Source organism: Streptococcus shenyangsis, assembly GCF_006385785.1.
Lineage (GTDB): Bacteria > Bacillota > Bacilli > Lactobacillales > Streptococcaceae > Streptococcus > Streptococcus shenyangsis.
In genome coordinates, this window is sequence record NZ_VFSH01000005.1 from 1 (window position 1) to 57,671 (window position 57,671).

50 protein-coding genes and 1 pseudogene (1 of these 51 running past the window's edge) are annotated in these 57,671 nt (G+C 41.8%); 8 read left to right on the top strand and 43 right to left on the bottom strand.

Annotated elements, in window-relative coordinates:
- Positions 1-96, top strand: a 96-nt coding sequence (locus FJR77_RS04800; RefSeq protein WP_133162783.1) for an IS3 family transposase, incomplete at its 5' end; no start/stop codon positions are given.
- A gap of 154 nt (positions 97-250) precedes the next feature.
- Here FJR77_RS04800 and whiA read toward each other — a convergent pair.
- The 10 genes from whiA to FJR77_RS04855 all read right to left on the bottom strand — a co-directional run bounded on the left by whiA (position 251) and on the right by FJR77_RS04855 (position 16,154).
- Positions 251-1,162: a DNA-binding protein WhiA gene (whiA, locus tag FJR77_RS04805; RefSeq protein ID WP_140833459.1), complete on the bottom strand. Its 912-nt coding sequence runs from the start codon at positions 1,160-1,162 to the stop codon at positions 251-253.
- Positions 1,159-2,136 carry a YvcK family protein gene (locus FJR77_RS04810; protein ID WP_140833461.1) on the bottom strand — a complete coding sequence of 326 codons (978 nt, stop codon included), beginning with the start codon at positions 2,134-2,136 and terminating at the stop codon, positions 1,159-1,161. The genes whiA and FJR77_RS04810 overlap by 4 nt, the downstream gene beginning before the upstream one ends.
- Complete coding sequence (gene rapZ / locus FJR77_RS04815; RefSeq protein WP_140833463.1) at positions 2,133-3,023, bottom strand: RNase adapter RapZ; 891 nt, start codon at positions 3,021-3,023, stop codon at positions 2,133-2,135. Before rapZ ends, FJR77_RS04810 begins: the two co-directional genes overlap by 4 nt.
- Before the next feature lie 51 nt (positions 3,024-3,074).
- Positions 3,075-3,455: a RidA family protein gene (locus tag FJR77_RS04820; protein WP_001140420.1), complete on the bottom strand. Its 381-nt coding sequence runs from the start codon at positions 3,453-3,455 to the stop codon at positions 3,075-3,077.
- A gap of 10 nt (positions 3,456-3,465) precedes the next feature.
- Positions 3,466-4,053, bottom strand: coding sequence for a ribosome biogenesis GTP-binding protein YihA/YsxC (gene yihA / locus FJR77_RS04825; protein WP_000422605.1), 588 nt, complete (start codon positions 4,051-4,053; stop codon positions 3,466-3,468).
- Positions 4,054-4,061: 8 nt separating this feature from the next.
- The gene (gene clpX / locus FJR77_RS04830; protein ID WP_140860060.1) at positions 4,062-5,294 is read right to left on the bottom strand and encodes an ATP-dependent Clp protease ATP-binding subunit ClpX; all 1,233 of its coding nucleotides are present in this window, start codon (positions 5,292-5,294) and stop codon (positions 4,062-4,064) included.
- Between the two features lie 36 nt (positions 5,295-5,330).
- Positions 5,331-5,501: a hypothetical protein gene (locus FJR77_RS04835; RefSeq protein ID WP_000442261.1), complete on the bottom strand. Its 171-nt coding sequence runs from the start codon at positions 5,499-5,501 to the stop codon at positions 5,331-5,333.
- Positions 5,501-6,007, bottom strand: a complete 507-nt coding sequence (locus FJR77_RS04840; protein WP_140833466.1) for a dihydrofolate reductase — start codon at positions 6,005-6,007, stop codon at positions 5,501-5,503. The genes FJR77_RS04835 and FJR77_RS04840 overlap by 1 nt, the downstream gene beginning before the upstream one ends.
- A 129-nt stretch (positions 6,008-6,136) precedes the next feature.
- Positions 6,137-6,655: a Dps family protein gene (locus FJR77_RS04845; protein ID WP_004248156.1), complete on the bottom strand. Its 519-nt coding sequence runs from the start codon at positions 6,653-6,655 to the stop codon at positions 6,137-6,139.
- Between the two features lie 850 nt (positions 6,656-7,505).
- Positions 7,506-16,154 carry an SIALI-17 repeat-containing surface protein gene (locus FJR77_RS04855; RefSeq protein ID WP_140833468.1) on the bottom strand — a complete coding sequence of 2,883 codons (8,649 nt, stop codon included), beginning with the start codon at positions 16,152-16,154 and terminating at the stop codon, positions 7,506-7,508.
- A gap of 327 nt (positions 16,155-16,481) precedes the next feature.
- Between FJR77_RS04855 and FJR77_RS04860 the strand changes: the two are divergent.
- A pseudogene (locus FJR77_RS04860) lies at positions 16,482-16,577 on the top strand (IS5/IS1182 family transposase); the annotation flags it as partial.
- Positions 16,578-16,818: 241 nt separating this feature from the next.
- Here FJR77_RS04860 and lytC read toward each other — a convergent pair.
- From lytC to FJR77_RS04935, 15 genes are all read right to left on the bottom strand, one after another.
- Complete coding sequence (gene lytC / locus FJR77_RS04865) at positions 16,819-18,333, bottom strand: choline binding-anchored murein hydrolase LytC (RefSeq protein WP_140833470.1); 1,515 nt, start codon at positions 18,331-18,333, stop codon at positions 16,819-16,821.
- A gap of 33 nt (positions 18,334-18,366) precedes the next feature.
- Positions 18,367-19,125, bottom strand: a complete 759-nt coding sequence (tpiA, locus tag FJR77_RS04870) for a triose-phosphate isomerase (protein WP_140833472.1) — start codon at positions 19,123-19,125, stop codon at positions 18,367-18,369.
- A gap of 97 nt (positions 19,126-19,222) precedes the next feature.
- A complete protein-coding gene (locus FJR77_RS04875; RefSeq protein ID WP_140833474.1) occupies positions 19,223-19,900 on the bottom strand; it encodes a DnaD domain-containing protein in 678 nt (225 codons plus the stop codon).
- A gap of 8 nt (positions 19,901-19,908) precedes the next feature.
- Entirely contained in the window at positions 19,909-20,853 is a 945-nt protein-coding gene (gene metA, locus FJR77_RS04880) for a homoserine O-acetyltransferase MetA (RefSeq protein ID WP_140833475.1), read from the bottom strand.
- A gap of 182 nt (positions 20,854-21,035) precedes the next feature.
- Positions 21,036-21,548, bottom strand: coding sequence for an adenine phosphoribosyltransferase (locus tag FJR77_RS04885; RefSeq protein ID WP_001049318.1), 513 nt, complete (start codon positions 21,546-21,548; stop codon positions 21,036-21,038).
- Between the two features lie 185 nt (positions 21,549-21,733).
- Entirely contained in the window at positions 21,734-22,423 is a 690-nt protein-coding gene (gene rplA, locus FJR77_RS04890) for a 50S ribosomal protein L1 (protein WP_001085672.1), read from the bottom strand.
- A gap of 96 nt (positions 22,424-22,519) precedes the next feature.
- Positions 22,520-22,945, bottom strand: a complete 426-nt coding sequence (gene rplK / locus FJR77_RS04895; protein ID WP_001085809.1) for a 50S ribosomal protein L11 — start codon at positions 22,943-22,945, stop codon at positions 22,520-22,522.
- A 122-nt stretch (positions 22,946-23,067) separates the two neighbouring features.
- A complete protein-coding gene (ldcB, locus tag FJR77_RS04900) occupies positions 23,068-23,784 on the bottom strand; it encodes an LD-carboxypeptidase LdcB/DacB (protein WP_140833477.1) in 717 nt (238 codons plus the stop codon).
- A 2-nt stretch (positions 23,785-23,786) separates the two neighbouring features.
- Positions 23,787-24,257, bottom strand: coding sequence for an HIT family protein (locus tag FJR77_RS04905; RefSeq protein WP_140833479.1), 471 nt, complete (start codon positions 24,255-24,257; stop codon positions 23,787-23,789).
- Between the two features lies 1 nt (position 24,258).
- Complete coding sequence (locus FJR77_RS04910) at positions 24,259-25,296, bottom strand: M42 family metallopeptidase (RefSeq protein WP_140833481.1); 1,038 nt, start codon at positions 25,294-25,296, stop codon at positions 24,259-24,261.
- A 97-nt stretch (positions 25,297-25,393) separates the two neighbouring features.
- Entirely contained in the window at positions 25,394-26,719 is a 1,326-nt protein-coding gene (gene brnQ / locus FJR77_RS04915) for a branched-chain amino acid transport system II carrier protein (RefSeq protein WP_181146599.1), read from the bottom strand.
- Between the two features lie 171 nt (positions 26,720-26,890).
- Positions 26,891-27,178 carry a rhodanese-like domain-containing protein gene (locus FJR77_RS04920; protein ID WP_140833486.1) on the bottom strand — a complete coding sequence of 96 codons (288 nt, stop codon included), beginning with the start codon at positions 27,176-27,178 and terminating at the stop codon, positions 26,891-26,893.
- 10 nt (positions 27,179-27,188) lie between these two features.
- Positions 27,189-27,776 carry a uracil-DNA glycosylase family protein gene (locus FJR77_RS04925; protein WP_140833487.1) on the bottom strand — a complete coding sequence of 196 codons (588 nt, stop codon included), beginning with the start codon at positions 27,774-27,776 and terminating at the stop codon, positions 27,189-27,191.
- Positions 27,777-27,829: 53 nt separating this feature from the next.
- Positions 27,830-29,230 (bottom strand): dipeptidase PepV, encoded by a 1,401-nt coding sequence (gene pepV, locus FJR77_RS04930; RefSeq protein ID WP_140833488.1) that lies wholly within the window; start codon positions 29,228-29,230, stop codon positions 27,830-27,832.
- 12 nt (positions 29,231-29,242) lie between these two features.
- Positions 29,243-29,848 carry a nitroreductase family protein gene (locus FJR77_RS04935; RefSeq protein ID WP_140833490.1) on the bottom strand — a complete coding sequence of 202 codons (606 nt, stop codon included), beginning with the start codon at positions 29,846-29,848 and terminating at the stop codon, positions 29,243-29,245.
- Between the two features lie 171 nt (positions 29,849-30,019).
- Between FJR77_RS04935 and FJR77_RS04940 the strand changes: the two genes are divergently transcribed.
- Positions 30,020-30,820: an amino acid ABC transporter substrate-binding protein gene (locus FJR77_RS04940; RefSeq protein ID WP_140833492.1), complete on the top strand. Its 801-nt coding sequence runs from the start codon at positions 30,020-30,022 to the stop codon at positions 30,818-30,820.
- A 66-nt stretch (positions 30,821-30,886) separates the two neighbouring features.
- Here the strand turns inward: FJR77_RS04940 and FJR77_RS04945 are convergent, their stop codons facing one another.
- From FJR77_RS04945 to recJ, 8 genes are all read right to left on the bottom strand, one after another.
- A complete protein-coding gene (locus FJR77_RS04945) occupies positions 30,887-31,720 on the bottom strand; it encodes a metallophosphoesterase family protein (RefSeq protein WP_140833494.1) in 834 nt (277 codons plus the stop codon).
- A complete protein-coding gene (uvrC, locus tag FJR77_RS04950; RefSeq protein WP_140833496.1) occupies positions 31,710-33,557 on the bottom strand; it encodes an excinuclease ABC subunit UvrC in 1,848 nt (615 codons plus the stop codon). The genes FJR77_RS04945 and uvrC overlap by 11 nt, the downstream gene beginning before the upstream one ends.
- A gap of 38 nt (positions 33,558-33,595) precedes the next feature.
- Positions 33,596-34,297 carry a M57 family metalloprotease gene (locus tag FJR77_RS04955; protein WP_140833498.1) on the bottom strand — a complete coding sequence of 234 codons (702 nt, stop codon included), beginning with the start codon at positions 34,295-34,297 and terminating at the stop codon, positions 33,596-33,598.
- A gap of 78 nt (positions 34,298-34,375) precedes the next feature.
- Positions 34,376-35,608, bottom strand: a complete 1,233-nt coding sequence (murN, locus tag FJR77_RS04960) for a peptidoglycan bridge formation alanyltransferase MurN (RefSeq protein WP_140833500.1) — start codon at positions 35,606-35,608, stop codon at positions 34,376-34,378.
- 4 nt (positions 35,609-35,612) lie between these two features.
- Positions 35,613-36,833 (bottom strand): aminoacyltransferase, encoded by a 1,221-nt coding sequence (locus FJR77_RS04965; protein WP_140833501.1) that lies wholly within the window; start codon positions 36,831-36,833, stop codon positions 35,613-35,615.
- Positions 36,834-36,963: 130 nt separating this feature from the next.
- Positions 36,964-37,743 (bottom strand): alpha/beta hydrolase, encoded by a 780-nt coding sequence (locus FJR77_RS04970; RefSeq protein WP_140833503.1) that lies wholly within the window; start codon positions 37,741-37,743, stop codon positions 36,964-36,966.
- Positions 37,744-37,811: 68 nt separating this feature from the next.
- Positions 37,812-39,473, bottom strand: coding sequence for a ribonuclease J (locus FJR77_RS04975; RefSeq protein ID WP_140833504.1), 1,662 nt, complete (start codon positions 39,471-39,473; stop codon positions 37,812-37,814).
- A 173-nt stretch (positions 39,474-39,646) separates the two neighbouring features.
- Positions 39,647-41,869, bottom strand: a complete 2,223-nt coding sequence (recJ, locus tag FJR77_RS04980; RefSeq protein WP_181146600.1) for a single-stranded-DNA-specific exonuclease RecJ — start codon at positions 41,867-41,869, stop codon at positions 39,647-39,649.
- Between the two features lie 176 nt (positions 41,870-42,045).
- Here recJ and FJR77_RS04985 point away from each other — a divergent pair, with 176 nt between their 5' ends.
- The 5 genes from FJR77_RS04985 (at position 42,046) to FJR77_RS05005 (ending at position 46,301) form a co-directional block, all read left to right on the top strand.
- Positions 42,046-42,804: an amino acid ABC transporter ATP-binding protein gene (locus FJR77_RS04985; protein ID WP_001229568.1), complete on the top strand. Its 759-nt coding sequence runs from the start codon at positions 42,046-42,048 to the stop codon at positions 42,802-42,804.
- Between the two features lie 10 nt (positions 42,805-42,814).
- Positions 42,815-43,609, top strand: a complete 795-nt coding sequence (locus FJR77_RS04990; protein WP_140833506.1) for a transporter substrate-binding domain-containing protein — start codon at positions 42,815-42,817, stop codon at positions 43,607-43,609.
- A 12-nt stretch (positions 43,610-43,621) separates the two neighbouring features.
- Entirely contained in the window at positions 43,622-44,299 is a 678-nt protein-coding gene (locus tag FJR77_RS04995) for an amino acid ABC transporter permease (RefSeq protein ID WP_140833508.1), read from the top strand.
- A 9-nt stretch (positions 44,300-44,308) separates the two neighbouring features.
- Positions 44,309-44,968 carry an amino acid ABC transporter permease gene (locus FJR77_RS05000; protein ID WP_140833509.1) on the top strand — a complete coding sequence of 220 codons (660 nt, stop codon included), beginning with the start codon at positions 44,309-44,311 and terminating at the stop codon, positions 44,966-44,968.
- Positions 44,969-45,110: 142 nt separating this feature from the next.
- Entirely contained in the window at positions 45,111-46,301 is a 1,191-nt protein-coding gene (locus tag FJR77_RS05005; protein WP_181146601.1) for a ferredoxin reductase family protein, read from the top strand.
- Between the two features lie 96 nt (positions 46,302-46,397).
- Here FJR77_RS05005 and FJR77_RS05010 read toward each other — a convergent pair whose 3' ends face one another.
- The 10 genes from FJR77_RS05010 to metE all read right to left on the bottom strand — a co-directional run.
- Positions 46,398-47,528, bottom strand: coding sequence for an ABC transporter ATP-binding protein (locus FJR77_RS05010; RefSeq protein ID WP_000229946.1), 1,131 nt, complete (start codon positions 47,526-47,528; stop codon positions 46,398-46,400).
- 112 nt (positions 47,529-47,640) lie between these two features.
- Complete coding sequence (locus FJR77_RS05015; RefSeq protein ID WP_140833512.1) at positions 47,641-48,510, bottom strand: helix-turn-helix domain-containing protein; 870 nt, start codon at positions 48,508-48,510, stop codon at positions 47,641-47,643.
- Positions 48,511-48,513: 3 nt separating this feature from the next.
- Positions 48,514-48,900, bottom strand: a complete 387-nt coding sequence (locus tag FJR77_RS05020) for a Mini-ribonuclease 3 (RefSeq protein ID WP_140833513.1) — start codon at positions 48,898-48,900, stop codon at positions 48,514-48,516.
- Positions 48,893-50,236 carry a cysteine--tRNA ligase gene (gene cysS, locus FJR77_RS05025; protein ID WP_140833514.1) on the bottom strand — a complete coding sequence of 448 codons (1,344 nt, stop codon included), beginning with the start codon at positions 50,234-50,236 and terminating at the stop codon, positions 48,893-48,895. The genes FJR77_RS05020 and cysS overlap by 8 nt, the downstream gene beginning before the upstream one ends.
- Before the next feature lie 17 nt (positions 50,237-50,253).
- Positions 50,254-50,775, bottom strand: a complete 522-nt coding sequence (locus FJR77_RS05030) for a dihydrofolate reductase family protein (protein WP_140833516.1) — start codon at positions 50,773-50,775, stop codon at positions 50,254-50,256.
- Between the two features lie 301 nt (positions 50,776-51,076).
- Positions 51,077-51,961, bottom strand: a complete 885-nt coding sequence (locus tag FJR77_RS05035) for a GNAT family N-acetyltransferase (RefSeq protein WP_140833517.1) — start codon at positions 51,959-51,961, stop codon at positions 51,077-51,079.
- Between the two features lie 11 nt (positions 51,962-51,972).
- Complete coding sequence (gene cysE / locus FJR77_RS05040) at positions 51,973-52,590, bottom strand: serine O-acetyltransferase (protein WP_125431673.1); 618 nt, start codon at positions 52,588-52,590, stop codon at positions 51,973-51,975.
- Between the two features lie 15 nt (positions 52,591-52,605).
- Positions 52,606-54,819: a polyribonucleotide nucleotidyltransferase gene (gene pnp / locus FJR77_RS05045; protein ID WP_140833519.1), complete on the bottom strand. Its 2,214-nt coding sequence runs from the start codon at positions 54,817-54,819 to the stop codon at positions 52,606-52,608.
- Between the two features lie 496 nt (positions 54,820-55,315).
- Positions 55,316-56,182 carry a methylenetetrahydrofolate reductase [NAD(P)H] gene (metF, locus tag FJR77_RS05055; protein WP_049524662.1) on the bottom strand — a complete coding sequence of 289 codons (867 nt, stop codon included), beginning with the start codon at positions 56,180-56,182 and terminating at the stop codon, positions 55,316-55,318.
- 102 nt (positions 56,183-56,284) lie between these two features.
- On the bottom strand, positions 56,285-57,671 hold the 3' portion of the coding sequence (gene metE, locus FJR77_RS05060; RefSeq protein ID WP_140833521.1) for a 5-methyltetrahydropteroyltriglutamate--homocysteine S-methyltransferase. It continues 863 nt past the right edge of the window; the window shows 1,387 of its 2,250 coding nt (coding positions 864-2,250); its start codon lies beyond the right edge, outside the window; the stop codon is at positions 56,285-56,287.

The window sequence follows — 57,671 nt, forward strand, 5'->3', positions numbered from 1 at the left end:
ATTGTAGACTATATTGATTACTACAACAATAAACGAATTAAGGTAAAACTAAAAGGACTCAGTCCTGTGCAATACAGAACTAAATCCTTCGGATAAATTGATTGTCTAACTTTTTGGGGTCAGTACAAGTCAACACCGGATATTATGCGTTTTTGATTTTAAAGAGCCAAATTTCTTAACTTAATGACATTGCTTTTTGCCCAACCTCTTTTTATTTCAAAAAAGAACCTCGCAAAACAAGAGCCTGGTTTTATAGTTCATCGGCTAATTTATTTATCTTTCTGAGTCTATGATTGACACCACTTTTGGTCAGAGGGGTGCTGAGGCTATCTGCCAACTGCTGGATAGAGTAGTCTGGGTGCTGAATCCGCAACTGCGCTACTTCCTGCAAATCCACTGGCAGATTTTCTAAGCCTATAATATCTTTGATTTTGCTGATATTGTTGATAGTCTTCATGCTGGCAGAAACTGTCCGAGCGATATTAGCTGTCTCGGCATTATTGGCTCTATTGAGGTCGTTACGGGTTTCTCGCAAAATCTTAACTCGCTCAAAATCATCACGCGCCTGCATGGCTCCGATGACAATCAAGAAGTCCATAATATCTTCGGCACGCTGGAGATAGGTCACAGCCCCCTTTTTGCGCTCAAGCACCTTAGCATCCAGTAAAAATTGCTGGAGAAGAGAGGCAATCCCTTGCGCGTGGTCTAGATAAACAGAACTGATTTCCAACTGGTACTTACCTGATTCAGGGTCACGAATGCTCCCATTTGCTAAGAAAGCGCCACAGAGATAGGCACGACCTGCTTCCTCTTCTGATAAAATCGCCTCATCAATACCTGTTTCCAGGCCAAAGAAGGAGTCCGCCAAGTGCAAATCACTCAGCAAGTCCTGTACCTTTTCATCTGTAAAAACAGTATAGACCCGATTCTTGCGAAGATTACTTCTTTGGTGGTGGCGAATTTCTGATTTGATTTCATAGAAATGGAGAAAGGACTCATAGAGGTGACGAGCCAGCTTGGCATTTTCTGTCACAACTGACAAGGTCAAGCCCGAAGTTGAGAGACCGATACTACCAGACATCTTGATAATGGCAGATAATTCATGCCGGCTCAGATGGTGTTGACCTAGGATTTCTTCTTTTACTGCTACTGTGAAACTCATTTTCTCACCTGTATAATCCGCATCAACTCATCCACAATCAAATCCCCATCGTGGAAAGCACCTCCATTTTCCAGACGAAGGAAGTTGGATGAAATCACACGCGGAACTTGCTTACTAAGACCAGCAAAATCATGGTCCACCTGCACCAAGTATTCATCAAAACGGTTGGAATTCATATATTCCTGTGGCACTTTTTCGATATTCACCAAGACCGTATCAATAAAAGGTCGGCCAAGGTGACGATGCAAGACTTCCACGTGATCACTATCTGTAAAGTGTTCCGTCTCCCCACGTTGGGTCATGATATTGCAGACATAGGCTATTTCTGCCTTGGTTTCCAAAAGCGCTCGACCAATTTCCTTAATGACAATATTGGGCAAAATAGAGGTAAAGAGGGAACCTGGCCCTAGGACAATCATGTCACTTTCAAGAATGGTCTGCACAACTCGACGGCTAGCCAGAGGTGTATCATCATTGAGAGTATTGGTCACATAGACATGGTCAATCATGCCTGGATGGTCTGCAATATGGCTCTCTCCAGCCACCTCTGTCCCATCCTGAAAGACTGCGTGCAGGGTCAAAGGATGGTCACTGGAAGGATAAATCTTCCCTGTTGTATGGAAAAATTTGCTCAATAACTGCATGGCATTATAGGTCGAACCCTGCATTTCTGACAGACCAGCAATGATGAGATTACCCAATGGATGGCCAGCAAAGGCTCCCGCATTCTCAGAAAAACGATACTGAAATACCTTCTCATAAAACTTAGGCATATCCGACATGGCCACAAGGACATTACGAAGATCACCTGGCGGTGTCAATTGTTGCATATTTTTTCGGAGTTCACCTGATGAACCGCCATCATCTGCCACCGTTACAATAGCAGCGATTTCCACATCTTTTTCTCGCAGACTTTTTAGAATGACGGGGATTCCAGTCCCTCCACCAATCACCGTTATCTTTGGTTTTCTCATGAACGGTTTACCGTTTCCTTTCTTCGGTCTTTGTCGCGATGCCCTTCATTGACAGGCCAAGTCTTGGATAAGTCCTGCGCCAAGCGTTTAGCAAAGGCCACACTACGGTGTTGTCCTCCTGTACAGCCCATGGCAATGGTCAAAACAGACTTCCCTTCCTTTTGGTAACTTGGCAAAATCGGCTCAATCAAGGCCAATAAATGTTGATAAAAATCTTCTGACTCAGGATGGTTCATGACATAGTCGTACACTGGCTCATCCACACCAGTTTGGTTTCTCAGTTCTGGTAGGTAGTAGGGATTTGGCAAGAAACGGACATCAAAGACCAAGTCCGCATCAATTGGGATTCCGTATTTAAAGCCAAAAGACATGACTTCAATACGGAAAGACTGAGCTTTCTCTTGATCCGAAAACTGCTCTGCAATGGTTTTACGCAGCTCACGAGGAGTCAGTTCAGTCGTATCCACCACATTTTGGCTCATGTTTTTCAAAGGCGCCAAGAGCTCACGCTCCAGTTTTATTCCATCCAAAATCCGTCCATCTGCAGCTAGAGGGTGACTTCGTCTAGTTTCCTTGTAACGCGCGACCAATTCCTTATCAGCTGCATCCAAAAAGAGAATTTTAAAGTCCAGTTCTTCCTTGTTTTCCAACTCATCCAAAACAGTTTGAATCTCTGAAAAGAAAGAACGGCTACGCATATCCACCACCAAGGCCAACTTATGGTCGTCTTCCTTTGTTTCCACCAACTGCAAAAACTTAGGCAAGAGAGCTGGCGGCATATTATCAATAGTGAAATATCCCAAATCCTCGAAAGACTGAATGGCTACAGTTTTCCCTGCACCACTCATCCCTGTCACAATCACCAAGTGAAGTTGTTTCTTTGTCATCTTTTTCTCCTTATATCAAAAGAAGTTTGGCAACACCAAACTTCAACTAGCTTATCCAATCTCTGCGATGACTTCGATTTCGACTTTTACATCACGAGGAAGACGAGCTACCTCTACTGCTGAACGAGCTGGAAATTCCTCTTTAAAGGCCGTTTGGTAAACCTCATTAAAAGGAACAAAGTCGTTCATATCGCTCAAGAAGCAAGTAGTTTTGACAACATGGTCAAAGTCAGTTCCTGCTTCTGCCAAAATAGCACCGATGTTTTTCAAGACTTGTTCTGTCTGTTCTTGAATCGTTTCTCCAACGATTTCCCCAGTTTCAGGAGAGAGAGGAACTTGACCACTAGCAAACAAAAGGTTGCCAACGATTTTTCCTTGAACATAGGGTCCAATAGCTTTTGGAGCTTTGTCTGTATGAATTGTTTTTGCCATTTTCTTTTCCTCACAATTTTTCTAAGATTGCATCCCAAGCCTCATCCATCCCAGCCTTGCTGACAGATGAAAAGAGGATAAAGTCGTCACTTGGGTCAAAGTTTAATTTCTTTTTGATTGCTGATTCGTGCTTGTTCCATTTACCACGAGGAATCTTGTCCGCCTTGGTCGCCACAATGATGACTGGAATCTCATAATACTTGAGAAATTCGTACATCTGCACATCATCTGCTGACGGATCATGACGAAGGTCAACTAGACTGACCACTGCACGGAGATTTTCCCGAGTCGTTAGGTACTCCTCAATCATGCGCCCCCACTTTTCACGTTCCTTTTTGGAAACACGGGCATAACCATAACCAGGCACATCCACAAAGCGCATCTTGTCGTCAATGTTAAAGAAGTTGAGAAGCTGGGTTTTCCCAGGTTTCCCTGACGTACGAGCCAGATTCTTACGGTTCAGCATGGTATTGATAAAGCTGGATTTACCAACATTTGAACGCCCTGCAAGAGCGATCTCTGGCAGTTCATCCTGCGGATAGTGGGATTTATTAGCCGCACTGAGCAAGATTTCAGCATTATGTGTATTAAGTTCCATAGTCACCTCTAGGCTGTTTCTAGGATTGGTTTATCCGTTCCATCGACAGCTTCTTTTGTGATGCGGACCAATTTCACATTTTCCTGACTCGGTACTTCAAACATGACATCTAGCATGGTTTCCTCGATAATCGAGCGAAGACCACGCGCACCAGTTTTGCGTTCGATGGCCCTATTGGCAATTTCCTGAAGGGCTTCATCGTCAAATTCCAACTCGACATCATCATAAGAAAGCAAGGTTTGGTATTGTTTTACCAAGGCATTTCTTGGCTCCTTCAAGATACGAACCAGGTCATCAACCGTCAATTGTTCAAGAGCTGCAAAGACAGGCAAGCGTCCAATCAACTCAGGGATAATCCCGAATTTTTGAATATCTTCTGCGATGATTTCTTGCATGTAAGAGCTGTTTTCGTCAATCGCCTTGTTATTTTGACCAAAACCGATAACCTTTTCACCCAGACCTTGTTTGACGATTTCTTCAATACCATCAAAGGCACCACCCACGATGAAGAGGATATTTTTAGTATCCACTTGAATCATTTCTTGTTGCGGATGCTTGCGTCCACCTTGAGGCGGTACGCTGGCAACAGTTCCCTCTATAATCTTGAGAAGGGCTTGTTGCACCCCTTCACCAGAAACGTCACGTGTGATCGATACGTTCTCGCTCTTCTTGGCAATCTTGTCAATTTCATCCACATAGATAATGCCACGCTCTGCACGTTCAATGTTAAAGTCAGCAGCCTGCAAGAGTTTGAGGAGGATATTTTCTACGTCCTCACCCACATAACCAGCCTCAGTAAGAGCAGTCGCATCTGCAATAGCAAAAGGCACATTCAAGCTCTTAGCCAAGGTCTGAGCAAGGAATGTTTTCCCTGAACCAGTTGGGCCAATCATCAAGATGTTTGACTTCTGCAAATCCACATCTTCTGACTCTTCGCGTGTATCGTGAAAATTAATACGTTTGTAGTGGTTATAAACTGCAACTGCCAAGGCACGCTTGGCACGATCTTGACCGATTACATAGTGGTTCAAGATATGGAGAAGTTCGATTGGTTTTGGAACTTCTGACAAGTCTGCCAAGACTTCCTCAGCCAACTCCTCACGGATGATTTCCTGGGCCAACTCCACACATTCATTACAGATAAAGGCGTTGTTGCCTGCGATTATTTTTTGTACTTCTTCTTGGCTTTTGCCACAAAATGAGCAATAAACCATCATATCATTATTCCTAGTTGTAGGCATGATTTCCTTCCGTTCTATTCTATACTATCATTCTATCTAAAATAAGGTCATGTAAAAGGCATGAACACTATTGACCAAATTGGTAAAGGCATTTAACCAGAGCAGGACAGAAAGTCCATAACGCTTTTTACGAAAAGCCTGTGCTCCTGCAAGCAAGCAGACCAAACACAGCATGGCTGTGAAAAAACCAAATATACTACGTTCCATTAGACTTCCTTTCTCTTGCGGTATTGGATGGTAAAATCATAAGGATTTTTCTCATCTTTGGCATAGGATTTGCTTGAAACTGTCTCAAAAAGAGACAAGTTAAACTCTTCAGGGAAATAGGTATCTCCCTCCACCCGAGCATGAATTTGAGTCACAATTACTTCGTCCAAATAGGGTTCAAAAGCCTGAAAAATCTGCTTTCCACCAATAATATAGAGATTCTTTTCTTGAGCCTGATACCAGTCCAAGACAGACTGGACATCATGAAAAGTAGCAACTCCATCTATCTTTTCTTCCGGGTTACGTGTCAAAATCAAGATTTCACGTTTTGGAAGCAAGCGGCGTTCCATCCCATCAAAGGTCACACGCCCCATCAAGATAGCATGATTCAGAGTTGTTTCTTTAAAGTGTTGCAATTCTGCTGGCAAATACCAGGGCAGACGATTGTCCTTACCAATCACACCCTCTTCATCCTGGGCCCAAATAGCTACGATTTTTTTAGTCATGCTTCCATCCTTTTCACTGATAGTACTATTTTATCAAAAAACTCAAAAAAAGACTGGTTTGGAATAGCTTACAGAATAGAAAAAATCTGTAAGAAATTTCCTACAGATTTATATATTTTCTATTGTTTCTTACAAACCAGGTGCTTGTCCTAATTCTGCCGCAAGCATCCAGACTGTTTTTTCAAGGTCAGCCTTAGCTCCAACAAAGATATCATTGGTTACATCATCGCCTTCTTTATCTGTCACATCCAAAGCTTCTTGGAAAAGCGTGATGAGGTAACGATAAATTTCAAGGACACGTTCCAAACTTTCTTCTACATTGCGGAACTCTCCAACTTCTTCTTCGATTTCACTGTTTTGAAGGAACTCTGTCAATGTAGAGAATGGGCTACCTCCGAGTGTAATCAATCGTTCGCTGATTTCATCTAAATGACCATCAAGAGCATCCATGTACTCATCCATTTTTGGATGCCATACAAGAAATCCACGACCACGCATGTACCAGTGTACTTGGTGCAAAGCCACGTGGGCCACGTATAAATCAGCAACAGCTTGGTTCAATACTTCCTTTGTTTTTGCCAATGCTACTGGCGCTGTTTTTGTTAATGATGCTACATCTTTTACTGCTTCTTTTTTCAATTCTACCATTTTCTTTACCTCGTTCATTATTTTTTGCAACCACTTCTTAATGATTACTATCTTAGTATACCACTAAGAAAAACCAATAGCAAGTCAAATGACCCACATGAGAAAAGTTGCAATAGACTGATAATTTAAGAATTTTTTAGAGAATATTAGAGTCAATTTCATGTCTATTTTTTAATAAAGAAAAGAAAAAGAATATACAAACTTCTAGCAAACTGAATAAGAACTATTAAATTGTACAGTGTATTATTGAACTACGATATTTCTTAAATAGACTGTCAACAAAAAATCTATTTTTATTTTATAGAAACTTAAAAGTAGGGGAAGTGTCTTCAACTACGACATTATCATCTTGATCAGCATCTTATACTCAATGAAAATCAAAGAGTAAACTAGGAAACTAGCCGAAGGCTGCTCAAAGTACATCTTTGAGGTTGCAGATAAAACTGACGAAGTCAGCTCAAAACACTGTTTTGAGGTTGTGGATAGAACTGACGAAGTCAGTAACCATACGCACGGCAAGACTACGTTGACGTGGTTTGAAGAGATTTTTGGAGAGTATTGGCTCAGGAAACGAATACTAACAAAGTGTTAAACAGCACAAGAACGACCTTACCCCTCTTAAAATGAGGAACAAGGCCGTTGCTTAATTTCTTATTATTTCATCATTCGCTTTATAGAAAACTGTTTTCTTCTAGAGATTTCATTTTTAAGAAACTGTCTAGCTAATACTTTTTCTCATTAGTCATTCCATGATGATCTTATCAAGTATTTTCGCGATAGATATCAGATACTCATCACTTAAAAACTGAGAAAACTACCATAAAATTTAATTGAAGAAATATAAAATTCCTTATTTCTTAAATATAGACTGTCTGAAATCATCTGTCTCACGAAGATAAGCGTTGTAAATCTTTTTCTTGAGCAAGTTGACCCAACTAGCTTCGACACGGCTAGTCGCATTAGTAATGTTACCTACATCCTCTGCTACTGCTTCATCCATCAGTTTCTGCATCTGTGCGTAAGAACGAATAGTTACTTTCTTAGTACTATTTGGATTTCTAAGTTCGTACTCAATAGTGATCGGCTTAAGCTTTGTCAGCTGATCAATTCGTTCCTTATACATGGCCTTCTTGAAAGCTACCCAAGAGTCATATTCGCCCTTAAATACATTTTCCAAAACTTTTTGGTCTGTCACTAGACCTACATCCCTTCCAGACCATCCGTCCCACGTTTTCTTACCTTCATCAAAGGCTTCCTTAGAGTACTTACCAGAAACATAAGGAACAAATCCTTCATGATATCCCTTGGCTGCCAGTAACTCATAAGCCGTACGTCGGAACATAACATCCCCTGGAGCTCCTTTAGGATTGCTCAATGCTGAGTAGATTGGTGAGAAGAGACTAAGACTGAGGTAGCCATTCCGTCTATATTTACCACTATCCCTGTTCTCTCGACGCGTAATCACATCATTCTCAATCAAAGAGTAGAAACTAGTTAGCTGCTTAATTTCCTCTGCAGTGAAGGTTCGTGTCTGGTTACCAGCATGGGTTTCCTTACCATACTTATCTGTAATGTAGTAATTTTCCATCTTTCTGAACCACTGAAGCTTAGCATCATCACTCTGCTTAAGCATAGAAGTACCTTCTAAGTAATCGAGTGTATAGATCATATCAAACATACCATGAACATAGTGTTGCAAGTCTGCTGCATTTTGAACACGCTCTTTGAAATTATAGGTATGCATACGTGTCTTAGAATCTTTATCCACCTTGAAGAGGGTATTAAGAGTAATAGTTGGTTCGTCAGGGGTTGGAGTAGATTGCAAGAGCCCTCGAGCATAGAGTTCAGCTCCCAGACCTTCACGACGACCATTGCCCTCAAAGTAGATGCCGCCGTCAGAGTTATGAGTCATTTCATGCGTATAAACAGAGTTACCATAGTCTTCCAATAAACGAGCAGCGTCAAAGTGGGTTACACTTCCTGTAGCATAGGCATTGTAGCCCTTACTTGGATACCACTTGCCTGCTGGTCCAAAGAACTCCTGCATAGCTAACGATTTCTTATCATTAGCTGGAGCCCAATATCTTTGACCAGTACTATCTTTCATTAGGAATCCATCGTAAACTAGTACGGAACGGAAAAGCTTGTCCCTGCTTTCTGGACTTAGAATCTTGTACCAGAAATCATAATGATCGCGCTGATATTCAGCTGATTTTCTAACTCTATCTTCGACATATTCTACCAACTCTGCATCTGTCCTTACCTTACCATCGACAACATCTCGGTAACGATCATAAGCACCCATGGAGATAGTGGACATATTGGAGATGACATAGACACCTTTCTCACTCATAGTCAAGAGCGGTAGAAGCATGCCCTTATATTCCCAATTATCAGCAGTAATCTTATCATAAACGCCGACAGAATACTTGCTCTTGCCCTCAGCTGTATCCTGAATCTTTCTAGCCTCTGCTATATCTGACTTAGACTCTACGATATAAGCTTTTGTATTGGTCTTGAGCCATTCATTATTAGTCTTGTATGGTAAGAAGAGCTGACGGTAATTTTCCAAATAATTGAAAAGTCCACGCTTACCAGTCGCTTCAGAGAGAGAACTATCATAAGCTAAATGATTGTTCTTTGCTTTAAGATTATTCATTCCTGACTGGCCTAATGAAATAATGGTGTCTATCGTTGAAGCACTATGGTTGCCAAAGAAATCAAACTTATAAGCAGATAAATCTTTGACATTAATATTATCATAATTAATATTATACCAACGGTTAAGATAGGTAAGCCCAAGCAAGAAGGCTTCCTTATTGGCTGTAATCTTGTGAGCTACATAGTCGGCCACAACATTGCCTTCAGTATTGATTGACTTATCCATAGCCAGAACTTTGCGTAACTCTTCTGAGAGCTTGGTCTTGACTTGTTCAAAAGCCCCATCAAGATAAAGATCATCCAAGGAAGTGTCAGCATTTACACCTAAAACAGTTCGCATGGCTGGTGAGTCAAGAACTACCTTATTCAACTCTGGCAGTACTTGATTCAGAACTCTGCTATAGTCTGATAAGAAAGCTTCAGGTGTATAAAGGAGATCTAAGCTGTTTACACTGTATTCTGCAATTGCTTGATTCTTAAACTCTCCCTTATAAGTCAAATTCAGGTAATCAACCGTATTATCCTCGAAGTGTAACATCAAACGGTCAATAGATGCCTTATTACTATTAATATCAGTGATAATCTGGTCACCTTTCATTGGAACAACATCCAACAAATATTCTGTATTGAGCTTATGATGATCTGGGAGTTTATTTCCATAGCTAATGATTGTCTCCTTGTTATAGAACGGAAGGAGTTTTTCCATATTGGAATAAGCTATCAAACGATTTTCTCGAGCATTCTTCTCTTGAGCATAGTTAACAGAATAAAGGTTAAGATTCGTGTCCTCTAGATTTGTCGTAATATCTAAACTAGCTAGCTTCTCTTCTGCCTCGTTCAGAGTCAGTGTTGAAGTGACAAACTTGTCATTTTCCAGCGTTTGATTTCCTTCAACAGCATAAGCTTCTGTAATACGATCATTATTGTAGGCTTGATCTCCAGAAATACTATAAACATTCGTACCACTAATATTACTGATAACATTGTCAACCAAGCCATTGAAGTAATTGGATCCTACGATACCGCCAATCTGACCATTCTTAGTAGTATTTTGAATCTTTCCAGTTGCATAAGAACGGCTAATACGGGCATTGTTCTCCAAACGACCAACCAAACCGCCGAATCGTTGGTTGTTGGCTCTAGCACCTGCTAGGATGGTCACATCTGCTCTGCTTTGACTGAGCAAGGAATCTCCTCCCTTAAGATTAGCAACCAAACCACCAACATTATATTCTTTGCCCTGTTTCTCGTTTGCCTGGATGACACCAGTGAAGGAACTGTTGGAAATTTGTGTGTGTGTTGCACTAACAACCAGCCCCGCCACATTAGAAGCATTGCCTATCACCGATACTTTACCTTGGACAGAAACGTCTGTAATTCGAGCATTTTCTGCACTCCGAGCTAAGGCAGCAGAGTCATAGCTACCCACAATATTGACATCCTTCAAATCCATACCAGAAACAGAAGAACCACTCTTGAGGTTTTCGAACAAAGGCTTAGCTAGATTATAGATAGCATACTGCTTACCATTATGATTGCCAGTCAGACTGCCTGTGAAGTTCCCTCTAAGATAGACATAATCCGCAGGTGCCAGACTAACCTCACTAGCATCCAAATCAGCTCCCAAAACATAATTACTAGCCATATTTTTCTTCATAGCATCTATCAATCCAGCAAAGCTAGTGTAAACATTTTGCTGACTAGGAACTGTCTTACTGATATAGAAGTCGTAGCCAGACTTGTAGCCTGTCTCACCTTCTTGAACAAGCTCAGGCAACGAGACTGTTACCCTATAAACATCTTTTCCGTCTTTTTGGATTTCAGAAATACTGTGAACTGGGAGAAGCATTTCCTTAGCTTCACTTGATTTGACTTTTACAAAGTAGTTTGACAGATCTTTAGGCATGGAACTCATTGATACCAGTCGCTTGTATTGGTCATTATCTTTACTGTAAAACTCAACTGAATCAACATCTCGGAAGGAGATCTTCTTATATTCGAGTTCAAATTCACGACTGTCTGTTTCAAATTCAGTGACACTACCATTGTCCAGCTCATATGTCAGCTTGGTTTTCAAAGTATAAGCTGTGTAGTAATCCAACTCTCCAATCTTTAGACTATCATCGAAATTAGTGATTGGAAGAGTACGAACAAGCTTATCCCCCTGATATAATTCTGCAGTAGCTGAACGTAAGGATTTTGTTTGGTCTTCCAAGCTATATTGGATCGCAACAGACTTATCATCTGCATTTTCAGTCAGGCTTAGAATCGAAACTATTGGCTTGACTTTTGACACTCCATTGAGTGCTTCTTTGGCAGCTTGCAGACTAGCAAGAGCTTGATTGACTTGTACTTGTGTAGCCGTTTGACTATTCAGAACTATTTCTGACTTGGCCAATTGGTCTGTATAAACTGTCTTCTTATCCGAATCAGCATTCTTATATTTAGCAGAAGTTTTAACAGTGACATTTAAATCGTACTCAGTCTGAAGAGCCGTTTTGACAACCTCAAGACCACTTAATTGCGCCTTAGCCTGTTTGATTTGTTCCACCAGTTGATTGATTTCTGCTTGACTAGCTTGAGATTGAGTAAGAATCGCCTGAGCTGCCATCAATGCAGAATCATAGTTAGATTGATGACTTTGATCATCATTGAAATAACGTGCCTCTGCTTTAATCTGAGTTGCTTCTGTCAATAAATTATGCAGTGTAATTAAGTCGAACTCTTCTAAAGATTCTGCTTTCGGTGCATCATTCGGAACCATGGTCGGCTTAGCTGTACCAACTTTAACAACCTGGGTAACTGGGGATAGGGTCTCCTCATTTGACAACTCTTGACGGTCAATTTCCTGACCATTAGAGCTGTAAATACGTGTCTTAATCGTACGTTCACCTTGAACTCCCGGTGTTACAATGTTACGACTGCCTTGAACAAGTTCGTCCGTTTCTTCTTCACGAACTGCGAAGTTGATTTTATCTACTCGAATTTCGTCAGTGAAGGTTAACGGGTACTCTGGAAGAGATTCTGCTTTCGGTGCATCATTCGGAACCATCGTCGGCTTAGCTGTTCCAACTTTAACAACCTGGGTAATTGGGGATAAGGTCTCCTCATTTGACAACTCTTGACGGTCAATTTCCTGACCATTAGAGCTGTAGATACGTGTCTTAATCGTACGTTCACCTTGAACTCCCGGGGTTACAATGTTACGACTGCCTTGAACAAGTTCGTCCGTTTCTTCTTCACGAACTGCGAAGTTGATTTTATCTACTCGAATTTCGTCAGTGAAGGTTAACGGGTACTCTGGAAGAGATTCTGCTGTCGGTGATTCATTCGGAACCATCGTCGGCTTAGCTGTACCAACTTTAACAAACTGGGTAACTGGAGATAAGGTCTCCTCATTTGACAACTCTTGACGGTCAATTTCCTGACCATTAGAGCTGTAGATACGTGTCTTAATCGTACGTTCACCTTGAACTCCCGGGGTTACAATGTTACGACTGCCTTGGACAAGTTCGTCCGTTTCTTCTTCACGAACTGCGAAGTTGATTTTATCTACTCGAATTTCGTCGGTGAAGGTTAACGGGTACTCTGGAAGAGATTCTGCTGTCGGTGATTCATTCGGAACCATCGTCGGCTTAGCTGTACCAACTTTAACAACCTGGGTAACTGGAGATAAGGTCTCCTCATTTGACAACTCTTGACGGTCAATTTCCTGACCATTAGAGCTGTAGATACGTGTCTTAATCGTACGTTCACCTTGAACTCCCGGTATTACAATGTTACGACTGCCTTGGACAAGTTCGTCCGTTTCTTCTTCACGAACTGCGAAGTTGATTTTTTCTACTCGAATTTCGTCAGTGAAGGTCAACGGGTACTCTGGAAGAGATTCTACTTTCGGTGCATCATTCGGAACCATCGTCGGCTTAGCTGTACCAACTTTAACAACCTGGGTAACTGGGGATAAGGTCTCCTCATTTGACAACTCTTGTCGGTCAATCTCCTGACCATTAGAGCTGTAGATACGAGTCTTAATCGTACGTTCACCTTGAACTCCCGGGGTTACAATATTACGACTACCTTGAACAAATTCGTCCGTTTCTTCTTCACGAACTGCGAAGTTGATTGTATCTACTCGAATTTCGTCGGTGAAGGTCAACGGGTACTCTGGAAGAGATTCTGCTGTCGGTGATTCTTTCGGAACCATAGTCGGCTTAGCTGTACCAACTTTAACAACCTGGGTAACTGGGGATAAGGTCTCCTCATTTGACAATTCTTGTCGGTCAATCTCCTGACCATTAGAGCTGTAGATACGAGTCTTAATCGTACGTTCACCTTGAACTCCCGGGGTTACAATGTTACGACTGCCTTGGACAAGTTCGTCCGTTTCTTCTTCACGAACTGCGAAGTTGATTGTATCTACTCGAATTTCGTCGGTGAAGGTCAACGGGTACTCTGGAAGAGATTCTGCTGTCGGTGATTCTTTCGGAACCATAGTCGGCTTAGCTGTACCAACTTTAACAACCTGGGTAATTGGTGATAAGGTCTCCTCATTTGACAACTCCTGACGGTCAATTTCCTGGCCATTGGAGCTGTAGATACGAGTCTTAATCGTACGCTCTCCTTGAACTCCCGGGGTTACAATGTTACGACTGCCTTCTGTAATCTCATCTGTATATAGCTCGACGATAGAAAAATCTATCTTTTCTATTTTTATAATGTCATTTATACTAAACTTCAACTCAGGAATTTCATGAACTGGAGCTATATCTGGACTTGTGCCATACTCAGCTAACTCTGGAATTTCGTGAACTGGAGCTGTATCTGGACTTGTGCCATACTCTACTAACTCTGGAATTTCATGAACTGGAGCTGTATCTGGACTTGTGCCATACCCAGCTAACTCTGGAGCCTCGTGAACTGGAGCTGTATCTGGACTTGTGCCATACCCAGCTAACTCTGGAGCCTCGTGAACTGGAGCTGTATCTGGACTTGTGCCATACTCAGCTAACTCTGGAACTTCGTGAACTGGAGCTGTATCTGGACTTGTGCCATACTCAGCTAACTCTGGAATTTCATGAACTGGAGCTGTGTCTGAACTTGTGCCATACTCAGCTAACTCTGGAACTTCGTGAACTGGAGCTGTATCTGGACTTGTGCCATACCCAGCTAACTCTGGAATTTCGTGAACTGGAGCTGTATCTGGACTTGTGCCATACTCTACTAACTCTGGAACTTCGTGAACTGGAGCTGTATCTGGATTGGTGCCATACTCAGCTAACTCTGGAATTTCGTGAACTGGAGCTACGTCCGGACTTGTGCCATACTCAGCTAACTCTGGAATTTCGTGAACTGGAGCTGTATCTGGACTTGTGCCATACTCTACTAACTCTGGAATTTCGTGAACTGGAGCTGTATCTGGACTTGTGCCATACCCAGCTAACTCTGGAGCCTCGTGAACTGGAGCTGTATCTGGACTTGTGCCATACTCAGCTAACTCTGGAACTTCGTGAACTGGAGCTGTATCTGGACTTGTGCCATACTCAGCTAACTCTGGAATTTCATGAACTGGAGCTGTGTCTGAACTTGTGCCATACTCAGCTAACTCTGGAACTTCGTGAACTGGAGCTGTATCTGGACTTGTGCCATACTCGGCTAACTCTGGAATTTCGTGAACTGGAGCTGTATCTGGACTTGTGCCATACTCTACTAACTCTGGAACTTCGTGAACTGGAGCTGTATCTGGACTTGTGCCATACTCAGCTAACTCTGGAATTTCGTGAACTGGAGCTACGTCCGGACTTGTGCCATACTCAGCTAACTCTGGAACTTCGTGAACTGGAGTTGTAGCCGAACTTGTGCCATACTCAGCTAACTCTGGAATTTCGTGAACTGGAGCTGCGTCCGGACTTGTGCCATACTCAGCTAACTCTGGAATTTCGTGAACTGGAGCTGCGTCCGGACTTGTGCCATACTCAGCTAACTCTGGAATTTCGTGAACTGGAGCTGTATCTGGACTTGTGCCATACTCAGCTAACTCTGGAGCCTCGTGAACTGGAGCTGTATCTGGACTTGTGCCATACTCAGCTAACTCTGGAATTTCGTGAACTGGAGCTGTATCTGGACTTGTGCCATACTCTACTAACTCTGGAACTTCGTGAACTGGAGCTGTATCTGGATTGGTGCCATAGTCTACTAATGATTTATTCTTATGAGAAGAAGAAAGGCTATTTCCCCTTTTATCCTCATTCTTTAGATAACCAATATATTCAAAGCCAGCAATATGCAAAGGTTTTGGCAGAGATTCTCCAACACCTAAATTTATACTTTGATTATAAGCAGCAAGCTCAATGTTGGTCACAGCTAAGGCAGTTGGAGATAATAACACAGACCCCATTCCTGTCACCAATAAGATAGACGATAAATGTCTCTTGCCATTCTTAGCCCGAGCAAATATTAACACCAAGAATGTAAAACCCGCAACTGCAAAAATTGACTCCCAGACCCCAGAGTAGCCGGTCTGAGGTAATGCTCCATATCCTAATTTTTGGTCTTTGGGACGATAAACTAAGTAATAGCTTTCTGATATTTCTTCAACATGCTTTGGAATATCTCTGATCAAGATAGACTTCTCTGCTTCAGTTAATTCAGATTCCATTACATAATAGTAGCTCACTTGAGCTGACTGTCCATGTGAAATCTCTGTAGCTTTAACAGGGGATAAATCTCCAGCTATTAGACTGCTAAAAAAGAAGCTTCCAATAGTAGCCGAGACTAATCCAACTGACAATTTTCTAAAAGAAAAACGCTGACGTTTTTCTCCATAAAACCATTGTTTCATTTTAATTTTTTCCTCTTAAATATAATATGCCATACTATCTATTTTACCCAATTATAGTTAATTATTCAAATTTTTGGTCAATTTTTTCAGTTTGAAAATACTTTTAAACAACATAATAGCAAGTTAAAAGCTTTTAAAATTTTCTTAATATAATTGTGAAAATATACAAAATAATGAACTTCTCCACATTGTACAATTTACACTGAATAAACAGAAAAATCAAAGTATATTATATTAAAAAAGTGTTAGAGATTCTTCTTTTTGAAACAAGAGCCAGTATAAATCATGCTTATGTAAGCTTTGAAGACGATTAAGAATTGTTATACTCAATTGTTTTCAACAACCTATCGAAATCGACACAAAAAGTTTGGATTACGAATGAATTTGATTGCTGGCATTATCAACGATGAACTAGGACTTTAGTTTCGCAGAAAGTCTATTAGAAAACGAGCATCTCCAAATGTGGAAATACTCGCTTGCTTTATGTTTAGAGGCCAGTTTTTCCCAGCTTCCAATACTTTTACAGTTGACAAAGATCTCTATATCGAAATCTCCATCATAAAAAATTGTATCAATAGGTAGCATAAAATACTTTGACTACAAATAGGTGGTAAAATTTCTTTTAGCTAGTTAACTTGAAACCTAGCTTTCTTAAATCTACATCTTAATACCAAACACTGACGTCGACACGACCACGGATTCCTTTTAAATATTCAGATGAAGTATATTGCCAACCTTTTGAACCTGAATAATGAGGATTATTCCAATCAAGCGCATCCGTATAGGCTGCAACCCAGTTGACATGTTGTAAAATATCTGGATGATTCAAACGAGTTTGTAAGAGTTGACGATAGCTATAAACTTTCACATTTTGATAACCAGCCTGCTTCATTGTTGCCATATACTTATTGATAATCTTGACCCAAGTTCCAGTCTCACTTGGAGCTCTTTTACTTTTATTGACATACTCCCAGTTCTCAACATCATAGTAGATAGGATAAGACAGGTTCATCTTGTATTTCTTCAAGAGCTCCACAGTCTGCTTGGCATCATTCTCAGCATCGGTCTCATTTTCAGCATAGGTGTAAAGATAGACACCATAAGGAATACCCAAACGATTAAGTTCTTGAATATTATAAGCCAATTCCTTATCTTCTACACCGCTATAACCCAAACGAACAATAACACCATCAACCCCGTTTTCCTGGATAACCTTTTGCCAGTCAGTAATACGGCCATTGTGCTCACTGACATCGATGACCTTTTTAACTTGATCAGTCCCAACTTGTTCTTCACGATGGTTAAAGAAGTAACGGTGGCCATTTCGGTGAACCCAGCCAACATTCAAGTCTTTCTTTTCTTTTAACTCACCTGAGTCAGAAAAAATATAGCGAGTATCATCCATGATTAATTCACCAGTCGCCATAGCACCACTTTCTGTCAAATAGTAGTTACCCTGCCACTCATCTTTAGCCATGTAACCCCACTTCTTGAAATAATACCACTTTCCGTCTACCTTTTGCCACTCTTGATTTGCATAAGAACCATCAGACTTGAGATAGAAGTAAGACGAATAGGCTGGATCATAAAGCCATTCATTTTGCATCATGGCACCTTGACCATTCAAGAAATAATTTCCCTGCCATTGGCTTTTAGCTAAATAGCCCCATTTCTTAAAATAGTGCCATTTACCTCCAACAGCGTGCCATTCCTGGTTAGCATAAGAACCATCGGACTTCAAATAAAACCAATTCTTATAGGCGTCATCATAAACCCATTCATTTTTGGCCATATAACCGCCTGATTTCAAGTAGTAATTACCCTGCCACTCATTTTGAGCATAACGACCGTCTGACTTAATATAAAACCAAGCCTTATAGTAGTTATCAAAAATCCACTCACTCTTGGCTTTAGAACCATCAGCCTTTACATAATAATCCCCATCCCAGTGGGCAGACGAATTGGTTTTTACTCCTTCGCTCGTTTGAGTTTTATTAGAAGACTGATGTTGCTCTGAACTACTTGAAACTGTCGTTGTATCCTGCGAAGTTTTTGAAACTTCGGTTTCATTCGCAACGACATGGTTAGTTGCCAACCCGAGTAAACAGAGACTTGCTAATCCAATTTTTCCAATCTTTGTTTTCAATCTTTTCTCTCCTATAAAAAATGGAACAGACATCTGAATGCTGTTCCACCTAGCTTTTGCTACTGATTATTTTACAAAGTCAAGCAAAGCCAAGAAGCTTTCTGCTTCAAGTGACGCACCACCTACAAGGGCACCGTCAACGTCTGGGCAAGCCATGTATGAAGCAACGTTTTCAGGTTTAACAGAACCACCGTATTGAACACGAACCTTGTCTGCAACTTCTTGACCGAAGTCAGCAGCTACAACGTCACGAACAACTTTACACATTTTTTGTGCGTCGTCTTGTGAAGCTGATTTACCAGTACCGATAGCCCAAATTGGCTCGTAAGCGATAACTGATGCCGCAACTTGTTCAGCAGTCAATCCAGCCAATGCAGCAGATACTTGAGCACCTACAAATTCAGCAGCTTTACCAGCTTCGTAAGTTTCAAGTGACTCACCACAACAGATGATTGGAAGCATACCGTTTGCAAAGATTGCTTTTGCTTTTTTGTTGATATCTTCGTCAGTTTCATGGAAGTAGTCACGGCGTTCTGAGTGACCGATAACAACGTAGTCAGTACCGATTTCTTTCAAAACTTGTGGGCTTGTTTCACCAGTGAAAGCACCTGCATTTTCAAAGTAGCAGTTTTGAGCAGCAACTTTAAGGTTTGAACCTTTAGCAGCAGCAAGAACAGTTATCAAATCAAGAGCTGGAGCTGCGATACCTGCTTCAACAAGATCTGATGAAGGAAGTTTTGATGCAACTGCTTCAACGAATGCTTTAGCTTCTTCTGGATTTTTGTTCATTTTCCAGTTACCAGCGATAAATGGTTTACGTGACATTTCACATACCTCTTTTTTCAATTTATTTTCTATTTATTTTATCACAATTAGACACAGCTTGCAAATCTTACTCAAATTTCAAGCCTGCTGACATGGATTAATCCTTCCAGAGATCCATAGCATTTCTGAAATCTGCAGATACCTGTGTCAACTGAGGATTGCTTGCTTCTCTCTCTGCCCGCTTAGCCTCAATTTGAGCCACACTTTTGATACCTTCATGGCGCCAGTTTCTCAAAATAGCCTGAATGTACTTCCAGTTTGGTTTCCCATTCAAAACAGCTTCACGAAGAGCTTCCTTAATCAAGTCAGCACTGGTTCCATCTTCCTTTAGTGTCTTAGTCAAATCCTCAATCTCAAAAGGTGTCAACAAGCGTCCCAACTCCTGCTGGAAGGTTTCTACCAAATCCTTGAGCTGATTTTGAGGTGTCAACTTGTCTGAACTTGAATGAGCAACTCCAAGCAAGTCATCCAAACGTTCCAAAGCCAAGCTAGCATCAAAAAGCAATTCGATTTCACCATTCAATTCGATGGTTCGATACTGAAGCAGTCCCCTCTCTGTCAGATTGGAAATAGCCTGATTGACATCCGAAATTTCCTTGCCAATCCTGTCAGCAATCTGGCTTGGCGACATTTCTTCCAAACCTGTCGTATTTTGCAAATAGAAAAATTGCCAGACCAGAAAATCGTCGCTAGAAGGAAAGAGTTCCTTAAAATACAAGAGCAGGGCACTCGGTAAAACCAAGTTCCCTGATTTAAAAGCGTCTAAATATGTCATAAATCCTCTTATAAATATCCAAATGCGGATGCATCATCTTGAATTTTTCTCCAGTCAAAAGGCGTTTCCTGATAGACCGCATAGTTTACCCAGTTACTGAAAAAGAGGGCTGCTGACGAAGACCAACAAAGACAAGGTGTCTGATTAACATCATCATCCTTAAAGTAATTTTCTGGAATATGTGGGTCGAAACCTGCATCACAATCCCTAAAATACTCTTTTGCCAGGGTATCACGGTCATATTCCAAATGCCCAAAACTATAAATTTCTCGTAAATCACGACTTGCCAAAATCGAAACACCAACCTGAGGGCCCTCTGATAAAATCTCGAGATTTGTCTTATTTAAGACCTCTTCCTTAGAAATCTCCGTGTGTCGAGAATGAGGGGATACATAGCTATCATCAAAGCCTCTAAAGAGAAGGTGCCCTTCCTTTAAAGTGTCCTGAGGATAGATACCCGATAACTTACTGTCCATCTGGTGTTTTTCCACTCCATAGCGTAGATAAAGACCAGCCTGAGCCCCCCAACAGATATGAAGGGTCGAATAAACATGGGTCTTGGACCACTCAAGCACCCGACTAAATTCCTCCCAATAGTCCACTTCCTCAAATGGTAAATGCTCAACTGGGGCCCCAGTAATAATCATCCCATCAAAATACTCATCCTTGACTTCAGGAAAAGTTTTATAAAAGGTCTCCATGTGCTCTGAACGAGTCGTTTTAGAACGATGGCTCTCCATATAGAGAAAATCAATATCCAGTTGCAGGGGCGTATTAGCCAAATGGCGCAACAACTGGGTTTCTGTGACCATTTTCTGTGGCATGAGATTTAAAATTAAAATCTTCAAGGGACGGATATCTTGGTGGGCCGCACGTTGATCATCCATGACAAAGATATTCTCTGTCCGTAAAATCTCAACAGCTGGCAATTTTTTATCAATTCGAATCGGCATAACCTTCTCCTAACTGTATTCTTTCAGGAATAATTGCATATGTTTGAAGCCAAATCTCAAACACCTAGTCCTTTTATTATACTGCAAGAAGATATAGTTTTCAATTATAGTTTTTCTCTAACTAGCTATAGTCTATTTTTATATCCTAATGTAGAGAAAACAGCCCTAGGGACTGTTTTTCATTAATAATGCATAAGAACTTTGTAATCGTAGTCACCGATTTTTTCACGGCCGTTCAATTCATCCAATTCAACAAGGAAGGCACAACCTGCCACAACACCGCCAAGTTTTTCAATCATCTCGATGGTTGCCTTAACAGTTCCACCTGTTGCTAAGAGGTCATCTACGATAAGAACACGTTGACCTGGCTTGATGGCATCCGCGTGCATAGTCAAGGTATCAACACCGTACTCTTTTTCATAGTCAGCAGAAATAACTTCGCGTGGCAATTTTCCTGGCTTACGAACAGGCGCAAAACCAATTCCCAACTCAAAGGCAACTGGACAACCCACGATAAATCCACGAGCCTCAGGCCCTACGATCATATCAATTTTCTTGTCAGTAGCATATTGAACGATTTCACGAACAGCATAGCTATAAGCATTCCCATCAGCCATCAAAGGACTGATATCACGGAAGGTAATCCCTTCCTTTGGATAATTTTCAATTGTTGCAATGTAATCTTTTAAATTCATCTTTTTCTTTCTTTCAAAGTTTTCTACTCCCTATTATACCATATTTTCTAGTAAAGAAGGAAGAGAAAACAGTATTTCATTTGCTACTCACCCTATAAGCCAAATAAGACAATCATTTTATAGAGACTATAACTTACATACAAAAACGAGCACTTTCGTACTCGTCCTCTGATATAAACTACTGATTAAAGTGAGTTAACGTCAACCTTGATACCAACACCTTGAGTAGTTGTGATTGTCAAGCTTGTTACGTAAGTTCCTTTAGCAGTAGCTGGTTTAGCTTTTTGGATTGTTTCGTTAAATGCTTTGAAGTTTTCAACCAACTTGTCAGCTTCAAATGAAACTTTACCGATGATCGCTTGTACGATACCTGCACGGTCCGCACGGTAAGTGATTTTACCACCTTTAGACTCTTCAACTGCTTTAGCAACATCCATTGTTACAGTACCAGTTTTAGGGTTTGGCATCAAGTTACGTGGTCCAAGGACACGTCCAAGACGTCCAACAAGAGCCATCATGTCAGGTGTTGCGATAACTACGTCGAAGTCCAACCAACCGTCGTTGATTTTAGCAACAAGGTCGTCTTCACCAACGAAGTCTGCACCAGCAGCTTTTGCTTCTTCAGCTTTTGCACCACGTGCAAATACAAGAACGCGAGCTGTTTTACCAGTACCGTTTGGCAATACCATTGCTCCACGGATTTGTTGGTCAGCTTTTTTAACGTCAATGTTCAAGTTGTAAGCAACTTCTACAGTTGCATCGAATTTTGCAAAGTTAGTTTCTTTTGCAAGAGCTACAGCTTCTTCAACGCTGTATGCTTTTGTGCTGTCGATCTTCTCAAGAGCAGCACGAAGTTGTTTGCTTTTTTTAGCCATTTTCTATTCTCCTTGTAAGTGGTTCAATCGATTTTCATCTCCCACGTCACTTCTCGAAATGATGAAGTCTTGCGGGTTATATAGGGATGTTATTGATTAGTCAACAACAGTGAATCCCATAGAACGAGCAGTACCTTCGATCATACGCATTGCAGACTCTACGTTTGCTGCGTTCAAATCTGGCATCTTAGTTTCTGCAATTTCTTGTACTTGCGCACGAGTAACTGTAGCAACTTTAGTTTTGTTAGGTGTCCCTGATCCTTTTTCAACACCTGCAGCTTTTTTCAAAAGAACAGCAGCTGGTGGTGTTTTTGTAACGAAAGTAAATGATTTGTCTTCGTATACTGAGATAACAACTGGAATGATCATACCAGCTTGGTCAGCAGTACGAGCGTTGAACTCTTTTGTGAATCCCATGATGTTGATACCAGCTTGACCAAGAGCAGGTCCAACCGGTGGAGCTGGTGTAGCTTTACCAGCAGGGATTTGCAATTTTACAAGTTTTTCGACTTTTTTAGCCATTTTTAAATCCTCCTTTGTGGTTTTGGCGGTAATTAAATATTTTTACCTCCCACAAGTATGCTTTTCACATACCCATCTATTATACACTATTTATCTAGAATTGCAAGAGAAAAGTTTATTTTTTAATCGACGTAATCTCCGCCTTCAAAGCCGTAATACTCTTCCAAACTGAGACCACTTGCAGCTATTTCTTTTGCTTCTTTTCCAACATAACGAAGATGCCATTCTTCAGCCATATAGCCTGTTTCCTTTTCCTTGCCTTTGAGATAACGGACAACAAAGCCATAATCAGCCGCATGGTCCAAGAGCCACTGGGCCGCTTTTTCTTCTGTCACCAAATCACCATTTGTCCCAATCACATCAAAAGCCAAGCCTGTCTGGTGCTCGCTATAGCCAGGACGGGCAGAATAACGGTCGGCAGCTTCTTTCCCATCTTGATTGACATAATCTTGATAGAGCTTGGTCTGAGTTTCATAACTTCTAAAGCCACTGTAATGATCGCTAATGGGGAAACCTGCCTCTTGCATAGCTCTGATGAGTTTGACCAACTCTGCCTTGGCTGTTGGATTTTCCCCTGGATTGTAGTCTTTCGACAATGGATAGTGTTTATTGGCTACGATGATTTCATCGTATTTTCCTTGAATGCTATAGTAGTCTCCTTTATTGACCACTTCCGCTTTTTTCTGGGAAGCTCCTTGAGATTTACTGTCGACTGTTCCATCAGCTTTAGCTGTTTGTTCTGTCTTAGCTGCGCCATCTTCATTTTTTGCTTTTTCTTGTGAACAAGCTGCTAGACTCAAGACTAGCAAAGCTGTCAAGACAAGGTATCTTTTTTTCATTTCTACTCCTTTATTTCTAATAGTTTATCTACTTCTAACGATAAACATTCGACTAATCTTTTAATCTCATCCGGTTTTGCTTGACAGGTTTCTGCTGTCATTTCTTCAAAGGGAACCCACCAGACTGGACCACGTCCCTTGAGACCGTGACCATTCATATCACCTCTTCGTCTAGGAAACAGATGCCAATGAAGATGGGCATCGCCATTTCCTAGCAGTTCGATATTCATTTTCTCGGCAGCAAAGGCCTTGGCAACTGCCTCTTGGACTAAACTCATTTCTTCTAGAAAACGGAGTCTCATTTCCTTTTCTAAATGGTGCAATTCCGTGACGTGTTCCTTGGCTAGAAAGAGACTATAGCCTGAAAAATACTGGTGATCTCCAATCACAAGATAGCCTGTTTCCAACTCTTTGACAAAGTAAGGATTGTCCCCAGCTTTAATGAGCTCAATTCTCTGGCAAATAAGGCACATATTAGTCTACCAACCCGCTCTTAAGGTAAGCATCAACCATACGCTCTGTTGCGACCACCGAGTCAATATGAGTGCGTTCATATGAATGGCTAGACTCGATACCAGCACCGAGAAGGGCGTGTTTGACTTCTGCACCTGCAGACATAGCTGCCGAAGCGTCCGAACCATAAAATGGATAGATGTCCAGCTTAAATGGAATATCTTGCTCTTTAGCCAAGGCAACCAAATGTTGACGGAAGTCATAGTGATAAGGTCCTGAAGCATCCTTGACACAGATAGACACTGTGTACTCATCTGTTTGCTGATCATCCCCCATAGCTCCCATATCCACAGCCAGATATTCTACTACCTGAGCAGGAATATTAGAGTTAGCACCATGCCCCACTTCTTCAAAGACTGAAAAAGCAAAATGGGTTGTTACTGGCAATTCAATCTTCTCTTCCTTATAAATGCGAAGTAGGTTAAGCAAAATCGCTGCGCTGACCTTATCGTCCAAATGACGAGACTTGATAAATCCTGTCTCTGTCACGACAGTTCGTGGGTCAAAGCTGATAAAATCACCAACCTCAATCCCCAAGGCACGAGTTTCTTTTTCATTGGTCACTTTTGCATCCAAACGCACTTCCATATTGTCCTGGGTGCGTTCTGCAGTTCCTGCATCCTTGTAGACATGGCAAGAAGTTTGGTGGATGAGGATGGTGCCTGATAGCTTTTGATCTGTACTAGCCACATGAACGGTACAGTTTTCTCCTTCAATCATATTCCAAGGAAAACCACCGATACGGTCCAATTTGAGACGGCCGTCTGGTTTGACAGCGCGGACAATGGCACCAAGCGTATCCACATGGGCAGTCACATAGCGGTGTTCTTCATCATTTTGACCTTTGATGGTCACATTGACACCACCCTTGGCTGTGCGAACCGGCTGGTAACCAAAACCTTCTAAAGTCTTGACTAAATAGTCCGAAATTTCACGAGTAAAACCCGTTGGCGACGCAATGGCTGTCAGTCCTTTGATATATTCTACTGTTTGATTCATTTCTTCACCTCTTTTGCTACCTATTATAACACATTTATCATCGGATAAAAAAAGAAAATCACTCCTGTAGACTTGGCTACAAAAGTGATTTTAGTGATTATTCCATTTCAAAAACATCGCTTTCTTGCTTGTTTGGTAGAACCAATGAGAGCAAGATTCCGACAATGGCTGGCACCAACCATGGGAGAGATGCTTTAGCAAAAGGAAGAGCGTTAACAAGGTTTGCAAGAAACTCAACCTTAAACGAGCTTCCTAGTACGCTTGCAATGGCAATAGCTGTAACCACAGCAATTGTCAACTGCATACCTGGTTTTGAAAGAGCCACAAATTTATTCACAATGACAATCATAACGATGGCAATGGTGATTGGGTACAAGATAACCAGTACAGGAATTGAGTACTTGATAATCGCATCAAGACCCAAATTAGCAATGGCAAATCCAATCAAGGTAAAGGCTGTCGCATAAACCTTGTAGCTGATTTGTGGGAAGCGCTCATTAAAGAACTCAGCAGTTGACACAATCAAACCAACTGTAGTTGTGAAGCAGGTTACAGTAACCATAGCTGCAAGGAAGATTTGAGCTGTTGAACCAAAGATTTCTTGAGTTGCTTGTGACAAGATGTAAACACCTGGTGTTCCACCCTTCATCGCTTCAGCTGGTACTGGGAAATGATTTCCAAGGAAACCTAAACCGATGTAAAGAGCGCTGAAAGCAAGGGCTACAACGATACCAACAACCCAAATAGTTGAAATGTATTCTTTCTTACTTGAAAATCCAAGTTGTTTCAAGGTTTGAACTGCGATTACACTGAAGGCAACCGAAGCAAGGGCATCCAAGGTATTATAACCTTCTAGGAAACCTGTACCAAAGGCAGAAGCTTGATAAGCAGCTGAAGCAGCTTGAGGACTTGTTCCACCGTATTTGATAGCTCCTAAAACAACCAAGATAACAATCAAGATTGCAAAGACTGGTGTTAAAATACGGCCGATACGGTCCAAGATTTTTGATGGATTAAGCGAGATTAAATACGCTGCCGCAAAATAAAGAAGGGTAAAGACAATCAAGCCAAGTCCTTTATTTGCATCCGATAAAAGGGGGCTAATCCCTACTTCGTAAGCTGTTGTAGCAGTACGTGGGATAGCAAAGAATGGACCGATTGACAAGTAAAGAACTGAGAGGTAAAGAGTCGCAAACCAAGGCGCTATCTTCGTTGAAATCTCGTAGATATATCCTTTAGGATTTAGCGTTCCAATAATAAGGGTCAAGACGGCGATACCGACGCCTGAAAAGACAAAACCTGCGATAGCAGGAAGAAAATGTTCTCCAGATAGAGCACCCAGAGAAGGCGGAAAAATCAAGTTCCCCGCACCAAAAAATATTCCAAACAGGAGTAAACCTGTTAGGGCACCTTTTTTAGCCATGTAAATCTCCTTCATATTTATAAAATACTGACCTAGTATATCATGAATAGGAGTATGAAAAAAGCTTCACGAAGTAAATATTGAATGTTTTCAAGATTCACAAAAATAAGAATTATCTAAAAATAACATTCTCCTACCTAGATCACACCAAGTAGGAGAAAATTCTAATGTTCAAAGTTCTTCAAAGGCAGTCATACCACCTTGGACATTGATAACCTCATAACCTTGTTCAGCTAGGAATTGGCAAGCACGCGCCGATCTCATCCCAGATTTACAAATGACATAATGCAACTGGTTCTTGTCCAACTGATTATAGCTATCAGCTAACTGACTCAGCGGTAGGTTGTGGGCACCTTCTAGATGAAGAGCTTCAAACTCATCCACTTCTCTCACGTCCACTAGAGAAGGTTGGTCGTTTTGGTAAAGCTGGTAAAATGCGTCAAAGCTAATTTCTTTCATTCTTTTTCTCCTAATACTCTTCGAAAATGGTTTTAATTCTTTTTTTCAAGTCTGGCACCACTTCTAACTCAAACCAAGGATTTTTGGCCATCCAGATTTGATTTCGAGGTGAAGGGTGAACTAATGGAAAATAGGCTGGTAAGTAATTCTGGTAATGTTTTACCCGTTCTGTCACCTTGCCACTGATTTTTTCCTGTAAATAGTAGGCTTGAGCATATTGCCCAATCAAAAGGGTTAACTGAATATCTGGTAATTCTTGCAAGAGCTGCGGGTGCCATTTTTCAGCAAAACCTGCTCGCGGTGGCAAATCACCTGACTTGCCATGCCCTGGAAAGTAGAAATCCATGGGTAAAACCGCAAAACAACCTGAATTGTAAAAGGTATCTTCATCTACACCTAGCCAGTCTCTCAGGCGGTCACCACTTTTGTCCTTCCAGTAAAGCCCTGCTTCTTGGGTTTTAAGTCCCGGTGCCTGACCGACGATATTGATGCGAGCAGTCTTTGGCGCTGCAAAGAGAGGCTCTATTCCGCGCTCGGTATAGCTGGCATTCTGCGGATCCGCCATGATAGCCTGCTTTATTCTTTCGATTTGAGACATCTACTTTCCCTCCAAAAAGAAGTCTAAGCATAGCATCTCAGACTTCTATCGTTTTATTTGATCAATTCATAAATAGCTTCGGCATAGATTGCTGCTGCTCGGAAAAGATCATCCAAGGCGATAAATTCATTGGCTTGGTGCATGGTGTCAATTGAGTCTGGGAACATGGCACCATAGGCAACTCCGCGTTCTAACAAGCGACCAAAGGTTCCACCACCGATAACTTGCTCATGACCTTGAAGACCAGTTTGTTTTTCATAGACATTCAACAAGGTTTGTACAAGTGGATCTTCCATTGGCACATAGTGAGGGGTATGACCGTGTTCAGAAAGGCTAACAGAAGCAACTGGCAAGTTTTCAAGGATTAACTTGATTTGCTCTGGACTTGTTCCTTTTGGATAGCGAATATTAAGGGCAATGGTATTATCAGCGCTTGTCTCATCGAAGCGGAAGACACCCGCATTCATAGAAAGGGCACCCATCTTTTCATCCACATGAGCAATCTTAAGACTTTCACCCTCATGGTCGTTCAAAAGAATCTTACCAGCGATATCAAGGTAATCTTTTGCAGGTCCTGCAAAGTCAAACTGGCTGAGGAAGAGGGCTAGGTAAGTCGCACCATTGACACCTGAAGCAGGCATAGCACCATGGGCTGATTTACCGATGATCGTCACCTTGTATTGACCATTTTCTTCTTGAAGTTCTCCTCTAAGTTTGTGTTCTGCAACAAAGGCATCTAGTTTAGCTTGCAAGTCAGCCAAATCACCTGAAACGACCGCTGTTGCTGATTCTGGTACCATGTTTTCACGCAAACCACCTGTAAAACTGTGAAGACGGGCAGCACCTGCATTTTCACCTGCAAAGTGGAGATATTCTGTAATATTTCCTTTTTCACCGTTGATGATAGGGAACTCAGCATCAGGAGAGAAACCAAAGTCTGGCTTCGCAAGTCCTACGTGCTCGAAGTAGTAGTCCATGTCTGCCCAGCCCGATTCTTCGTCTGTTCCGACGATGAAGCGAACTTTTTTAGAAGTTGGAAGGCCCAATTCTTTGATGATTTTCAAACCATAGTAACAAGCTGTTGTAGGTCCCTTGTCATCAGAAGCTCCACGCGCGTAGAGGCGACCGTCTTTGATAGTTGGTGTATAAGGATCCGTGTTCCAACCGCTACCAGCTGGCACCACGTCCATGTGGGCAAAGATTCCGAGAACTTCTTCTCCATCACCAAACTCGAAGTGTCCTGCATAGTTATCAACATTTTTAGTTGGATAGCCATCGCGGTCTGCGATTTCAAGGAATTTTTCTAAGGCTTTTACTGGACCAGGCCCAAATGGATGCTGGGCATCAGCCTTGCTGTCATCACGTTCTGAGTTGATTTCCAAAAGGCTAAACAAGTCAGCCAAGAGGTCTTCTTTGCGTTTTTCTACTTCTGCTGTAAAATCAATTGCTGTCATATTATCTTCCTTCTATCTTTTCTCGATGATTTCATCTACTGGCAAGCGGTAGCTTGGTTCCAATTTTTCATCTGTGTAACCCACTGTAATCAAGAGTTCTGGACGGAAACGGTCTTCGATATCCAAAACTTCGTTGACTTTTGATTTGTCAAATCCAAGAATCATATTTGATCCAATTCCTTGGTCTGTAAGAGCGAGAATCAAGTTCATGGCAACCAAACCTGCATTGAGGGCCAGGTAGTCGCTGACTTGTTGTTCATTGTAGCGTGCAAATTCAGCTGGCAAATTTTTCATGAAGTATTGAAGTTGTTCTTCTGAGAAATTGTTAGCACCACCAACTCGGGCAATCTTACGAGCACGTTTGGCAAGGTCTGTATCCGTAAACAGGGCAATGGTTACAGGCGCTGATGATACCTGCTCAAAGTTGGAACCGTAAGCCAATTTTGCCAGTTCAGCATTTTTCTCACGAACCACCACAAATTTCCAAGGCTGGCTGTTGTGGGCACTTGGAGCCAAGGTTGCAATTTCGATAGCCGTACGCACATCTTTGGGATCCACTTGCTTATCAGTGAAATGCTTGGTCGCATGACGTTTTTTATTTAATTCAAGAAATTTCATAATCGATTTCCTTTTCTAATTCTACTGCTTCCATTCTACCATAATTTGAAAGAGCTTGCAGGGATTTTTCATGATTAAGTTTTTTTTATCACAGCCATAAAAAATATATATTGGTTCATCGGGAAAGTTTCTGATAAACTAGCAGATAACTTACATTTGAATGGAGACATTATGAAAAAATTTAGCCTATTACTTGCTTTCCTTCCATTATTGGTTTCCTGTGGAAATCAAGCTACACCTAAAGAAACCAGCTCTCAAAAGACAATCGTCGTTGCTACAGCTGGTGATGTGCCGCCATTTGACTACGAAGACAAGGGAAATCTGACAGGCTTCGACATCGAAGTTCTAAAAGCAGTAGATGAAAAACTCAGCGACTATGAGATTCAATTCCAAAGAACTGCTTGGGAGAGTATCTTCCCAGGACTTGATTCTGGTCACTATCAGGCTGCAGCTAATAACTTGAGTTATACAAAAGAGCGTGCTGAAAAATACCTTTACTCACTCCCAATTTCCAACAATCCCCTCGTCCTTGTCAGCAACAAGAAAAAGCCTCTGACTTCACTTGACCAAATTGCTAGTAAAACAACGCAAGAGGATACTGGAACTTCAAACGCTCAATTCATCAATAACTGGAATCAAAAACACACTGACAATCCCGCTACAATTGATTTTTCTGGTGAGGATATCGGTAAACGAATCCTAGACCTCTCTAACGGTGAATTTGATTTCCTAGTCTTTGACAAGGTATCGGTTCAAAAGATTATCAAGGACCGTGGCTTAGATCTCTCAGTCGTTGATTTACCTTCTGCCGACAGCCCCAACAACTATATCGTTTTCTCAAGCGACCAAAAAGAGTTTAAAGAGAAATTTGATAAAGCGCTCAAAGAACTCTATCAAGACGGAACACTTGAAAAACTCAGCAATACCTATCTAGGTGGCTCTTACCTCCCAGATAAATCTCAGTTACAATAAGATATATAAAAGCGATTGGAGCAGCCAATCGCTTTTTTAGTTTGCATTGGTTATTTTAGGAAACTCTTACAAAAAATCAAAATAATCCTTCACATCCTCTACATACCCATGCTTTTCTATTAAGCTGGCTAAGAGTTCCAGATTGTGTCCCTGATAGTTATCTTCACGACGTAGTTCTTCATACATTTCGATAAAGGGAAGCCCCTTGGATTTGGCCAATTCTAACTCCGCTTCATAATCATAAGCGACTTTACGAAATTGGATATTTACCAATTCCCCATCTTCAATCTCTATCACGGCATACTGGGCACGGTGATTTTTTAACTTTTCCCAATTAAAATAGGGCATACCAATCGAACCTGGATTGATAATTTGTTGCCCTTGACTGCCATAACGAAGCAATTGCTTGTGAACATGACCATAGACTGCCACGTCGGTTTCCGCATCTAGCAGTTGATCAAATTTCTCTGTATCATTCTCAACTAGCAAGTCACCACCATAGTTCTTATTTGGCAAATTATGAGAAAGAGAAAAGCGCAGTCCGTCAACTTCTTTCTTTTCTAGCAAAGGTAAGCTTCGTAACCAGACAATCGTTGCAGGATCCATTCGCTCCATCAAAAACTGGGTCAATCGCATGAGCTGGATTTCTTGTGGATGTTCCAAACCATATTCGCCATCCAAGGCCTCAAGGACACAATCATCCCAATTACCTCGAACACTTGCCGTTATAGGAAGTCCCTTCAGCAGAGCGACCAGATCATTTGCGCCTGGACCAGGAAGAAAAATATCTCCCAGAAGCCAGTATTCACTGACTTCTTGATTTTTAGCATCTGCAATCACTGCTTCTAAGGCCGTCGCATTGCCATGAATATCTGATAAAATTGCGATTTTATAGTTCATGATGGTTTCCTTCCGTTTGGCAATCTACTCTTTCTTCCGCCACTTGAACCAATTCCACTTCTTCCTGCGGATTCAACTTCCTCTGCACAGCCTCTGCAACCGCTCTAGGTACTCCAACTTCGACAATCTCATCCACACTGGCTTCCTTGATTTTAGTGAGAGACTTGAAATGTTTCATGAGATTCTGTTTGCGTTTAGGCCCCAGACCTTCAATCCCATCCAGTTGTGATGAAAAGGAATTTTTGGAGCGCAGTTGGCGGTGGAAAGTAATGGCAAAGCGGTGGACCTCATCTTGGATGCGTTGAAGGAGGAAAAATTCCTGAGAATTTCTAGACAACTCCACCACCTCAAGCGGATCTCCAAAGAGCAATTCATGGGTTTGGTGCTTATCATTCTTTTGCAGACCTGCAATGGGTATATCCAAGCCCAGTTCCTCTTGGATGACTTGCTTGGCGATATTGACCTGACCTTGTCCTCCATCAATGACAATCAAATCTGGAGGAGTCAAACCGTCACGCTGTACTCGACCATAGCGTCTGCGGATAACCTCTCGCATACTAGCATAGTCGTCTGGCCCGACTACGGTTTTTATCTTGTACTTACGGTAATCCTTCTTACTGGGTTTTCCATTGACAAAGACTACCATGGCTGAAACAGGACTAGTTCCCATGATATTAGAGTTATCGAAGGACTCGATACGAACTGGGGTTGGGATTTGAAGCAAGCGTCCCAGATTTTCAATAGCCCCTTGGGTCTTTTCGACAGATTTCTCTAGCAGATTAAATTTCTGCTCTAGACTGACTCGAGCATTCTTTATAGCCAAATTGACCAGTTGCTTTTTCTCTCCACGTTGAGGCTTAAGAATCTTGGTGTCTACCAAAGCCTTGACAGCTTCTTCGTCAATATCCTGCGGAATCAGTACCTCATTGGGAACCAGGTGAGATTTTTCTTGATAGAACTGTCCCACATAGGTCAAGAAATCTTCGTCTGGATCATTGTAATAGGGGAAAAGATTGACATCGCGCTCAATGAGTTTTCCCTGACGGACAAAGAAAACCTGAACACACATCCAACCCTTGTCCACATAGTAGCCAAAGACATCACGATTCTGGAGATCCTTAGCCATGACCCGTTGCTTGGTTCGAAGCGTTCCAATAGCCTGAATCAGGTCACGGTATTCCGCTGCACGTTCAAATTCCATAGTCTGGACTGCCGCTGCCATTTTTCCCTTAAGAGCATCAATGATTTTGTCATCCTGCCCTTTCAGAAAATCAGAAACCTCCTGAGCCATAGATTTGAAGTAGGCCTCATCCTTCTTACAGATGGTATGGGCCATACATTGACCGATATGGTAGTAAAAACAGACCTTAGACGGTGGATTGGTACACTTACGAAAAGGGAAAATCCGATCCAGCAACCGCTTGATTTCATTGGCTGCCCCCACATCTGGATAAGGGCCAAAGTAGAGACCTCCGTCCTTTTTGACCTGACGAGTGATAATCAAACGAGGATAGCGCTCATTGGTGATTTTGATGAAAGGATAGGACTTATCATCCTTGAGCATGATATTGTATTTGGGCTTATTTTCCTTGATCAGGTTGATTTCTAGGAGAAGTGCCTCAATATTGGACTCCGTAACAATAAATTCAAAATCCACAATTTCAGACACCAAGGCCTCTGTTTTTGTATCGTGACTCCCACGGAAATAAGACCTCACGCGGTTACGTAGATTTTTAGCCTTTCCTACATAGATAATCGTACCGTTTTTATCCTTGTGAATGTAGCAACCAGGGCTGGTAGGCAAGAGCTCCAGTTTTGATTTAATCAAGTTATTCATAGTTCCATTATAGCAAAAAAGTAGGGAAAGATAGTCCCCTACTCATTGGTCTCATATAATTTTCGAAGGTTTTCAACATCCTCTTTCTGGATACCATAAAAAGAACCTGCTGGTTGCATCACAGACTTCTCATCTGTATGGTCCAAGCCAATAGCATGCCCCAACTCATGTTCTGCCGTATGGACAAGGCGCTCATAGGAATAGCCATAGTCAGGATTGGACAGATAATAATGATTCAACCGCACCGTGACAGACAAGAATTGTCCTGTTAAGAAGTTGGTTTGACTTTCCGCCTCTCCTGCCACAGGAGTGTTTCCATCGTTCATCTCCGTAGCCGTAATATCTGCCTTGCTGACCTCAGTCACGAGTTCAAAATTAAAAGCACCAGTTTGATTCCAATTCTGAATCGCTTCTAAATACGCCTCTTGAAAGCGTGAATTCATCTGGGGATCCAAGTAAATACGAGCAGAAGCCTGTGACCACCTTCCTTCAGAATGTTGGTGGCTATCAGTCTGGTTCAACTTAGGCAGTTGCCCTGTTCTTTCCCATTGGTCGATACTTTGTTGACCAATTTTTACCGACCGCTCTGCTTGCTTTAGCGCTCCTTGAAAATCCCCGTTCAGATACCAGAGAAAACCAAAAGCAAGAGCGCATAAGAGAACAACTATCCAAACCAGGCGCCAAAACAAACGCCACACAAAAGAAAAGAAAGCCCCTATCAAACGAAAAAGCCAACGCATATCTCTCCACCTTTCTAGCAAATAAAGTCTATTTTACTAAAACAAGCTGAAAGAAAGCTAAATACTGGCTTTTTCATCTTAACGTCCTAATATTTTTTTGAATAACTGAATAGCTTTGTATTTTAAAGGTGATGGATGGTAACGGAAAGTACCCGCTTTGCGTACAATATAGCCATTAAAATTTTGTTTAAAACGCAAAACACCATCACTACCATCAAAAATCCCTTGAATACCTAGGAAGTTGTATTTAGGTATTCCACGTTTTATACTTTCCAACATAACATATTTTTGAAGTAGCGCAGGGGCATAGAACTTATTAAATTCAGTGTAGGAACCACTAAAGAGGTAAGTCGTTTCCTGAGGCATATAAACAAATAAACTCCCGGCTAAAACAATATCTTCTTCTCCATATTTTTCAATCAAGTCTCTCGCTTCTGCTTTTCGAACTTCAAAAGTTTCAAATTGACTAGAATATTCTCTCAGTTGATTTTGTTTTTTCTCAGAATGAGGATTTTTACTCAAATCAAGTCGCAACTTGTCCAAGATTTCTTCTAGTTTACTTTGTTCACCTTGCAATTTGCTCATATACTCCGAAAAATTTAAGCTTGCTATGAGAAACTCCGCCTGTTCTCCAAATGAATCATAAAAGTGCTCATAATATTCTAAACTTTTATCACTATATTCTCTACGTTCAGAGGTTTCTTTTGTTATATTCTTAAAAATCGATAATTCTTCACGTTTTAACTTTTTCAACCGAATGCCAAACGTTTCAGCCTTTTTCACCAAGGGTTTGCCCTTTTTGCTAAAACTTTTAAGCAAATTCTTTTCAGTTAATTCAGTCAAATCTTTATAGTATAACCAATCTGGTTCTCCACCTGGATAACCCATTGTCAATCCATCAAATTGATAACCTAAATCAGTTAAACCTTGAATGATACTTTTTTTCTCAGCATCTATTGGATTACCTTCACTATCAAAAGTTTGATACGTTTCATAAGGTTTTACAAGCAACTCTAATACACCATTTTGCTTAGCATATTCTTTTAACTCCGCATAAAAAACTGGAAGAGCATCTTGTTGGGTATAAATCGGACCCGAATTGAGCTCCATATGCAGCCCCCCCAGCATGGGCAAGCTATAAACCAGAGCTGCAACTTGAATCTCTCCTTCTTGTTTCAAAGCAAGATAAACAATTCGAGCCCCTCTTTTGTCTAACAAGTCCCCCATCTGGACCGATTGCATAAAGGAACGAGAAGAAACCTGATCAGAATAAGTACGAAACTCTTCTTTCGTGAGTGTAGTTAGTGCCATATACTTACTTTCTATGTTTTTTTCTTAATGTTTTACGGAAATCAAGAGCAAGTCTTAACAGAGGATAGAGAGGATGAGTGGGCATTGTAAATTCACCCAAATATTCTTCAATCGTTGGATTAAATTTTTCCTTAAACTGATAAAGTCCACCATTGAGAGAGTTTTCAACACCACCTAAATTTTGCCACACCATACCTCGCTCAAAGGCATAGCGAGCCGTTTCATACCAAGTTAAAATTGGTGCATTGTAACGTTTAAAATCATCATCCATACCAGCATATAGATTGACAGAGGTAGTACCAAATTCCAAACTTAAAGTAGCCGATAAAGGAATGTTTGATTTTCCCATATTCATATATCCCTGCAAGAAATCTATTTCCTCTTCTAAACGTTCTTTTTCTTTTATATTTTCCTGAACTTTTGAAGATTTGGTTGCATCATTAAATTTTTCTGCAACTACTCTATTTTTTTCTAACTGTTCTTCTAATTCTCTTAAACGCTTAGAAACATCCAAACTCGTTAGCGTGATATAGGAATCTTCTTTGAAGTTATCTAATAATTTTTTATAATAGGCTTCGTTTCTTAAATGAATCTCTTTGCGCTTCTCAGTTTTTTTCATCAACTCCGAAAATGAATCTAATAGTTCCAGTCCACCATATTGAATTTCAAGCCCTTTGTTCCGTGCTGTTCGGATAGCTTGCCTCGTTGATTTAGAAAGTTTATCTTCTTCAAAATTTTCCTTATATATTTTCGCCTGAATACGAGGCTGAATGGTGTCATCCATCTCGATTGTCCGCCCAGACCACTTCACTCCTAGTTGCCCTAAAATCTCAACAATAGCAAGATTTTCAGGATATTCTCTTTTATCTTGATTAACCAAATGTTGAGATAGACAAATGCTTGGATCGAAAGTCACAAAAACCGCTCTCTTACTACGAGCATAAGACTTAATAGACTGCAGGACAAACTTTAAAAGTTCTGTATCCCTGTAATCCAATATAGGACCTCTTGGAATATAAAACATTTTATACCCCAAAGGCAGAGATTTTATGAGAATACTAGCCACAGCCAGTAAGTTCTCCCCTTCATAAACCCCAAGTCTCTCATGATTCCAATCAGATTTCACTTTTTCCCAAGCACTGCTTTGTAATAGATTAACCATGGGATGTTCTTTTACAAAATCATCATACTCTGATAATGGTATCCCAAGCTGATAACGATACATATTTTTCTCTCTTTCAACTAGTATCTCTCTACTATTTTACTATTTTCGATTAAAAAGTCTAGTGAAAATAGACTTCCATAATTGTTTTTAAGCCAAGAATAACTATAAATGGTAGTTTATTTATAAAAAACTAGCTCAATCTCTCTTCCAATTTGAAATCAATTGGTAGGGTTGCTAAAAAACCTTCCAATTGTTTTTCCCAATAATACCACTCATGAGTTCCAGCGCTATGGCTATAGGTCATATCAAAACCTAGTTTTTTGAGGTTTTTCACTGCCAGATTATTGGCTTCATACAAGAAATCCTGCTCGCCACACCAAGCCCAAAGCTTGGTCTTTTTGTCCGATTTTTTTGCCAGACTTTCAAGAGAATAAGGGCTAGTGGTCCAATCTTTAATTTCCCCAAACACACCTCTCCAATAAGCTGGCGTTCCCAAATTTTGGCTTTCAGGAGAAAAATCTTGAAAGCTCAGGGCGCCTGAAAAACTAGCTGCGTGAGAGAAACGATTTGTAGCAAGAGCCAATTTAAAGCAGCCATAGCCTCCCATGGAGAGACCAGCGATAAAGGTCTTTTCACGCTTACTGGTCATGTTAGGGAAGAAGCGTTTTAGAACCTGTGGTAATTCCACTGCTAGAGCTGTGTAATAGTCAAAACCATACTGGGTATCGGTGTACCAACCGTTGCTGGTATTGGGCATGACGACGATAAGATTGGTTCCTCGAAGCAAGCGTTCTACATTGGTTCGCTTGAGCCAACTATTATGATTGCCAGACATCCCATGCAAAAGATACAAGACAGGGATATCTTTACATTCTGGATCTTCCACTCGATTGGCATCAGGGTAGAGGACATTCACTCCCCACTCCATATCCAATACTTGTGAGTAATACTCAATTTTCATTACTGCCATGATTTTCTCCTTCTATTTTCCGATAAGAAAAAGCCGAAATTCGACTTTCTCTCTGTTTATTTCAAAGATTATTTCGCTTCCATGACTACTGGTAAAATAGCTGGACGACGCTTGGTTTGATCAAAGAGGTACTTGGTCAGATTATCACGAACCTTCCCTTTGAGATCTGCCCAATCAAAGTCATCTCCTTGAAGATACTCTTCAACCGTTTGGTTAATCAATTCTGAACTTTCACGGAGAATATCGCGACTCTTCTTGAGATAAACAAACCCACGCGTGTGAACACGAGCCTTGGCCACAATTTTCTTCTCACGACGGTTAACAGTAATTGCTACGATGAAAATACCATCCTCTGACAAGACCTTACGGTCACGAAGAACCACATTCCCAACATCACCGATGGCATTTCCGTCAATCAAGACATCCCCTGCCGAAACCGCTCCAGCTGGGACAAAGTCCCCATTCTCATAAGACATGCTGGTTCCCTTTTTAGGAATAAAAATGCGTTCTGGCAACATCCCAACTGCCATAGCAGCCTTAGCATGGGCATCCAACTCGCGGTATTCCCCTTGAATCGGGAAGAGATACTTGGGTTGCAAGAGATTGATCATCAACTGCAAATCACGCGCATTTCCGTGGCCTGACACACGTAAGTTTTGGGTGATCAATTTGACAACACCACCAGCTTGGTAAATCATATTTTCCACACGGGCCATAACTGCTTCTTTGGCGATAGATGGAGTCGTTACGATATAAACCAGGTCACCGTCCTTAATTTCCACATAACGGTGGCGACCAATTGACATCTTACGAAGACCGTTGATAGGCTCACCCATACGACCTGTCTCAAGGATGATCAACTCATGGTCTTCAAAACGAGACATATCTTTTGGTTTAATCAAAAGACTTTCGTTAGCTAGAGACAATTTCTTGAGGCGAATCGCAGTACGGACGATATTTTCAATATCAAACCCTGTCAAGACCACACGACGCCCTGTTGCATCCGCAGCGTCAAACACCTGCTGGATACGAGAGAGGTTGCTGGCTACTGCTGCAACAATGATACGACCATCCCAGTCCGCAATGGTTTGAGTGATTTCGTCCCCAACCTCACTTTCGCTAGCCACCTGGATATTACTATCTGCATTAGCTGAATCACTGAGAAGTGCTAGAACTCCATCACGACCGATTTCTGCCAAACGAGCGAAGTCTGTCGCATAAGATTCACTAGCTGTCTGGTCAAATTTGAAGTCACCTGTGTAAACGATGCTGCCTTCAGCGGTCTTCAAGACCACACCCAGACTCTCTGGGATCGAGTGGGTCGTACGGAAGAAGGAAACCACAGTCCCTCCAAAATCAATCTCCGTATCCTCATCAATGACATGGAAATCATTGAATTTCTTAACCGTATCATTTCCTTTGACAAAGAGTTTGGCCAATTCAATGGTCAACTCAGAGCCAAATACAGGTACCTTGGCTTCAGCCAAGAGATAAGGCAGAGCACCAATGGCATCCGCATGGCCATGGGTCAAGAAGACCCCTGCGATACGGTCGCTATTTTCAAAAAGGTAGTCCATATTTGGAATAACTACGTCTACCCCTAGTTGTTCATTTTCAGGGTACTTTAGACCTGCATCCAAAACGAAAATAGATCCATCGATTTCAGCGATATACATATTTTTCCCATTTTCACGCACACCACCAAGTGTTGTTAAACTGATATTACTCATTTTTCCTCCGAAAGCTTAATTTATCTTGATTATAGGGTTACTTGCCCTCTTATTCTAAAAGCACTATTACTTTTAGCCGAATCTTTTCCTACCATTATACCATTTTTTTGATGATTTTCAAAATGAAGATTTGTTTTCAAAAAAGAGCTGGTTGCCCAACTCTTTCCTATCTGCTATTCTTTTTCCATTAAAAAGTCATAAATTTCTTGCACAGTACCCAGCGCCATCATTTCTTGATCTTTGACGGTTTGTTTGAGATTTTGGTAAATCTGACTTTCTCCGATTTCCCGCTTTGGTGCCTCTTTATTCACTGTCATGACACCATCTGTGATCGTCACAAAGCCTAGTTCTTCAAATACTTGAATCATCTTGACCAGCAAGATTTGTTGAATATTGAGATAAGTGGCCAAATCTTTCAGCTTGTAGCGAATATCAAACTCTGGGAACTGGTAAATGGTCTTGTACAATTTAGCAAACTGCTCTCTAGTCCCATATCCTGTTAGATAGTAGGCCTTGTCAATATCATTTTTGAAATAAACAGCAGAGAAATGCTGTTCCTGAAAAATAGTTTTCAGCAGGGTAATATCCTCAGGAATGGTTTTCACTACAACAGCTTCACTAGTTTCTATATCTGGCACTTCTCCAGCAAAATCCAAGACTGGAACCCCTTCTGGCAAGACTGCATTTTTCCCACGAATGTTAAAGAGTTGAACACCCTCCACACGCGCATCCACCATCATCAACTGCAGGGCAGTTTGGCCATTCCATTGGTTGACAGACAATTTGACTGCCAGCTCTAGATTCTTGGTTTGAGAAAACTCTGTTACCCATCTGCCTTGTCCAAAGGCTACCACTTCAAAACTCGCCTCACCCTTGGAAATTTTCAGCTTGAGATGGGCATTGCCTGCCCCCATAGTACGGGCACTTTCGACCTGAAAATCCTTGATATAAAAGACAGGTTTCTGATTGTCCATGCCAAAAGGTGCCAAACGTTCAAAGTTCTTGACTGTTTCAAGACTCAAAGTCTCCAAATCCAACTCTTCATCTAGATTTAACTTGTTCTTACCAGCAGTATCTGCACCTTTTTCACGGACATAATCTTCCAAGACCTGAGATAAATCTGAAAGTTTCTCAACTTCCAGCGTCATGCCAGCTGCACCAGCATGGCCACCAAAGGCTATGAAGAGGTCTCGATGAGGATCCAAGGCTTCAAAAATATCGACCGCTTCCACACTACGAGCACTGCCCTTGGCACGACCGTCCTCTATATTGAGAACGATGACTGTCTGTCCTAGTTCTTCCAACAAACGACCAGCCACGATTCCTAGAACTCCAGGATTCCAGCCTTCCTTAGCCAAGACTTGGACCTTCTTCTCAGGATCCACCATAGTCTTGGCTTCTTCATAGATAGATTGCACGATTTCCTTGCGCTCTTCGTTTTTCTGATGAATCATAAGGGCAATCTCGTGTGCTTCCTCATCATCAAACCCAGTCAGCAAATCAATGGCAGGATTAGGATCATCCAAGCGCCCCAAGGCATTCAAACGAGGGGCAATCTGGAAACCAACTGTCTCTTCTGTCACTTCGTTGGCTGCAATCCCAGCTATATCCAGCATTTCTTGTAGACCAATGCGCTGAGTGTGCCCCAACATTTCCAGACCATACTGAACCAAGATACGGTTCTCATCCGTCAAACTCACCATATCCGCAATGGTACCAATAGCGACCAAATCAAGCAATTCCACTTGTACTTCTTCTAAAAGAGCACACGCCAGTTTGAAAGCCACTCCACAACCAGCCAAATATTTAAAAGGATAGTCCGCATCTGGATGCTCAGGATGGACAATAGCATAAGCATCTGGTAAGGTTTCAGGCATGGAATGGTGGTCAGTCACAATGACATCTACTCCCATAGACTGGGCCAATTCAATAGCCTCGTGACCAGCTACCCCATTATCCACAGTTACAATCAAGGAAATTCCTTCTTGCTCGATAAAATATTTATAGACACTGGCATTTGGTCCATAGCCATCGGTAAAGCGATTGGGCAAGTAAACACGGCACTCAGCGCCAAGCTGTTCCAAACTTTCCTTAACAATCGAAGCCGAAGTCATTCCATCCGCATCGTAATCTCCATAAATGAGAATATTTTCCCCTTCTTCAATGGCCTGACGAATCCGCTCCACTGCCTTATCCATATCATGAAGCAGATAAGGGTCGTGCAAGTCCTCCAAGGAAGGTTCTAAAAACTTCTTCAAACTTTCTTGGTCCTGAATCCCTCTCTCAAATAATAACCGAGCCACCTCAGGACCCAGTCCAGCCTTCTTGGCTATCTTTGTAAAATCCGCATCTTCTACTTGCGGGGCAAACTGCCATTCATAAGTAGGTGTTATCAAAAAGACATCCACTCTTTCTAAGAATTCTATCGCTTCATTATAACATGATTTAGGCTTTTTCTCTATCCAGATTGCTTTTTTATAAAATTTTAGTGAATTTTTTCAGATATGATTTGACAAGGTAATTCTTTTGGTGTAAAATCATGTTATAAAATCTAACACAAAGGAGATTCCTTATGGCTTTAGTAGAATTTGAACACGTCGAAAAATATTACGGAGACTACCATGCACTCCGCGACATCAATCTCCGTTTTGAAAAAGGACAAGTCGTTGTACTCCTAGGCCCTTCTGGTTCTGGGAAATCCACTCTTATCCGCACCATCAATGGTTTGGAGGCTGTTGATAAAGGAAGTCTTCTAGTAAATGGGCACCAAGTTGCTGGTGCCAGCCAGAAAGATTTGGTTCCTCTTCGCAAGGAAGTCGGCATGGTTTTCCAGCATTTTAACCTTTACCCTCACAAAACAGTGTTAGAAAACGTAACACTCGCACCCATAAAAGTTCTAGGAATTGATAAAAAAGAAGCTGAAAAAACAGCCCAAAAATATCTAGAATTTGTAAATATGTGGGACAAAAAAGATTCTTATCCAGCCATGCTATCCGGTGGACAAAAACAACGAATTGCCATTGCTCGTGGACTCGCTATGCATCCTGAACTCCTTCTCTTTGATGAACCAACATCTGCCCTTGACCCTGAAACCATCGGTGATGTTCTGGCTGTTATGCAAAAATTGGCCCACGATGGTATGAATATGATTATCGTGACTCATGAAATGGGCTTTGCCCGTGAAGTTGCTGACCGCATCATCTTTATGGCTGACGGAGAAGTTTTGGTAGATACGACCGATGTCGATGACTTTTTCGACAATCCAAGCGAACCTCGTGCCCAACAATTCCTCAGCAAAATCATCAACCACGAAAGTGACAAAGTAAAATAAGGAGGTCTCTATGAAAAAGAAATTCTTTTTATCAGCATTATTGATTAGCCTTTTCGGCCTTGCTGCTACAAAACTAGTGCAGGCTGATACCAGCGTCGCAGACATTCAAAAGAGAGGCGAGCTGGTTGTTGGTGTCAAACAAGACGTTCCCAATTTCGGCTACAAAGATCCCAAGACAGGGACCTATTCTGGTATTGAAACTGACTTAGCCAAGATGGTAGCTGATGAGCTTAAAGTCAAGGTTCGCTATGTGCCAGTTACAGCACAAACTCGCGGACCTCTTCTAGACAATGAACAGGTCGATATGGATATCGCGACCTTTACCATCACAGACGAACGCAAAAAACTCTACAACTTCACCAGCCCTTACTACACAGATGCTTCTGGCTTTTTGGTCAATAAGTCTGCCAAAATCAAAAGTATTGAGGACTTAAACGGAAAAACCATCGGAGTTGCCCAAGGTTCCATTACCCAACGCCTGATTACCGAACTGGGTAAAAAGAAAGGCCTGACCTTTAAATTCGTCGAACTTGGTTCCTACCCAGAATTGATTACTTCCCTTCACGCTCACCGTATCGATGCCTTTTCCGTTGACCGTTCTATCCTATCTGGCTACATCAGTAAGCGGACAGAACTACTAGATGATAGTTTCAAGCCATCTGACTACGGTATCGTTACTAAGAAATCAAATACAGAGCTCAACGACTATCTTGATAACTTGGTCACTAAATGGAGCAAGGATGGTAGTTTGCAAAAACTTTATGACCGTTACAAGCTCAAACCATCTAGCCATACTGCAGATTAAGGAGGACACCCTATGACAGATTTATCATCTTGGACAGCCTATTTTCAGGATTTTGGACAATTTTTCAATGGTTTCCTCTTCACCCTTGCCCTAGCGATTGGATCCTTTATCCTAGCCATGATTTTAGGCATCTTCTTCGGAGCCATGTCAACCAGTAAACGTCCGATATTGAGAATTTTGGCTCGCATATTTGTGGAGTTTTATCAAAACACTCCCCTCTTGGTGCAGTTTGTCATCGTTTTTTATGGTCTACCTCTAATCAGTGACCATATCATCATGATTCCGATTTATTGGACAGCTGTTCTCTGCGTAGGACTCTATCACGGAGCCTATATCGCTGAGGTGATTCGCTCAGGTATTCAGTCTATTCCTAGCGGTCAGATGGAGTCCGCCTTGTCTCAAGGCTTTACCTATATCAGTGCCATGCGCTTGATTATCTTGCCTCAGGCCTTTCGTATCATTCTCCCTCCTTTGACCAACCAAATTGTTAACCTCATCAAAAACACCTCGACAGTCGCTATCATTTCTGGAGTGGACTTGATGTTTGTAACCAAATCTTGGTCGGCTCTTAACGGAAACTATATCCCAGCCTTTTTAGGCGCTGCCCTTCTCTACTTTTCTCTATGCTTTCCTGTTGCCCAGTTTGGTCGCAAGATGGAGCAAACCAACAAAAAAGCCTATTCACTTTAGGAGGTTACTATGGAATCCATTTTAGAAGTTTTGACCCCAGATAACCTAGTCTTTATCTTTAAAGGATTTGGCTTGACCCTCTATATTTCTCTAATTGCCATCGTCCTCTCTACCCTTATCGGAACGGTGCTAGCCGTCATGAGAAATGGGAAAAATCCTGTCTTACGTATCATCTCCAGCATTTACATCGAGTTTGTGCGTAACGTTCCCAACCTTCTTTGGATTTTCACCATCTTTTTGGTGTTCAAGATGAAATCCACTCCAGCAGGCATTACCGCCTTTACCCTCTTTACCTCAGCGGCCCTAGCTGAGATTATTCGAGGCGGTCTCAATGCCGTAGACAAGGGACAATACGAAGCAGGAATGTCACAAGGCTTCACCTCAGTCCAAATCCTCTACCACATCATTCTTCCACAAGCTATTCGCAAAATGCTGCCAGCCATCATTTCCCAGTTTGTAACCGTAATTAAGGATACCAGTCTTCTCTACTCTGTTATCGCCCTACAAGAACTCTTTGGAGCCAGCCAAATTCTCATGGGCCGTTATTTCGAACCAGAGCAAGTCTTCAGTCTGTATATCCTGATTGCCCTCATCTACTTCAGCTTTAACCTAGCCATTTCTAGTCTGTCTCATATGCTAGCAAAACGTTGGCAACAATCTGCAGAATAAACAGCCACTCTCCAGTTAAATTGGAGAGTTTTTTGATGATAGTAGATATTTATAGACCTCAATTTGACACCATACTTTTTCTATGATAAAATGTAACAAATTTATTTACAACAAATCTAATCTTAATGAAATGGAATTTTCTATGAAATCACTCAAAGGACTACTCTTTATCATAGCTAGTTTTGTCTTGACTATTTTGACTTGGATGAGCACTTCTCTCCAATTCATGATTCCAGGACTAGCTTTAACAAGCCTATCTCTGACTTTTATCCTAGCCACTCGTCTCCCCCTACTAGAAAGCTGGTTCCACGGTTTGGAGAAGGTCTATACTGTCCACAAATTCACAGCCTTTCTCTCCATCATCCTACTCATCTTTCATAATTTTAGTATGGGCGGTTTGTGGGGATCTCGCTTAGCTGCTCAGTTTGGCAACCTTGCCATCTATATCTTTGTCAGCATCATCCTTGTCGCCTATTTAGGCAAATACATCCAATACGAAGCTTGGCGATGGATTCACCGCCTGGTTTATCTAGCTTATATTTTTGGACTCTTTCACGTCTACATGATGATGGGCAATCGTCTCCTTACATTTAATCCTCTAAGTTTTCTTGTTGGTAGCTATGCCCTTTTAGGCTTGCTAGCTGGTTTTTATATCATCTTCCTTTATCAAAAGATTGGCTTCCCTTATCTAGGGAAAATTACCAATCTCAAACGCTTAAATCACGATACTAGAGAAATTCAAATCCATCTTAGCAGACCTTTCAACTATCAATCAGGACAATTTGCCTTCCTAAAGATTTTCCAAGAAAGTTTTGAAAGTGCTCCGCATCCCTTTTCTATCTCAGGAGGTCATGGTCAAACTCTTTACTTTACTGTTAAAAATTCAGGTGACCATACCAAGAATATCTATGACAATCTTCAAGTCGGCAGCAAAGTAAGCGTAGACAGAGCTTACGGACACATGATCATAGAAGAAGGACGAGAAAATCAGGTTTGGATTGCTGGAGGTATTGGGATCACCCCCTTCATCTCTTACATCCGTGAACATCCTATTTTAGATAAACAGGTTCACTTCTACTATAGCTTCCGTGGAGAGGAAAATGCAGTCTACCTAGATTTGCTCCGTGACTATGCTCAGAAAAATCCTAATTTTGAACTCCATCTAGTAGACAGTAGGAAAGACGGCTATCTTAATTTTGAACAAAAAGAAGTGCCCGAACATGCAAGCGTCTATATGTGTGGTCCTCTTTCTATGATGAAGTCACTTGCTAAACAGATTAAGAAACAAAATCCAAAAGCAGAGCTTATTTACGAAGGATTCAAGTTCAAATAACCAACTACATTCTCCTGGAATTTCCCAGGAGTTTTTTCTACGCAAACACTCAAAAACACTGCCAGATTTCTAGCAGTGCTTTGAATTTCATTTATCTTAGTAAATTGTTCTTTCAGTTTCTACATCGAAGAAATGTGCTTTGTTCAAGTCAAATCCAAGTTCAACTGTTGCACCTGTTTGCAAGTAGTCACGAGCATCAACTTTGGCAACAAATTCATCTTTACCAACTTGGCAGTAAAGGTGAGATTCTGAACCAAGCAATTCTGATACAGAGATAGTAGCTTTTACAACTGATTCTGGGAATGTTTCAAGGAAAGCAGGTTCTGCATTCACATCTTCTGGACGAATACCGAAAATCAATTCTTTACCTTCATAGCCTTTTTCACGAAGTACTTTCAAAGCGCCTTCTGGAACTTTCAAACGGAAACCGTCTGAAATAATTTCGCTACCAACCAATTTCACATTGATGAAGTTCATTGCTGGACTTCCGATGAATCCTGCAACGAATTTGTTAACTGGGTTTTTGTAAACTTCTTGAGGAGAACCGATTTGTTCTACACGTCCGATAGTACCTGTACCAGCAGGGTTCTTAGTTGCTGACATGATAACGATACGATCTGCAAGTGTCATCGCTTCTGTTTGGTCGTGAGTTACGTAGATAGTTGTAGCCCCGATACGACGGTGAATTTTAGCGATTTCAGCACGCATTGATACACGAAGTTTGGCATCCAAGTTTGACAAAGGCTCGTCCATCAAGAATACTTTTGCGTCACGGACGATCGCACGACCCATGGCAACACGTTGACGTTGACCACCTGAAAGGTCAGCAGGTTTACGTTCCAAGAATTCTTTCAATCCAAGGATTTCAGCTGCTTCTTGCACACGTTTGTCGATGTCTTCTTTGCTGTATTTACGCAATTTCAAACCGAAAGCCATGTTGTCATAAACAGTCATGTGTGGGTAAAGAGCGTAGTTTTGGAATACCATGGCGATGTCACGGTCTTTTGGAGCTACGTCGTTGACAACCACGCCATCGATAGATGCAGTACCTTCTGTGATGTCTTCAAGACCAGCAATCATACGAAGAGTTGTTGATTTACCACATCCTGAAGGACCTACGAAAACGATAAACTCTTTGTCTTTGATGTCCAAGTTGAAGTCTTCAACTGAGTAGTGTTCGCTGTTTGGATATTTTTTGTAAATATTTTTAAGATTCAATTCTACCATGAGGTGAACTCCTTTTGTCTTTTGATAGTTTTATTATAGATGAAAACGCTTTACATTTCTATGGCAAGGTGACCAAAAAAATAAAAAAGTTCTGTGCAACTTGCACAAAACTTTAGAGAATATCTGGTAAAATCAATTGATAACACAAGGTCAGGTCAGTCAATTCCTTCAACTGTAGCCCTGTCAATTCTTCCCACTTATCAATCTTGTATTGGAGAGAATTGCGGTGCAGATAGAGTTGCTGGGCTGTTTTAGTGAGAACAGCACTATTTTCCCAAAGAGAGAGAATGATTTCCTGAATCTGATCTTGATCCAAAATCATCTGGTGTAGACATTCCTTGATTGCCTTCAAGTCCACGAGTCTTTCTCCCATACTCCAAAGATAGAGCTGAGAAAAAGTATGAACACCTTGATGACCCTGACGCCACCAAGTCTTAAACAAATCGCGCTCCGCTTTGATTAAGTCTGATAGGGCTTGATGGCCTGTCTGAGACCAAACCTGACCCAACATGATAGAGAGACGAAGTCCAAAGTCATACTCAACCGCTTCAATCGTATCAGATAAGATTGAACGTACAGAGGTGTACTTATCTTGTTGGAGAACAAAAATGTAATCCTGCGCTCCCACCTGAATCACCGTCTGACAGTTGGGAAAAAGAGTCCGCATCATATCTAGCCAAGACGTCAAATTCTCCTGTTGGAAATAGGAAAGATGACAATAAACCAACTGAATCTTTTTGAAAGCTTGCGGTGCTTGCCCCTTCCCCTCAATCAGATAGGGATACCAAGGATTGAGCGAACTAGATTGCTCCTGCTGGGTCAAAAGAGCAACCAACTGCTTTTCACGCTCGCTGAGCCCAGATTTCTCCAGCAAAAGCCACTGCTGAGAAGCCAAAGGGAGCGTGAGATAGCCCTCTTTCTCTACTGGTTGGTCTGAAATCCGAGCCTCAGGAAACCAGTCTTGTAGTTCTTTTGCCATCATCTCCTAGCCCTCCACTTTTCGGATGCACCACGAAATCAAGCTCTCAAGACGCTCCATATTTTCAGTCATATGGAGATAGCCCATCACGGCTTCAAAACCTGTGGACATACGGTAAGTCACCACATCAGCATTTTTGGCCTTGGTGTGGCTATTGGTATTGCGACCACGCTTGTAGATTTCTTCTTCTTTTTCCATCAAGACTTGCTCCTCCAACATGAGGGAAATCAGGCGAGCCTGAGCCTTGGCTGACACATACTTGGTTGCTTCTTGATGGAGTTTATTGGGTTTGGTCATACCTTTGAGGATGAGGTGGCGGCGAATATACATAGAATACACCGCGTCCCCCTCAAAAGCTAACGCAATCCCGTTAATGAGATTGACATCAATCACATGTCCACCTCACTCCATCTTTGGTGTCAAGGAGCTTAATACCTTGAGCAGCCAATTGGTCACGGATCTGGTCCGCTGTCGCAAAGTCACGATTGGCACGCGCTTCTTGGCGTTTTTGGATCAAGTCTTCAATCTCTGCATCCAAAACTTCCTCAATAAAGACAATTCCAAAGACTTCCAACATATCCGCAAGAACTTCCTTAACCGCTGCATCATAGTTGCCAGAGTTGATCCACTTGGCCATTTCAAAGACTACTGTAATACCGTTGGCAGAGTTGAAATCCTCATCCATTGCTGCTACAAACTTATCTTTAAAGGCTTGCAACTCTTGCGCATCTACAGTTCCAGTAAATGGTTGCTCGTAAGTATTCTTCAGATACTTGAGATTAGTCTCTGCATCCCGCACTGCCTTTTCTGTAAAATTGATTGGCTTACGGTAGTGTTGAGTCGCAAAGAAGAAACGAAGCACTTGTCCATCAAGAGTTTTGAGAGCATCGTGCACTGTGATAAAGTTACCCAAGGACTTGGACATCTTGACATTGTCGATATTGACAAAGCCATTGTGCATCCAGTAGTTGGCAAAGGTCTTACCTGTTTTGGCTTCTGACTGGGCAATTTCATTGGTATGATGAGGAAACTCCAGATCGGCTCCACCACCGTGGATATCAATGGTGTCGCCCAAAATCTCTGTCGACATGACTGAACACTCGATGTGCCAGCCCGGACGACCAGGTCCCCAAGGACTATCCCAAGAAATCTCGCCTGGCTTGGCAGCTTTCCAGAGGGCAAAGTCTACAGGATTTTCCTTACGAGCCGTTTCTTCATCGGTACGACCTGAAGCACCCAGCTCCAAATCTTCCAAGGTTTTATTGGCCAACTTGGCATAGTTGTGGGATTTTTCCACACGGAAATAGACATCCCCTTGACTCTCGTAGGCAAAGCCTTTTTCAATCAACTCTTCCACAAAGCGGATAATGTCATCCATAAACTCCACCACACGCGGATGGCGAGTCGCAGGTTTGACGCCCAAGGCCGTCACATCCTCACGAAAGGCAGCGATGTACTTGTCCGCAACCTCCTGAGGCGTGATACCTTCTTCCTTGGCACGGTTGATAATCTTATCATCCACATCCGTAAAATTGGAAATATAGGCAACGTCATAACCACGATATTCAAAGTAGCGACGAATGGTATCAAAAGCCACCGTCGAACGGGCATTCCCCACGTGAATATAGTTGTACACCGTTGGCCCACAAACATACATCTTAACCTTACCATCCTCAATCGGGACAAACTCTCGCAAATCACGAGACATGGTATCGTAAATTTTAATCATGCGGTCCACTCCCTTCTCTATTTCTGACTTTTTCGGCTGAAAACCAGCTCTGCAAAAGGACCAAATTGTCTGAGGCTATCCAGTTGGTAAAAGCGCTGCCCTTCCTCTTGGGTAAAGAGGGGAACCCCCTTTCCTAGGATAAGGGGCGCTATCTGAATAATGAGGTGATCGAAAAGATCCGCATCCAAGAGCGGTCCTACTATGGAATTACCACCAATCACAAAGACATTTTTGCCTTTGTCAATCTGGTGAACAAAGTCCACCACATCCCCAGCTACTGGCTGGTAATTGCTGACAGGCAGGTGCCTATCATGCGTAAAGACATAGTTTTCCGTAGCTTGATAAAAACTTTCTACATCTTGCAAATCTTGGATTTCCTCAAAGGTCCGCTTGCCCATGATGGTGATATCCATTTGCCTGTAAAAGTCATCATAGCCTGTATCCTCTACAGAACCAAGCTGATGCAACCAGTCTATCCTGTGCTGGCTGTCTGCCAAGTAGCCATCCATGGTGACACAGCCGTAAAAATATACTGCCATTCTTGTAGTTTCCTTTCTAGTTCTGCTTCGCCTTCACTTAGCGGGATAGACCCAGATGATTATACCTAAGCTAATCAAAGTATTCAGCAAAATCCTTGCTGGACAAGAAAAATAAGCCAGACAATAGCAATACCAATCTGCAGCAGAAAGGTTCATTCTTAAACATTCAAGCGCCTCTCCTGTCTACTTCCGGCTCAAGGTGTCATAGATTTTAATCATAAAATAATAGTCAAAAAAACTAAAATCCGAGAACAGTTAGTTTCATCACTAAGAGTTCAATTGAATTTCAGTCCGAATATCTCTACACTTCGGAATCCCTTGCTCCTTTATCATTCAGATAAACCACCTGGGTCTGTTTGACAAAGCCAATTTTTTCATACAAACGTTTGGCACCTACATTGCTATCCTCCACGGCAATCTGAAATTCCTTCTCATTTTGCTCAATTAGTTGGTTGACAAGGGATTTTGCTAAATAGCTTCCATAGCCTTTCCCACGTTCAAGTTCAGATATTGCTAAACCGTAGAAGTAATTCGTATTAGTCGATAAATCAACCGTGCAAGTCCCAATAACCTGACCATTTTTTAATAAAATATATAGGCGACTTTCTGGATCTTTCAGAGCTTCAGCGACATATCTATCCACAATCTCTCTAGACTCATGTTCCTCTGAGAAAGCCTGAAATTTTAACTGACTAATTTGATCCTGATAGGAACGATCTGCTAACAAAACTTCAAGATTGGAAACAGTTGCTAACGGATAAGGTCTTCTATCCTTACCTAACCAGGTTTCTGTCTCTTCATCCTCGACCAGTCCCCAGTTGTTGACAAAATCAGGATGGCGCTTTAGAAAAACACGCTCTGTCTGAAAAGTGACTGAACAAATAGAGAAAGAAGCCGTTTCTTTCTCAAAACTAGTAAGCAATGCACGCGCAATTCCCTGACGACGATGATCTGGATGAACCAGTATCGTCACTTCCACATCTTGGTCATCAGCATAAACAGTTAATAGACCAACAAGTTCGCCTTTTTCATAATAAAGGAAAAAGGCGGGCATGTTTGGGTCAAAATTAAGCATGTTAGAGAGATAGGGATCACGATAGGTACCGTCATAGTTTTGGCAACAGTTAATTAGTTTTTTCGCCTCAGATAACTCCTCTTGGCTTAACTTGTTTCTTGCTTGAATCATATAGCCATCCTCTACAAACCAGACGATCTGTGACTGGCATCTTTAGCCTGCTCGAGTTTATTGACGTAGTACTCTCGTTTTTCTTCAACTTCATGAATCGTTGGCTCATCCTTCTGTCCATGAACTCGGACGATCTTAGCAGGAATTCCGACCACTGTCACATCACTTGGAACATCTGCAACAACTACTGCTGCTGCACCGACCTTGGCATTTTCACCGATTTCAACGGGTCCAATGACTTGGGCATGAGCTGATATCAAGGCTCCCTTTCGAACGGTAGGATGGCGTTTTCCACAGTCTTTCCCTGTTCCCCCAAGAGTCACCCCATGATAGAGGAGAACTCCCGTCTCAACGATAGCTGTCTCTCCAATCACCAAGCCAGAACCATGGTCGATAAAGACACCTGAATCAATCTGGGCACCTGGATGAATCTCAATTTGAGTCCAGAAGCGCCAAAACTGACTGTGCATACGAGCCAGTAGTTTGAAGCCATGCTTCCAGAGAAAATGCGAGAGACGGTGGGCCGCCAAGGCCTTGACACCTGGATAAGTCAGCAAAACCTCCAAAGTGGTGCGGGCCGCTGGATCATTTTCTTTTACGATATCAATGGTTTCGCGCCACCATCCCATACATTTCTCCTTTTCTTATTCTGAATCTTTTGGTGTTTCTGTAAATTCTTTCTTAGGTTTGTGATCCTTGTGATGACGTGGGCGGTGAGATCTCTCAGACTTTTCGCCTTTTTCATCACGTTCAGGTTTTGGAGGACGAGGAAGAAGAGCTTTCATAGAAGCATCCACACGTCCTTTTTCATCAATCTTGATAACCTTAACATCAACTTCATCCCCGATTGCTACCAAGTCTTCGACATTATTGGTACGCGTCCAAGCCATCTCAGAGATATGAACAAGGGCATCTGTCTTATCAAAGAGGTTAACAAAGGCACCAAATTTCTCGATACGAACGACTTTAGCACGGTAAACTTCATCTACTTTGGCTTCACGGACCAAACCAGCAATAATTTCTTTAGCACGGTTAATAGCATCTTGGTCGCTAGAGTAAATAGACACATTTCCTTCTTCGTCGATATCAATCTTAACACCTGTTTCAGCGATAATCTTGTCGATGGTTTCTCCACCCTTACCGATGACAATCTTGATCTTATCCACATCAATCTTGATGGTATCAATTTTCGGTGCAGTTGGAGCCAATTCTGGACGAACTTCTGGAATGGTTGCTTCAATCACATCAAGGATTTCAAAACGCGCTTTCTTGGCTTGGGCAAGAGCCTCAGTCAAGATTTCTGCAGTAATCCCTTGGATTTTGATATCCATTTGAAGGGCTGTAATCCCGTCACGAGTACCTGCAACCTTAAAGTCCATATCTCCAAAGTGATCTTCCAAACCTTGGATATCTGTCAAGACTGTATAGTTGTTTCCATCTGAAATCAGACCCATGGCAATACCAGCTACTGGAGCCTTGATTGGCACACCACCAGCCATAAGGGCAAGAGTTCCAGCACAGATAGAGGCTTGAGAAGAAGAACCGTTTGATTCTAAGACCTCCGCTACAAGTCGGATCGCATATGGGAATTCTTCCAAGCTTGGCAAAACTTGAGCAAGAGCACGCTCACCAAGAGCACCGTGACCAATTTCACGACGACCTGGCGCACCGTAACGACCAGTTTCCCCTACAGAGTATTGAGGGAAGTTATAGTGGTGCATAAAGCGTTTCTTGTACTCTGGATCCAAACCATCAATGATTTGAGTTTCACCCATCGGAGCCAAGGTCAAGACTGAAAGGGCCTGAGTTTGCCCACGAGTGAAGAGACCAGAACCGTGTACACGAGGAAGGAAGTCAACAACCGCATCCAAAGGACGGATTTCATCAACCTTACGACCGTCAGGACGCACCTTATCTTCTGTAATCAAGCGGCGCATTTCTGCGTGTTCCATTTGTTCCAGGATTTCAGCCACATCACGCATGATACGGTCAAATTCTTCGTGGTCTGCATATTTTTCTTCGTAAACAGCAGTCACTTGGTCTTTCACTGCTTGAGTTGCAGCTTCACGAGCCAATTTTTCTTCTACTTGAACTGCCTTTTGGAGGTCACTGTTGTAGGCTGCGATAATTTCAGCTTGCAAGTCAGCGTCTACATGAAGCAATTCCACTTCTGCTTTTTCTTTACCGACAGCAGCAACGATTTCTTCTTGGAAGGCGATCAATTCTTTAACTGCTTCGTGCCCTTTAAGGAGAGCTTCCAGCATGATTTCTTCTGACAATTCTTTAGCACCAGACTCAACCATGTTGATGGCGTGCTTGGTACCAGCTACTGTCAATTCAAGAAGCGATTGCTCTGCTTGTTCTTGCGTAGGGTTGATGATGATTTGACCATCCACATAGCCCACTTGCACCCCAGCGATTGGTCCGTCAAATGGAATATCTGAAATAGAAAGCGCTAAGGATGAACCAAACATAGCTGCCATTGGTGCAGAAGCATTTTCATCATAAGAAAGAACGGTGTTGATGACTTGGACTTCGTTACGGAAACCTTCCGCAAACATGGGACGGATTGGACGGTCAATCAAACGCGCTGTCAAAGTCGCATCTGTTGAAGGACGTCCTTCACGCTTCATAAAGCCACCAGGAAATTTCCCAGCCGCATACATTTTTTCTTCGTAGTTGACTTGAAGAGGGAAGAAATCCCCAGTTGCCATCTTTTTAGACATAACGGCCGCAGTCAAGACAGTTGACTCATCGTAACGCACGACAACAGAGCCGTTTGCTTGCTTGGCAACCTGACCAGTCTCTACAATTAACTCACGACCCGCAAAAGTCGTTTGAAACACTTGTTTTGTCATTTTAATCCCCTTTGGATTGATAATATTATACGTCTTGCCTACAAAAATCAAGATACTAAGCCGTTAAGCAACTCAAAGGAAAATAGGAAATCGGACGACGGAGCGACTACTCCTAGGCAGATTTATCTTTTTCCACAGAGTTGTAGGCGTGTTCAATTACTCAAGATACAAATCATTAGAAAGTTTTGATACTAAAGTATCTAAACCTTTCACGCTAATTGCTATCAGGCGATTAGCTAAATGCTTTACTAACTCTCTCGTCAAATAACGTCGATTTGACTCGTTCGTTCGCTCAAACTAAATACTGAAAAGAACAAATTATGAAAAAATTTCTGTCATAAAATTGAGAATCGACAAAGCCTTTGAAATTTTAATACCCTCATCTTTGTATCAAGTACGTACAGAGTCTATTTTATCATATTTTTCTTAAAAAGTGCGGTCTTTACCATTAAAAAGGAACCATTCCCCTCACCTGAGAAGAATGGTTTGCTTTTTATTATCCTAGAGACTGATGATTAAACAAGGCATGTGTTGCTTGGTGGATGTATTTTGCTGTTTCAGCATTGTTCATAGTGTAGAGATGCACACCTGCAACATCCTGAGTTACCAAGTCCACGATTTGGTCCACTGCATAGGCAAGTCCTGCTGCTCTGAGCGACTCAGGGTCATGCTCATACTTGTCTAAGATGGCTTTAAATTTGCGTGGAAGATGGATATTCTCACAAGTCTTCAAGAGACGGAGAGCCTGATTTCGATTCAGAATTGGCATAATCCCTGCATGAATGGGAACATCAATCCCAGCCAAGATGCACTTGTCTTGGAAATCATAGAAGCGCTCATTGTCAAAGAAAAGCTGAGTTACGAGGCTCGAACAGCCTGCATCTACTTTCTTCTTGAGATTTTGAATATCTGAAATCTGATTTGGTGAATCTGGATGCCCTTCTGGATAGCAAGCGCCAATAATATCAAAGTGAGGGGCTTGTTCCTTGATGAACTCAATCAAGTCGGTTGCGTATCGGAAATCTTTCTGTGGCTCTACATCTGGAATGATATCCCCACGAAGAGCCAAGATTTTCTGCACCCCAACCTTGTCCAAGTCAGCAATGGTTTCAGCAACCTTGTCCTTGGTCAAATAGATGGCTGGCAAGTGAGCAATAGTCGGAATCGCCAAGTCATTTTGGATAAAGTCGGCCAAACGGACCGTCGTTTCCTTGATATTAAATTTATTATTGCTGGCAGTCACACTGATAAAGTGGGGAGCCAACTCCTGCATATCTTGAAGAGCAGAAATAATGTTATCATTACCCACTGCTGGGTTTGGAGGGAACACTTCAAATGAGAGTGACGGTGTTTGGCGTGACATAGTCATTATCCTTTTCTAGTTGATTTTTTTAGTTAGCTGGACTCTTAGAATCCGAGTGAAACAGGCAGATTGACCAAACAGTGCTTCTAGAGAAATCTTGTCTTACAATTTCTCACGCGCAGCTTTAGCTGCTTCAACAAGGCGGATCAAGCTTTCTTTTGTTTCTGGAATACCACGTGTTTTCAAACCACAGTCAGGGTTGATCCAAACTTTCTTGCTTGGCACTTTAGCAAGGATAGCTTCGATTGTGTGGTCGATTTCGCCTTCATTTGGCACACGAGGTGAGTGGATATCGTAAACCCCAGGTCCCACTTCGGTTTGGAAGTTTTTCGCTTTGAGTTCGTCCAAGATTTCAAGATTTGAACGGCTTGCCTCAAATGAGATAACGTCCGCATCCATGTTGTCGATAGCTGGGATGATATCTGTAAATTCTGAGTAACACATGTGAGTGTGGATTTGTGTGTCTGGCGCTACTGTTGAGTGTACCAAGCGGAAGGCAGGAATAGCCCAGTCAAGGTAGTCTTCGTACCAGTCGCTACGACGGAGTGGCAATTTTTCACGAAGAGCAGCCTCGTCGATTTGGATGATTTTCACACCAGCAGCTTCAAGGTCAAGCACTTCGTCCTTGATAGCAAGGGCAATTTGAAGAGTAGAATCCTTGATAGAGATGTCTTCACGTGGGAATGACCAGTTGAGGATGGTAACAGGTCCAGTCAACATACCTTTAACAGGTTTGTTTGTACGGCTTTGTGCATAGCTAGACCATTTAACAGTGATTGGGTTTAGACGAGTTACATCACCCCAGATGATTGGTGGTTTCACCCCACGCATACCGTATGATTGTACCCAACCATTTTTAGAGAAGAGGTAACCTGACAAGTTTTGACCGAAGTACTCAACCATGTCATTACGTTCAAATTCACCGTGAACAAGGACATCAAAGTCAATATCTTCTTGCCATTTGATCCATTCATCGATCGTTTCAGCAAGGAAAGCGTCGTACTCTTCTTGAGACAATTCACCTTTACGGTAAGCCAAACGTTTGGCACGAACTTCTTTAGTTTGAGGGAATGAACCGATAGTTGTTGTTGGAAGAGCTGGAAGTTTGAAAGCTTCTTCTTGGATAGCTTCACGTTCTGCAAATGCTGGCAAACGAGTGTAGTCTGCGTCTTTCAAACCAGCGATGCGCGCACGAAGTTCCGCATTTTCACCCACACGCTCAGTCGCAAAGAGTTCTTTGTTAGCTGCAAGAGCTTCTGCTCCTTGACCATTGCGGATAGCATCCAAATCACGAATCTCATCCAATTTTTCAACTGCAAAGGCAAAGTGGTTCAAGATTGCTGGTTCAAATTCTTCGTTAGCAGTTGTAAATGGCACATGAAGAAGTGAGCATGAGCTAGTCAAAACGATGTTTTCAGCTGGGATTTGCTCAAGAACAGCCAAGCTCTTTTCGTAGTTGTTACGCCAGATGTTTTTACCATTAACAATA

Excerpts from the sequence above, each read along its gene's own strand:
- FJR77_RS04945 (WP_140833494.1), bottom strand. The coding sequence starts at position 31,720 with ATGAACTATAAAATCGCAATTTTATCAGATATTCATGGCAATGCGACG.
- rplA (WP_001085672.1), bottom strand. The coding sequence starts at position 22,423 with ATGGCTAAAAAAAGCAAACAACTTCGTGCTGCTCTTGAGAAGATCGAC.
- rplK (WP_001085809.1), bottom strand. The coding sequence starts at position 22,945 with ATGGCTAAAAAAGTCGAAAAACTTGTAAAATTGCAAATCCCTGCTGGT.
- FJR77_RS04820 (WP_001140420.1), bottom strand. The coding sequence starts at position 3,455 with ATGGCAAAAACAATTCATACAGACAAAGCTCCAAAAGCTATTGGACCC.
- FJR77_RS04925 (WP_140833487.1), bottom strand. The coding sequence starts at position 27,776 with ATGTCTCAAATCGAAAGAATAAAGCAGGCTATCATGGCGGATCCGCAG.
- clpX (WP_140860060.1), bottom strand. The coding sequence starts at position 5,294 with ATGCCTACAACTAGGAATAATGATATGATGGTTTATTGCTCATTTTGT.
- FJR77_RS04810 (WP_140833461.1), bottom strand. The coding sequence starts at position 2,136 with ATGAGAAAACCAAAGATAACGGTGATTGGTGGAGGGACTGGAATCCCC.
- FJR77_RS04940 (WP_140833492.1), top strand. The coding sequence starts at position 30,020 with ATGAAAAAATTTAGCCTATTACTTGCTTTCCTTCCATTATTGGTTTCC.
- FJR77_RS04885 (WP_001049318.1), bottom strand. The coding sequence starts at position 21,548 with ATGAATTTAAAAGATTACATTGCAACAATTGAAAATTATCCAAAGGAA.
- FJR77_RS04995 (WP_140833508.1), top strand. The coding sequence starts at position 43,622 with ATGACAGATTTATCATCTTGGACAGCCTATTTTCAGGATTTTGGACAA.
- metF (WP_049524662.1), bottom strand. The coding sequence starts at position 56,182 with ATGTCACGCCAAACACCGTCACTCTCATTTGAAGTGTTCCCTCCAAAC.
- uvrC (WP_140833496.1), bottom strand. The coding sequence starts at position 33,557 with ATGAATAACTTGATTAAATCAAAACTGGAGCTCTTGCCTACCAGCCCT.
- pnp (WP_140833519.1), bottom strand. The coding sequence starts at position 54,819 with ATGACAAAACAAGTGTTTCAAACGACTTTTGCGGGTCGTGAGTTAATT.
- tpiA (WP_140833472.1), bottom strand. The coding sequence starts at position 19,125 with ATGTCACGTAAACCATTTATCGCTGGTAACTGGAAAATGAACAAAAAT.
- metA (WP_140833475.1), bottom strand. The coding sequence starts at position 20,853 with ATGCCGATTCGAATTGATAAAAAATTGCCAGCTGTTGAGATTTTACGG.
- FJR77_RS04875 (WP_140833474.1), bottom strand. The coding sequence starts at position 19,900 with ATGACATATTTAGACGCTTTTAAATCAGGGAACTTGGTTTTACCGAGT.
- FJR77_RS04965 (WP_140833501.1), bottom strand. The coding sequence starts at position 36,833 with ATGTATCGTTATCAGCTTGGGATACCATTATCAGAGTATGATGATTTT.
- FJR77_RS04910 (WP_140833481.1), bottom strand. The coding sequence starts at position 25,296 with ATGAATCAAACAGTAGAATATATCAAAGGACTGACAGCCATTGCGTCG.
- FJR77_RS05015 (WP_140833512.1), bottom strand. The coding sequence starts at position 48,510 with ATGATGGCAAAAGAACTACAAGACTGGTTTCCTGAGGCTCGGATTTCA.
- FJR77_RS05035 (WP_140833517.1), bottom strand. The coding sequence starts at position 51,961 with ATGATTCAAGCAAGAAACAAGTTAAGCCAAGAGGAGTTATCTGAGGCG.
- whiA (WP_140833459.1), bottom strand. The coding sequence starts at position 1,162 with ATGAGTTTCACAGTAGCAGTAAAAGAAGAAATCCTAGGTCAACACCAT.
- rapZ (WP_140833463.1), bottom strand. The coding sequence starts at position 3,023 with ATGACAAAGAAACAACTTCACTTGGTGATTGTGACAGGGATGAGTGGT.
- cysE (WP_125431673.1), bottom strand. The coding sequence starts at position 52,590 with ATGGGATGGTGGCGCGAAACCATTGATATCGTAAAAGAAAATGATCCA.
- murN (WP_140833500.1), bottom strand. The coding sequence starts at position 35,608 with ATGGCACTAACTACACTCACGAAAGAAGAGTTTCGTACTTATTCTGAT.
- FJR77_RS04920 (WP_140833486.1), bottom strand. The coding sequence starts at position 27,178 with ATGAAAGAAATTAGCTTTGACGCATTTTACCAGCTTTACCAAAACGAC.
- FJR77_RS04955 (WP_140833498.1), bottom strand. The coding sequence starts at position 34,297 with ATGCGTTGGCTTTTTCGTTTGATAGGGGCTTTCTTTTCTTTTGTGTGG.
- FJR77_RS05000 (WP_140833509.1), top strand. The coding sequence starts at position 44,309 with ATGGAATCCATTTTAGAAGTTTTGACCCCAGATAACCTAGTCTTTATC.
- FJR77_RS04990 (WP_140833506.1), top strand. The coding sequence starts at position 42,815 with ATGAAAAAGAAATTCTTTTTATCAGCATTATTGATTAGCCTTTTCGGC.
- ldcB (WP_140833477.1), bottom strand. The coding sequence starts at position 23,784 with ATGAAAAAAAGATACCTTGTCTTGACAGCTTTGCTAGTCTTGAGTCTA.
- FJR77_RS04845 (WP_004248156.1), bottom strand. The coding sequence starts at position 6,655 with ATGGTAGAATTGAAAAAAGAAGCAGTAAAAGATGTAGCATCATTAACA.
- lytC (WP_140833470.1), bottom strand. The coding sequence starts at position 18,333 with ATGTCTGTTCCATTTTTTATAGGAGAGAAAAGATTGAAAACAAAGATT.
- FJR77_RS05030 (WP_140833516.1), bottom strand. The coding sequence starts at position 50,775 with ATGGCAGTATATTTTTACGGCTGTGTCACCATGGATGGCTACTTGGCA.
- FJR77_RS04970 (WP_140833503.1), bottom strand. The coding sequence starts at position 37,743 with ATGGCAGTAATGAAAATTGAGTATTACTCACAAGTATTGGATATGGAG.
- FJR77_RS04905 (WP_140833479.1), bottom strand. The coding sequence starts at position 24,257 with ATGTGCCTTATTTGCCAGAGAATTGAGCTCATTAAAGCTGGGGACAAT.
- FJR77_RS04840 (WP_140833466.1), bottom strand. The coding sequence starts at position 6,007 with ATGACTAAAAAAATCGTAGCTATTTGGGCCCAGGATGAAGAGGGTGTG.
- FJR77_RS04985 (WP_001229568.1), top strand. The coding sequence starts at position 42,046 with ATGGCTTTAGTAGAATTTGAACACGTCGAAAAATATTACGGAGACTAC.
- brnQ (WP_181146599.1), bottom strand. The coding sequence starts at position 26,719 with ATGGCTAAAAAAGGTGCCCTAACAGGTTTACTCCTGTTTGGAATATTT.
- FJR77_RS04835 (WP_000442261.1), bottom strand. The coding sequence starts at position 5,501 with ATGGAACGTAGTATATTTGGTTTTTTCACAGCCATGCTGTGTTTGGTC.
- FJR77_RS05010 (WP_000229946.1), bottom strand. The coding sequence starts at position 47,528 with ATGGTAGAATTGAATCTTAAAAATATTTACAAAAAATATCCAAACAGC.
- pepV (WP_140833488.1), bottom strand. The coding sequence starts at position 29,230 with ATGACAGCAATTGATTTTACAGCAGAAGTAGAAAAACGCAAAGAAGAC.
- yihA (WP_000422605.1), bottom strand. The coding sequence starts at position 4,053 with ATGGAACTTAATACACATAATGCTGAAATCTTGCTCAGTGCGGCTAAT.
- cysS (WP_140833514.1), bottom strand. The coding sequence starts at position 50,236 with ATGATTAAAATTTACGATACCATGTCTCGTGATTTGCGAGAGTTTGTC.
- FJR77_RS04975 (WP_140833504.1), bottom strand. The coding sequence starts at position 39,473 with ATGAGTAATATCAGTTTAACAACACTTGGTGGTGTGCGTGAAAATGGG.
- FJR77_RS04855 (WP_140833468.1), bottom strand. The coding sequence starts at position 16,154 with ATGAAACAATGGTTTTATGGAGAAAAACGTCAGCGTTTTTCTTTTAGA.
- FJR77_RS04935 (WP_140833490.1), bottom strand. The coding sequence starts at position 29,848 with ATGAAATTTCTTGAATTAAATAAAAAACGTCATGCGACCAAGCATTTC.
- FJR77_RS05005 (WP_181146601.1), top strand. The coding sequence starts at position 45,111 with ATGAAATCACTCAAAGGACTACTCTTTATCATAGCTAGTTTTGTCTTG.